Here is a 57,671-nt window from a genome sequence, read left to right as displayed (position 1 = left end):
CGGCGGTGTGGCAGAACGACTGCATCACCAGATCGGTAGAGAAGCCCAGGCAAGCCAGATCTTTCAGCTCGTCACGGGTCATCGGGCCGGTGGTATCCTGCGAGCCAACCGAGGTCATTTTAGGTTCGCAATAGGCACCCGGACGAACGCCGGTCACGCCACAGGCGCGGCCAACCATTTTCTGCGCCAGCGAGAAACCACGGGTGCTCTCCGCGACATCTTTCGCCTGACGGAATACGGTGCTGTGCGGCAGACCCAGCGACTCGCGCGCTTTGGTGGTCAGACCGCGACCGATGATCAGCGGAATACGGCCACCGGCGCGCACTTCGTCAATCACTACTTCGGTTTTGAGCTCGAAGCTGGCCAGCAGCTCATTGGTTTCGTGGTTGCGGACTTCGCCTTTGAATGGATAGATGTCGATCACATCGCCCATGTTCAGGTTGTTTACGTCCACTTCAATGGGCAGTGCGCCCGCATCTTCCATGGTGTTGAAGAAGATGGGTGCAATTTTGCTGCCCAGCACCACGCCGCCGCCTTTTTTATTTGGCACGTTCGGGATGTCGTCGCCCATAAACCACAGCACCGAGTTGGTGGCGGATTTACGTGAAGAACCGGTTCCGACAACATCACCGACATACGCCAGCGGGAAACCTTTGGTCTTCAGAGCTTCGATCTGTTTGATCGGGCCGATATTGCCCGCGTCATCAGGCTCAATGCCTTCACGGGCATTTTTCAGCATCGCCAGGGCGTGCAGAGGAATGTCTGGACGTGACCAGGCATCCTGGGCCGGAGAGAGATCGTCGGTGTTGGTTTCGCCAGTGACTTTAAACACGGTAACCGTGATCTTCTCTGCCAGTTCAGGCCGTGACAGATACCATTCCGCATCTGCCCAGGATTGCATCACCTGCTTCGCGTATTCATTACCCGCTTTCGCTTTCTCTTCGACATCATAGAAGTTGTCGAACATCAGCAGCGTGTGTGAAAGGGCTTTCGCGGCAATCGGAGCCAGTTTGCTATCGTCCAGCGCCTCAATCAGCGGATGAATATTGTAACCGCCCTGCATGGTGCCAAGCAGTTCAACCGCTTTTTCAGAAGATATCAGAGGAGAGGTTGCTTCGCCTTTGGCGACAGCCGCCAGGAAACCGGCTTTGACATACGCCGCTTCATCGACGCCAGGTGGGACGCGGTTGACCAATAAATCGATCAAAAATTCTTCTTCACCCGCAGGTGGATTTTTTAGCAGTTCAACCAGCGCGGCCATTTGGGAAGCCTCTAAAGGCTTAGGTACAATTCCCTGGGCAGCACGCTCGGCAACGTGCTTACGGTATTCTTCTAGCACGACGTTATCCTCGCTCTCATTATGTAGGGCTTTCCGACCACCTTGCTCACTTATGGAGAACAATCTTCCCTTTCTCGTCCAGGTTGAGGTGCCCGGTTTCGCGGAGGGCAGAATAGCAGTATTTCGTCTGTTTGTTAATCTGTTTACAAAAATACAACATAATCCACTACGGCCATTCTGCCCGCTTAACTCCCTGCATCAGCCAGCTGAGTCGGCTGAATGGGTCTCTCTGCAGCGTACCGCATTCCACACAAATGGCTGCAGGTTTATGTCAGTTTTGCCGTGGCTTTAGCGAAGTGATTCAGGGAAATAGATAACTGGCAGGAATAGAAGCCGGCGTGTTTATGGGGTACAGCGGAGGTGAGCTCAGAAGGATAACAACACCAGGCCGGAAATCAGCCTGATGCAACTGACACCGAATCCGTCCTGCTGATTACTACTGATAAAACCCTGGTCGGTAAATCTCCTTTTCATCCTCACAAGTTGCACGTCAGAAGCTACAAGACAGAGACTGCTATTCAGAAGAGGTCGTCATGACCTCTTCTGTGCATGCTTAATTTTTCAGATTTTCCGGAAAATTAGCGGGCAACTGGTCAGGCGGACAGTCGATCACGCTTTCGTTATTTTCGCCCACATCGCGGATTATGGTCAGCGTCGCGAACTCATCAATCACTTCGGTTGGATAAGCCGGACCCGCTTCGCGGAATTTTGCCATCTCTTCCAGATGATCATTCTGGAAGCAGACGGTTTTTTCCGGATTATTCATTACCCAGCGTGGGAAGAAGATGGTGCCGTGGAAAATTTTATCAGCCAGATTAACGGCCAGGCTGACATCGGTACCGGTTGGTTCAGTCCAGGAAACTTTATAGACATCCTGCGCCAGACGAACGACATAGACATGCTGATTTTTAACCCAGCGATTACCGACCATACCGCTGTGAATGCGATAGTCGATGGTGCTGGCATTTTTAATGTAGAGCTCGTAATTCCAGCCGTTGTCATAGGTGTAAACCAGATGTTTGCCGACGATGCCAGACAGGTCATGTTTATCGAAAGTGCTCATGGTTAATTCCTCATTTGTTTTCCTTGAGGAGATTATTGCGCGTTACAAAACCGATGAATAACGCTATTTTTAGCACTAAATCATTTAATTTTTAGATGAGTGAGCATGTACAAGACAACACTCGAACAGTGGTATCTGCTCGACGCAGTAGTGAATGAGGGGAGTTTTGCGCTGGCAGCGGAGAAGAACAATCGCAGCCAGTCCTCACTGAGTTATCAGCTGAGCCTGTTACAGCAGCGGCTGGGTTTGACCCTGCTTCAGCAGGAGGGCCGCCGCGCTGTCCTGAGTGCAGAGGGACATCAGTTGCTCGCGCAGGTACGTCCGCTACTGGAGGGATTCGGCGCGCTTGAGGCGCAGGCCAGTGCACTGCAACGCGGCGAGCGTTCACGCATCGATCTGATGGTCGATGCGACTCTGCCCAAACCCTTACTATTCGATGTGCTTCAGACCTTTCAGCAACGCTATCCGCATGTCCGCATCTGGTTTAGCGAAATCGTCCGAAGCGAAACGCCTGACAGACTGGCGGAGCATCAGGCTGATCTCTGGCTGGTGGCGCAATATGGCGACACGCCGCTAGCAGGCGAAAGCCTGATGAGTGTCGATTTCGTCGCCGTCGCCCATCGCGACCACCCGCTGCACCGCGAATCCGCCCCGCTTAATGCTGCTACGCTGGCACGCTGGCCCTGCATTACCATTCTGGATCGTCAGCAGCAGCAGCAGTCAGAGGTCAATGGCGATCAGGCGGAGAACTGGTCATTCACGACGCTGTCGGCAGCCATTGAAGCGGTCCAGCATCAGTTAGGTTATGGCTGGCTGCCGGAACAGAATATCGCAGCGCTGTTAGAGAGCGGTGAGCTCCGTCCCCTGCCGCTGCTGCAGGGCCGCCGACGCAGTAGTTCGCTGGTGATGTATATCAATGAAGAGAGACTACCCGGCAACAGCGCCATTACTGCCCTGGCACAAATGTTTATTGAACGAGTGGCTGCATGGGAGATGCGTGGTTAGATGAAGGTTAGCTTGCTGCCTAATCTTCTGAGAATTCGACTGTCAGAGTGCCACCGTCCAGCATCCCATATTGTGTTTACCGGGTGTACTGGAAACAGTGAAAGGGATAAGCCAGACCTTAGCCGAACCCTGAATTTTAGCATCCAGGAAGGTTATGCCCTGCTGATCTGCAGCCCTCTTCGCTTCCTCCCAGGAACTCCACCTATCCTGATGTTTAAGCCAGGAGCCCCGGTAATTTTGTCATAACAGTCGAATTGCTTTGTGATGAGTTTCGGGAATGGCAGAAAAGCACGCTCGTAATTATAGTCAGTTAACCTAGGAGACTGTGTCAGCGCACTGACTGATGAGCAGCGCCTGCGTTTCATTAAATTTGTTAAGCCCTGTAGTGCAGGGCTTTACGTTGCCGAGCCGTTTTCTGACATCAAAATCAGTGACGGATCTGTGAAAGTTCATCTTCTGAGAGACCGGTCATTTTCATGACGGTGTTACGGTCGATGCCGTTCTGCAGCATAGTGCGGGCAACCTCGAGTTTGCCTTCATTTCGGCCTTTCTCGATTCCACGCTGTTCACCAAGCTGAATACCTTTCTCGATACCCTTCTGCTCCAGCTGCTGTGCGATGGTCATAAGTGCGTCTCCGTGTTGCGGCACTCGCTGTGCCAGTTCGCGCACGAAGGCTTCGGAGTCAGCCGACTCGCCTGCCTGCAGTAAATAGTGTATCAGCGCTGTTACCTGGGGTGAAGAAAGATAATCGGCCATCAGTAACGTGGCCAGCCGATCGGTGAGAGTCGCGATGTCACGCTGATGTATGTGCTTCTGTAACAGCGTCAGCGCCGCCATGCTGCGGTGCCCCATGATTTCCTCATCCGGGATCACCGTGACATCCACCAGTGGAAAGGTACTGCCATAGAGGTTTTCCGCCAGCGAAGGGTCTTCAAATTCGTCGAGCCAGCGTGTTGAATACGGATAAGGGCTGCGTTTGCCGGTATAGAACAGTACCGGTATAACCAGCGGCAGCTGCTTATGGCCCGCTTCAAGGTGGCGGTGCATAGCCGCCACAGCGTATCGCATCAGCCTGAATGCCATATGCCTGTCCGGCGTAGACTGATGCTCAACCAGGACGTGTATGTACCCATCCCCGTTACTGGTCTTCAGGCTGTAGAGGATATCGCTGAAATACTGGCGAAGATCGTCTTCAACGAACGAACCGGATTCAAGTTTCAGGGTGCTGAGGTCGCATATAGCGCGCAGTTCGGCGGGCAGATGTAGTTCCATGAAGTCGCGGGCAATGTCCGGCTGTGAGAGAAACTGCCGGAAAGTGGCATCGTGAGGTGTGGGAGTGCTGTTCTTTTTTTTCATCGGGCCTGACTCTGATATTCACATTCGTAGGGGATTACAGGCCAGATGTCTGGCCACCTCCATCATCAATGCGGTTTATCCCCGCTAGCGCGGGGAACACTCTTAATGTATGTGGCTGTAAAATATTATGATTTTACCCTCATAAAAAAATCACCACTAAATTCACGTATTTAAAGATCAGTAACTCACTAATTTATAAGATTCAGGAAGAGAATCAGCCGCAGTCCATCCAGATTCACCGGAAGATGCATTCTTACGCCAGTTTTATCAATCTGGATAAAAGCATCATCAAAGACATCAACCTGACCATACGGGAGAAAGATCATAGCAACGGCTTAAGGGGTAAAAACTCATAAACGGTGCCTTTTGATTCCTCTGCCACCAATAAATTTAGCTATCGCTCAGACTTACTTTTGAGGCCTGTTAATCGGAGCAGTAATACGCTCAAGCGCTACCTGAGCCAGAAAGCCCGAGCGACTTTTGTATTCGGGGTGTGAAGCCACACAACGATCAATCCGATCAATTAACGACCTGGGTAAAGTGACATTGATTTTTTCAGAGCCGCCCAGCAAGCGAATGACATCTACATCAACCAATGCCCAGATATAACCCTGATAGTCAGGATTCGTGGCCAGAGTCTCAATGGTGGACACGGCAGGGATCTCATGACCGAGCTCTACACATAATTCGATATGCCCTGTGATAGCCTCTTTGGCGTTTTTAATGGCTTCATCAAGAGTATCCCCGGCAGAGAAACACCCTGGTAAATCGGGAACGATTACGCCGTATGCGTGTTCGTGATCACCCGCTTCAATCGCGATTGGATAAAACATATTCATACCTCTACGGACAAGCGGGATTAAATTCTCGCTTGTTTCCTGATGCTCTTTACCGTACCGATCGGTAAGTCTTTTTTAGGATGGGGTACTGTAACCAGCCCCGGTTTTGTCGGATGTGTGAAATGGTGATGGCTACCGTTTATCCCTGTCAGAACCCAGCCATCAGCCTTCATTTCGGAAATTAACGTGCTGCTATCCATCCCTGTGTCCTGTCGCGTCCCGATGAAAGCACGATAACTCTAATAACTCTCACAGGCAACGTTTTCAGGGTTATTGGGGTTACCTTTAGTCTTAACCCAAATCGATTCTTGCCATACAGCACCAAACTCCAGGCGAAAAAAAAGCCCCCATAACGGGAGCTTTCTTCTTTAGTAGCAGAAAGTTATTTCTTCTTCGCTTTCGCGTTAGGCAGATCGGTGATGCTGCCTTCGAAGATTTCTGCCGCCAGACCGACTGACTCATGCAGGGTCGGGTGAGCGTGGATGGTCAGCGCAATATCTTCCGCATCACAACCCATCTCAATCGCCAGACCGATTTCGCCTAACAGCTCGCCGCCGTTAGTACCGACAATCGCGCCACCAATAATCCGGTGCGTCTCTTTGTCGAAAATCAGTTTGGTCATACCGTCTGCACAATCAGAAGCGATAGCACGGCCTGAGGCTGCCCACGGGAAGGTGGAGGTCTCGTAGCTGATGCCCTTCTCTTTCGCTTCTTTCTCGGTCAGACCGACCCAGGCAACTTCTGGCTCAGTATAGGCAATTGAAGGGATCACTTTCGGATCGAAGTAGTGCTTCAGACCGGAGATCACTTCTGCCGCCACGTGGCCTTCGTGCACGCCTTTGTGCGCCAGCATTGGCTGACCGACAATGTCGCCGATAGCATAGATGTGTGGCACGTTGGTGCGCATCTGCTTATCGACGCGAATGAAGCCGCGATCGTCCACTTCCACGCCCGCTTTACCGGCATCCAGACCTTTACCGTTCGGCACACGGCCGATCGCCACCAGCACTGCGTCATAACGCTGCGCTTCGCCTGGTGCTTTTTTACCTTCCATTGAAACGTAAATGCCATCGTCTTTTGCTTCAACGGCGGTCACTTTGGTTTCCAGCATCAGGTTAAATTTCTTGCTGATTTTCTTGGTAAAGACTTTCACCACGTCTTTATCCGCAGCCGGGATAACCTGGTCGAACATCTCAACCACATCAATCTCTGAACCCAGCGCATGATAAACCGTCGCCATTTCCAGACCGATGATGCCGCCGCCCATGACCAGCAAGCGCTTCGGCACTTCTTTCAGTTCCAGCGCATCGGTAGAGTCCCAGACGCGTGGATCTTCATGTGGAATGAATGGCAGTTCGATTGGACGTGAACCCGCAGCGATAATGGCATTATCGAAGTTGATGGTGGTCGCGCCGCCTTCTCCTTCAACCACCAGGGTGTTAGCACCGGTGAATTTGCCAAGGCCGTTAACCACGGTGACTTTACGACCTTTTGCCATTCCTGACAGGCCGCCAGTCAACTGGTTGATAACCTTCTCTTTCCAGCTGCGAATCTTGTTGATATCAGTAGATGGCTGGCCAAACACAATGCCGTGCTCTTCAAGGGCTTTCGCCTCTTCAATCACTTTAGCAACGTGCAGCAGCGCTTTAGATGGGATACAACCGACGTTCAGACAAACACCACCCAGGGTGCTGTAACGCTCTACCAGTACGGTTTCCAGACCTAAATCCGCACAACGGAAGGCTGCAGAGTAACCTGCAGGACCTGCCCCAAGTACTACGACCTGGGTTTTAATCTCTGTACTCATCATGACCTCTTAATTGATATCCGGCGGGTCAGACTTTCTTATAATGCCCTTGTTCCACCGGGACTTTCACCGCAAGAGTTTACAGAATTGTTAACAAACTGCCAACCGCGGCGCGACGAATCGTTACAGGAAGGCCGGCTTCCGCCGGCCTTCTTTACATTTACATAACTAAACGACGAATGTCAGACAACATATTGCCGATGATGGTGATGAATCGCGCACCATCAGCACCGTCGATTACGCGGTGGTCGAAGGAGAGAGAAATCGGCATCATCAGACGCGGAGTAAACTCTTTACCGTTCCACACCGGCTCCATCGCCGATTTAGAGACACCCAGGATAGCCACTTCCGGCGCGTTCACGATCGGCGCGAAGTGCGTAGTGCCCAGGCTGCCCAGGCTGGAGATGGTGAAACATCCGCCCTGCATGTCGCCCGCTGTCAGCTTACCGTCACGCGCTTTCTTCGAAATCGCCATCAGTTCACGCGACAGCTCGGTGATGCCTTTCTTGTTCACGTCTTTAAAGACCGGAACTACCAGGCCATTTGGCGTATCAACCGCCACACCGATGTTGATATATTTTTTCAGCGTCAGTTTCTGCGCATCTTCAGACAGCGAGCTGTTGAAGCGTGGCATCTGCTCAAGCGCCGCCGCGACCGCTTTCATGATGAACACCACCGGGGTGTACTTCACATCCAGCTTACGCTTCTCTGCTTCAGCATTCTGCTGCTTACGGAAGGCTTCCAGATCGGTGATATCGGTTTTGTCGAAATGCGTAACGTGCGGGATCATTACCCAGTTACGGCTCAGGTTCGCGCCAGAAATTTTCTGGATACGACCCAGTTCGACTTCTTCGATTTCGCCAAACTTACTAAAATCAACTTTCGGCCATGGCAGCATGCCTGGCAGACCGCCACCGCTGGCTGCAGCTGGTGCTGCTTCAGCGCGTTTCACGGCCTCTTTCACGTAAGTCTGCACGTCTTCTTTCAGAATGCGACCTTTACGGCCGGTGCCTTTGACTTTCGCCAGGTTAACACCGAACTCGCGCGCCAGGCGACGGATCACCGGGGTAGCGTGAACGTAAGCGTCGTTCTCTGCGAACTCACCTTTGCTATCCGCTTTAGCTGGAGCGGGTGCCGCGGCTTTAGCGTCAGATTTGGCAGCAGGAGCCGGTGCGGCTTCCTGTTTCGCGGCCGCAGGGGCAGCCGGAGCAGCACCTTCGACTTCGAACACCATGATCAGTGAGCCGGTGCTGACTTTATCGCCGGTCGCCACTTTCAGCTCTTTGACGGTTCCTGCAAACGGCGCAGGCACTTCCATAGAGGCTTTGTCGCCTTCAACCACAATCAGTGACTGCTCAGCTTCAACTTTGTCGCCAACTTTGACCAGGATCTCGGTAACTTCAACTTCATCACCGCCGATATCCGGAACGTTAACGTCTTTTGCGCCTGCAGCCGCGGCAGGTGCCGATGCCGCTTCTTCTTTCACTTCTGGCTTTGCGTCAGAGGCCGGTGCTGCGCCTTCTGCTTCAAAGACCATGATGGCTGAACCGGTGCTGACCTTGTCGCCGGTGGAAATAGTGATCTCTTTGACCACGCCCGCGAACGGAGCCGGGACTTCCATCGACGCTTTATCGCCTTCCACCACAATCAGTGACTGCTCGGCTTCGACTTTGTCGCCAACCTTAACCAGGATCTCAGTGACTTCAACTTCGTCACCGCCGATATCCGGCACAGCCACTTCTTTGCTGGCTGTGGCCGCAGCAGCGGCTGGCGCCGCGTCCGCTTTTTTCTCTTCGGCGGCGGCAGGTGCTGCTTCCGCAGCGCCTTCAGCATCAAACACCATGATCAGTGAGCCAGTCTCAACTTTGTCACCGGTAGAGATTTTGATCTCTTTCACTACGCCAGCCTGCGGCGACGGCACTTCCATTGAGGCTTTGTCGCCTTCCACGGTGATCAGCGACTGCTCGGCTTCCACCTTGTCGCCAACTTTCACCAGAATCTCGGTGACTTCAACTTCGTCAGACCCGATATCCGGTACCTTAATTTCGATAGCCATTACTCTATTACCTCTTAAGCCAGACGCGGGTTAACTTTATCGGCATCGATATTGAATCGGGTGATCGCGTCGGCCACCACTTTCTTCTCGATCTCGCCGCGTTTAGCCAGCTCACCCAGCGCGGCAACCACCACATAAGATGCATCAACTTCAAAGTGATGACGCAGGTTCTCACGGCTGTCAGAGCGACCAAAGCCATCGGTACCCAGTACGCGATAATCGCTGGCCGGGACATAGCTACGAACCTGCTCAGCGAACAGTTTCATGTAGTCGGTTGAGGCGACAGCAGGTGCGTCGTTCATTACCTGAGCGATGTAAGGTACGCGCGCTTCTTCTGTCGGATGCAGCATGTTCCAGCGCTCACAATCCTGGCCATCACGTGCCAGTTCAGTGAACGAGGTGACGCTGTAGACATCAGAGCCGATACCGTAATCTTTCGCCAGGATCTGCGCAGCTTCTCGCACATGACGCAGGATAGAACCTGAGCCCAGCAGCTGCACTTTGCCTTTGCTGCCGTCTACCGTTTCCAGTTTGTAGATACCCTTACGGATACCCTCTTCTGCACCAGCGGGCATTGCTGGCATATGGTAGTTTTCGTTCAGCGTGGTGATGTAGTAGTAAACGTTCTCCTGCGCTTCGCCATACATACGCACCAGACCGTCATGCATGATGACAGCGACTTCATAGGCGTAAGAAGGATCGTAGGAAATACAGTTCGGGATAGTCAGCGACTGAATGTGGCTGTGACCATCTTCATGCTGCAAACCTTCGCCGTTCAGGGTAGTACGACCTGAGGTGCCGCCGACCAGGAAGCCGCGCGCCTGTTGGTCGCCCGCCAGCCACATCAGATCGCCGATACGCTGGAAGCCGAACATCGAGTAATAGATGTAGAACGGGATCATCGGCAGGTTGTTGGTGCTGTAAGAGGTCGCCGCAGCCAGCCAGGATGAACCTGCGCCCAGCTCGTTGATCCCTTCCTGCAGAATCTGGCCTTTCTCGTCTTCTTTGTAGTAAGCAACCTGCTCGCGGTCCTGCGGGGTGTACTGCTGACCGTTCGGGCTGTAGATACCAATCTGACGGAACAGACCTTCCATACCAAAGGTACGCGCTTCATCAGCGAGGATCGGAACCAGGCGATCTTTGATCGACTTGTTCTTCAGCATCACGTTCAGGGCACGTACAAAGGCGATGGTGGTTGAGATCTCTTTGTTCTGCTCATCCAGCAGCGCACTGAACTCTTCGAGTGCTGGCATTTCCAGCTTTTCAGTGAACTTCGGCTGACGTGTTGGCAGGTAGCCGCCTAACTTCTCACGCTGACCGTGCAGATACGTGTGCTCTTCAGAGCCCTTTTCAAAGGTCACGTACGGCAGTGATTCAATTTTGTCATCTGCAACTGGCACGTTGAAGCGATCACGGATATAGCGCACGCCATCCATGTTCATCTTCTTCACCTGGTGGGCAATGTTTTTGCCTTCCGCGGTGTCGCCCATACCATAACCTTTGATGGTATGCGCCAGGATCAGTACTGGCTTGCCTTTGGTGTCCTGCGCTTTTTTCAGTGCCGCGTAGATTTTCTTCGGATCGTGGCCGCCACGGTTCAATGCCCAGATTTCATCATCGGACAGATCTTTAACCAGCGCGGCGGTTTCCGGATATTTACCAAAGAAGTGCTCACGCACATAGGCACCATCACGGGATTTGAAGGTCTGGTAATCGCCGTCGACGGTTTCGTTCATCAGCTGAATCAGCCTGCCGCTGGTATCTTTGCGCAGCAGCTCATCCCAGCGACCGCCCCAGATGACCTTGATCACTTCCCAGCCAGCACCGGCAAAGATGCCTTCCAGCTCGTTGATGATCTTGCCATTACCGGTAACCGGGCCATCCAGACGCTGCAGGTTGCAGTTAATGATGAAGACCAGATTATCCAGTTTTTCACGGGTCGCGATGGTGATCGCGCCTTTAGATTCTGGCTCATCCATCTCACCGTCACCCAGGAAGGCGTAAACGGTCTGAGCAGAGGTATCTTTCAGGCCACGGTGTTCCAGATACTTCAGGAACTTCGCCTGATAGATAGCCGATAGCGGACCCAGACCCATTGATACGGTCGGGAACTGCCAGAATTCCGGCATTAATTTCGGGTGCGGATAAGAAGAGAGGCCTTTACCGTCAACTTCCTGACGGAAGTTATTCATCTGGTCTTCGGTCAGACGACCTTCAAGGAACGCACGGGCATAAATGCCGGGAGAGATGTGGCCCTGGAAATAGACCAGATCGCCGCCATCCTTCTCACTGCGCGCGCGGAAGAAGTGGTTGAAGCACACTTCATAAATCGTCGCAGAAGACTGGAAGGAGGACATGTGGCCGCCGAGTTCCAGATCTTTCTTCGATGCGCGCAGCACCGACATGATGGCGTTCCAGCGAATTGCGGAACGGATACGACGTTCAAGAGAGGTATTGCCCGGATAATCGGGTTCATCTTCAACGGCAATAGAGTTGATGTAGTTGCTGATTGCAGAAGATCCTGCAGCCACGTTTACGCCGCCTTTGCGGGCTGCACCCAGTACCTGATCAATCAGATACTGTGCACGTTCAACACCTTCTTCACGGATGACCGATTCGATCGCCTGTAGCCAGTCACGAGTTTCAATCGGATCCACGTCATTGTGTAAACGTTCTGACATGGGTGTGTTCCTTATCTGTGTCTAATACGTTGAATAATCGGGAGCCTGTTAAAGCAGATGCAGGCAGGCTCGTCTGATGTCAGTACGATCTTTGTCGCACGTTATTCCTTACGTTGCTGTAAACGACGCAGGGAGCGTTCTCGACGGCTCTGCTCCCGACTTCTGTCCAGCAAGATTTCCTCTATGAACGCCAGGTGACGGTGTGAAGCCTCGCGCGCTTTTTCTGGCTCACGAGCCACAATCGCCTCAAAGATTCTGGCGCGGTGACCGCTCACTTTTGCCAGCATTTCCCGGCGCGAGTAGAGCAATTCGAAATTCTGGCGAACGTTTTGTTCCAGCATAGGGCCCATTGAGCGTAGCAAATGTAAAAGCACAACATTATGGGCCGCTTCTGTGACAGCGATCTGATACTGCATCACTGCGTCCGCTTCGGCGTCTAAATCGCCGCTGTCCTGCGCCTGCTGGATATTCACATGGCAGTCGCGAATGCGCAGCAGGTCTTCCTCTGTGCCGCGCAGCGCCGCGTAATAGGCGGCGATGCCTTCTAAGGCATGGCGCGTTTCCAGCAGATCAAACTGTGATTCCGGATGGTCGGCGAGAAGCTCAACGAGTGGATCGCTTAAGCTTTGCCAGAGATTCTCCTGCACGAACGTTCCGCCACCCTGTCGGCGCAGCAATAATCCTTTGGCTTCTAAGCGCTGGATCGCTTCGCGGAGAGACGGACGTGAGACATCGAATTGTTTGGCGAGTTCGCGCTCAGGCAGCAGCTTCTCTCCCGGACGCAGAGTTCCTTCCATAATCAGCGATTCGAGCTGTTGCTCGATAGCGTCGGAGAGCTTAGGTTGGCGAATCTTACTGTAAGCCATCATCCCTTCTTATTAAGCCAATCGTCCGGAGTAAATTGGTAATACCAATTGCAAAGAGGTGCCGGTAAAGTAACAAAGTATTCACCTTGTGTCTATATGGTGTCTGCGACATTCACCTGCCCCCAAAGCCTGTGCTGGCGCTAACTTGCGGTTAAAAAAATGAAAAATTCGCGTTACCGCAAATGTTAAATAATTTCACTTTTACCAAACCTTACACCCGCTTAGCGCGTTAGCGCAGCGGCAGACATAAGTGAAAGCTATTCGTCATTAACGGAATTTCATGGCAGAAGTTGCTGTGGGCAGACGTGACCAGGACGGCGTTTTTTCAGTCAACTCTCAGCACGAAAGGCGAAAGCAGGTGCAAAGCGATTCGCTTATCACTATTCTTGTCGCCAGGGTAGCAGATGGCACTATTCAGTACGCCAGATACCGTAAAATAATCAATACGTTATTGTAACTACTTCATTACAGCGTCCTGCGCTGCGAACGAAGAATAAAAACATCACGAGGTTTGTATGGAACAACAGCAAGGCGAAGCGCTGAAACGTGGTCTCAAGAACCGCCATATTCAGCTCATCGCGCTGGGTGGTGCAGTGGGAACCGGCCTGTTTCTGGGCAGTGCATCGGTCATTGAATCCGCCGGACCGGCCGTAATTCTGGGCTATGCGATTGCCGGTTTTATTGCCTTTTTAATCATGCGCCAGTTAGGCGAAATGGTCGTGGAAGAGCCGGTCGCCGGCAGCTTCAGCCACTTCGCGTATAAATACTGGGGCAACTTTGCAGGCTTCGCTTCGGGCTGGAACTACTGGGTGCTCTATGTGCTGGTCGCCATGGCGGAACTCACCGCCGTTGGCAAATATGTCCAGTTCTGGTGGCCAGACTTTCCGACCTGGGCTTCGGCTGCCATCTTCTTCGTGATGATTAACGCCATTAACCTGACCAATGTGAAAGTGTTCGGTGAGATGGAGTTCTGGTTCGCCATCGTTAAAGTGGTTGCGGTGATTGGCATGATCCTGTTCGGAGGCTGGTTGCTGTTCAGCGGTCACGCGGGTCCGCAGGCTACCGTGCGCAACCTGTGGGAACAGGGCGGATTTTTCCCGCATGGCATCGGCGGTCTGGTGATGGTCATGGCGATTATCATGTTCTCGTTTGGTGGCCTGGAGCTGGTGGGTATCACCGCCGCTGAAGCGGATAACCCGGAAGTGAGCATTCCAAAAGCGACCAACCAGGTGCTGTGGCGTATTCTGATTTTCTATATTGGTTCGCTGGCGGTGCTGCTGTCACTGATGCCGTGGACGCGTGTCACGTCAGAAGTCAGCCCGTTTGTCTTTATCTTCCACGAACTGGGCGATGCCATGGTGGCGAATGCGCTCAACGTGGTGATCCTGACGGCGGCTCTGTCGGTCTATAACAGCTGCGTTTACTGCAACAGCCGTATGCTGTTTGGTCTGGCACAGCAGGGTAATGCGCCGAAAGCGCTGCTGAAGGTCGATCGTCGCGGTGTGCCGGTGTTAACGATTCTGGTCTCTGCTGTCGCCACTGCGCTGTGTGTGCTGATCAACTATCTGATGCCGGGTGAAGCGTTTGGCCTGCTGATGTCGCTGGTCGTTTCTGCGCTGGTGATCAACTGGGCGATGATCAGCCTGGCGCACCTTAAGTTCCGTCGTAAGAAAGATCAGCAGGGCGTAACCACCCGCTTTAAAGCGCTGCTCTATCCGGCGGGTAACTGGATTTGCCTGATTTTCCTGGCGGCGATTCTGGTACTGATGGCGACCACGCCGGGCATGGCGATCTCTGTCTGGCTGATTCCGGTCTGGCTGGTGATTCTGGGCGTGGGTTACTTTATCAAGAACCAGACACAGAAAGCCTGATGCTTTACCACGTGCTGCGACCTCCTGCGGGGTTGCAGCACGTCACCCGCGCCTCTCTGTCCGTCTCAACTGCCCCGATCCAGTTCACACTTCTCTCCCCGCAACTGTTTTGTCCATCTTCATAACGAATTACTCCCGTTCATCTCGCTGATTTCCTGCCAATAATTCCTGTTCACACTGGATGCGCAGGAGAAAACCATGAAAGGTACAGCCCTCCCGTTTCGGGAAAAACTGGGATATGGCATGGGCGATGCCGGATGCAACATGATTGGCGGTGCCATCATGCTGTTCCTGAACTACTTCTATACCGACGTTTTCGGCCTGGCCCCGGCGCTGGTGGGGACCCTGCTGCTCTCGGTCAGAGTGCTCGATGCGGTAACCGATCCTATTATGGGCGCGATTGCCGATCGCACCCAGAGTCGCTGGGGTCGTTTTCGTCCCTGGCTGCTGTGGGTTTCCGTACCTTATGTGGTGTTCAGCGTTTTGATGTTCACCACGCCAGACTGGACCTATCACAACAAGGTGATCTGGGCCTTCGTCACCTACTTCCTGATGTCGCTGACCTACACGGCGATTAACATTCCTTACTGCTCTCTGGGCGGCGTGATTACTAACGATCCCGGTGAGCGCGTCTCCTGCCAGTCATACCGCTTTGTCATGGTCGGCATCGCTACGCTGATACTCTCTCTGTCCCTGCTGCCGATGGCAGAGTGGTTCGGTGGCGAAGACAAAGCGCGCGGCTACCAGATGGCGATGGCGGTACTGGCAACCATCGGCCTGGCGATGTTTCTGTTCTGCTTTGCCACGGTACGTGAACGTATCCGCCCTGCCGTGCCGAGTAATGATGACCTGAAAAAAGATCTGCGTGACGTCTGGAAGAATGATCAGTGGGTACGCATTCTGCTGCTGACCTTCTGTAACGTCTGTCCCGGCTTCATCCGCATGGCGGCCACCATGTATTACGTGACCTGGGTCATGGGCCAGTCGACGCACTTCGCCACGCTGTTTATCAGCCTGGGTGTGATTGGCATGATGGTCGGCAGCACGCTGGCGAAACTGCTCACCGATCGCTGGTGCAAACTCAAAGTCTTCTTCTGGACCAATATCGCGCTGGCACTCTTCTCCAGCGGTTTTTACTGGATCGATCCCCACGCCACCGTGATGGTCGTGGTCGCCTACTTTGTACTGAATATCCTGCATCAGATCCCCTCTCCGCTGCACTGGTCACTGATGGCCGATGTGGATGACTACGGCGAATGGAAAACCGGCAAACGCATAACCGGCATTAGCTTCTCCGGCAACCTGTTCTTCCTCAAGGTGGGACTGGCGGTTGCCGGTGCGATGGTCGGCTTTCTGCTGTCGATCTATGGCTACAATGCGGGCGCTAAGCAGCAGTCACCTGAGGCGATTAACGGCATCATGCTGCTGTTCACCATTATTCCGGGTGTCGGCTATCTGATTACCGCCGGTGTGGTACGACTGATGAAGGTCGACCGCAAAATGATGATTACCATCCAGCAGGATCTCGCGCTGCGCCGCGAAAACTTCCATGAGTTACACACCGTTCGCCTGCGCGACGGTGTTGTCACGCCAACCGGAGATGTTAAATGACCGCAATCTTGCCGAATCCTTTTATCGAGCAGCGTGCCGACCCCTTTATCCTGCGCCATGAACAGTACTATTACTTTGTGGCATCGGTGCCGGAGTATGACCGGCTGGAGATCCGTCGCGCCACGACGCTGGCTGGCCTGCGCAGCGCCGAGCCGGTAGTCGTCTGGCGCAAGCCCGAGAGCGGCCCCTTTAGCGAGTTAATCTGGGCACCTGAACTGCACTACATTGACGGACAGTGGGTCATCTATTTCGCGGCAGCACCGACGCGTGAAATCAAAGAGGGACTGTTTCAGCACCGGATGTATGCGCTGGTGTGTGAGGCGGAAGATCCGCTGCAGGGCGATTGGCAGCCCTGCCGCCGGGTCTTCAGCCAGTTCGACAGCTTCTCACTGGATGCTACCCACTTCGTGCATCAGGGTAAAAACTGGTATCTCTGGGCGCAGAAAGATCCATTGATTCCCGGCAACTCTAACCTCTATCTGGCTGAGTTGCTTAATCCCTGGACGCTGAAAGGCACGCCGGTGATGCTGAGCCGGCCAGAATATGAGTGGGAGTGCGCAGGCTTTAGCGTTAATGAAGGACCGGCGGTTATCCGTCACGGGGATCGGCTGTTTGTGACCTACTCTGCCAGCGCCACCGATGAGAATTACTGTCTGGGAATACTGTCGATTGCTGCTGATGCCGACCCACTCGATGTTGCCGCCTGGCAGAAATCTGCACGGCCGGTATTTGTCTCCAGCTGGGACAACCATCAGTATGGGCCGGGTCACAACAGTTTTACCCAGGATGAGGCGGGACGCGACGTGCTGGTGTACCACGCACGTAACTACACTGAAATTGAAGGCGATCCGTTATGGGATCCGAACCGCCATACACGACTGAAATATTTCAGCTGGCGGGAAGATGGCACGCCTGATTTCGGCGTGCCGCCTGCCGATTACACCAGCGTGCCGTAAATCGTCAGCAACGCGACAGCGACCACCAGTACCAGTGAGGTACGTTTCGCTAACGCCACGGCAACCCGTGGCGTTTCGACTTTATCGGTGTGCGGATCGCGTGACAGTGAGAACTGCGCCAGAGTCGTCAGCACCTGATACTGAGAACGATGCCGATCGGTCAGCGAAGCAAACCAGGCGGGCAGCGCTTTTTCGCCATGACCCAGCAGGGCGTAAGCCACACCCGCCAGCCGCACCGGGATCCAGTCGAGAAGATGCAGAATGGCATCCACGCCAGATTGTGAACGCGCCATCGGTGTTCCATGCTTTGCCAGCCAGCCTTGCCAGGCCCGAAGAAAAGCGTAACCTACCAGCAGCACCGGCCCCCATGGACCGCCTACCACCAGCCAGAACATTGGCGCAAGGTAGAAACGGAAGTTTATCCAGATCAGGGCATTCTGCAGCTCACGCAGGAACTCGCGCTCGCTGCATTCCACCGGCACGCCATGAATCAGCGTCAGTTCAGCCGCCATCGCCTGATGCGCAGCGTCGTCATCATGACTGGCCGCTTTCAGGTAGCTGTGGTAGTGCTGTCGCACCGACCCGGCACCGATACAGAGCAGTCCGGCAACAATCCAGAAGAGCAGTTGCAGCACGCCAAACAGCAGCCCTTTCAGACTCCAGATCACCAGCGCGGTCAGCGCCATCGCCAGCACGGTCATCAGCAAGGTACGCATCATTGAGAAATGGTGGCGCTGGCGAAAGATCGGCTCCAGCCGGTGTTCGAGCTGCCAGTGCTCGCCCAGTTTAAACAGGCGCTCCCAGCCTAAAACCAACAACAAGGTAAACAACGTCATACTGACTCCGCAAAAATCAGGATTTTTGCTGCGTTAACAGCTGTTTGTAGTAGTCCCAGTCAAAAGCAGGTCCGGGATCGGTTTTGCGTACCGGTGCGATGTCACTGTGCCCCGTGATACGTGCAGGCGTTAACGGGTAGTGTTGCAGCAGTAATTGCGTCACCTGCTGCAAGGCCCGATATTGCGCCTCGCTATAAGGCTCACTGTCTGTCCCTTCCAGTTCGATGCCTATGGAGAAGTCGTTGCAGTTCTCACGTCCTTCGAACTGCGAAATGCCTGCATGCCAGGCGCGTTTATCAAAGGGGACATACTGCACGATCTCCCCGTCACGGCGAATCAGGCAGTGTGCCGCCACTTTCAGCGCGGCGATATCCGCAAAATAGGGATGGGCATCGGGCGGTAAGGTGCCGGTGAACAGTTTATCGATCCATGGCCCGCCAAATTCACCGGGTGGCAGGCTGATATTGTGGATCACCAGCAGTGAAGGTGCCTCATTATCAGGGCGTTCGTTGCAATGCGGCGACGGCACATGACGCACGCGGGTCAGCCAGCCCTGTTTGATTTTCATAGCGGTTTTCCTTATTTCACCTGGCTGAGAATAGCATGAATAATAAAGGATTCTTGCTTCTTAGTGTGCCGGTCTGATGACATTCACGCACTGCGTGTTAAGGATACTAAACAAAATACTATCAGTTGCTGGAACCGAATGGCGGTTCAGGCTATTGTGACCGCCTCTGTCATTTCCCCTTTCAGGAGTAAAACGCCTATGTCATCCCGTGGTTATGATCCCGACAGCCGTCGTCAGGCGCTGATTAAACGCATTGAAAGTGACATTCCGGATAGCGTTGCGCTGGCGTTAAAAGAGGATCTCGGGGGCGAGATCGACGCTGACCGCGATATCACCGCGCAGCTGTTACCCGCCGATACCCAGGCCGATGCGCAGGTCATCACCCGCGAAGCCGGTGTTTTCTGTGGTAAACGCTGGGTTGAAGAGGTGTTCATTCAGCTCGGCTCGCACGCGACCCTGATCTGGCATGTCGAAGATGGTGATCAGATCGAGGCTGACCAGCTGCTGTTTGAAATCGAGGGGCCTGCCCGGCTGCTGCTGACCGCCGAGCGAACGGCGCTTAATTTTGTGCAGACGCTCTCAGGCGTTGCTACCGAAGTCAGCCGCTATGTCGCGCTGCTGGCGGGAAGCCAGACGCAACTGCTGGACACGCGTAAAACCCTGCCCGGACTGCGGACTGCGCTGAAATATGCCGTGTTGTGCGGCGGTGGCAGTAATCATCGGCTGGGCCTCTCTGACGCTTATCTCATCAAAGAGAACCATATTATTGCCAGCGGCTCGATTCGGCAGGCAGTGGAAAGAGCGCAATGGCTGCAGCCCGATGTGCCGGTTGAAGTTGAGGTGGAATCGCTGGAGGAGTTACGTCAGGCGCTGGAAGCGGAAGCCGATATCGTGATGCTGGATAACTTTAGCCTGGAAGCGATGCGTGCCGCCGTCGAACTTAATCAGGGTCGGGCGTTGCTGGAGGTCTCCGGTAACGTCACCGAAACTACCCTGCCACAGATCGCCCTGACCGGCGTGGACTATGTTTCGGTTGGCGCGCTGACCAAACATGTGCGGGCGCTGGATCTCTCGATGCGCTTTAAACAAAAATAGCCTGCCTCGCCGTCACTCAACACGGCGATTTTGCGACCCTGCTTCCGGCGCAGTTTCGACTGCGCTGTAAGTCTGAAATCTGTTCACATCACGCTTTCCAGTTTGCCCATCTCTGCCTGTCTTTTACTGCCCCCGATTTTTAACCTGTCGCCTTCTTAATACGGAGACGATGTGATGAATTATCAACGTGGATTTACGCTGGTTGAACTGATGATTGTGGTGGGTATTGTGGCAATCTTAAGTGCCATCGGCCTGCCCGCTTATCAAAATTATCTGCAGCGTGCTGCCCTTACCGACATGCTGCAAACCATGGTGCCCTATAAAACTGCTGTTGAGCTTTGCGCCATGGAGCGCGGCGGCCCGACGCAGTGCCAGGCCGGAGAAGCGGGTATTCCTGCTGCCAGGGGATCGCGCTATGTCTCGGGACTGAGCGTGACCAACGGGGTCATTACGCTGACCGGCCAGGAGAGCCTGAATGGCCTGAGTGTTGAAATGCTGCCTCTCTGGGACAGCAACGAGGGCGGCATCAGCTGGCAACGCAGTTGCACCAGCAGCAACAATAGCCTGCGTGACAATTGCCTGCAGCAGTTCCGCTTTGCGGATAAAGGAGCCAGCGATGAGCAAGCCTGATGAGGCGATCGCGGCATTATGTCAGCGCTATCGCGCCCTGGTTTTGCACCATGATGCCAGCCAGCTGCGTGTTGCCGTCGCGGAGAGCGTGCCGCCAGGGCTGGCTGAAGCCCTCCATTTTGCCAGCCAGTGTCAGATTGAGATTGAATGCTGGCCGCAGGCCCGGCTCGACCAGCTTCAGCACGCTGACACACCGCTGGTGGCGCGCGAAGAGGCACCAGCAGAATCAGCGATCGAAGCGACACAGCTGATCCTGCGTCAGGCGCTGGAGCGTCGCGCCTCCGATGTCCATATCGAACCCGGCCGTGATGGCCTGCGTGTGCGTCTGCGTATCGATGGTGTATTGCACCCTCTATCTTCCCTGCCCGCCACCCAGCCTGCTGCGCTGCTGGCGCGACTGAAGATCCTCGGCGGACTGGATATCGCCGAACGCCGGTTACCGCAGGATGGTCAGTTCAGTCTGGAGATCGCCGGTAAACCCGCCTCTTTTCGCCTGGCGACCTTACCCATCTACGGTGGTGAGAAAGCGGTGGTCCGGCTGTTGCAGAGTGAAAGCGTGGCGCTGTCGCTGGATAAGCTCGGCTTACCCGCCGCGCAGTTGCGCCTGTTCTGCGCCGCGCTGGCGCAGCCGCAGGGGCTGATTCTGGTCACCGGGCCTACCGGCAGCGGCAAGACGTTTACGCTCTATAGCGGACTCAGTGCCCTGAATACGCCGGAAAAAAATCTGTGCAGCGTTGAAGATCCGATTGAGATCCCCCTGCCCGGCATTAACCAGACGCAGATCCATGCTAAAAACGGCCTCGATTTTAACCGCGTGCTGCGGGCGCTGCTGAGACAGGATCCGGACGTGATCATGGTAGGAGAGATCCGCGATGCTGAAACGGCGGAGATTGCGGTTAAAGCGGCACAGACCGGGCATCTGGTGCTGTCGACGCTGCACACCAACTCCACCGCCGAGACCCTGACTCGGCTACGACAGATGGGTATTCCCGGTTATCTTCTGGGGTCGGCGCTGAAACTGATTGTTGCTCAGCGCCTGGTTCGACGCCTCTGTCCCCACTGCCGTCAGCCCGCTCAGGCGGTGGCGCACTATCCTGCGGAACTCTGGCCCGGTACCTTGCAAACCTGGCGAGCTCCCGGCTGCGACCACTGTTTTTCCGGCTATTTTGGCCGGCTGGCGCTGTTTGAACTGCTGCCGATCAATGCCAGGCTGCAAAATGCGATCGCCGCCGAAATGCCGCTGGAGAATTTGCTCAGCCTGGCGAAACAGCAGGGATTACGCACTCTGCTGGTGTCTGGCCTGGAAGCAGTAAGCCGGGGCGATACCTCGCTGGAAGAGATGCAACGGGTGATTGGGCTGGACGATGGCTGATGCGTCTTTATTTCGCTGGCAGGCGGTCGATAGCCAGGGCCAGTTAGTCAGTGGCCAGCTACTGGCTATCGACAGTGATAACCTGCTGCTGATGCTGGCGCAGCGCGATCTTCTGCCGGTGAGCTGGAAGCGAGAAAAAGTGTGGCGTCAGAGGGAGTGGAAGTGGCAGCACAAAACCGATCTGATTCGTCAGCTGGCAACCCTGCTCAAAGCGGGACTGCCGCTGGCAGAGAGTCTGGCTTTGCTGGCTGAGGGCCATCCGCATGCAGGCTGGCGTGCTCTGATGCTCGCCCTGCATCATCGGGTACTCAGCGGTGCCCCTTTTTCGCAGGCTTTACGTGAATGGCCGCAGATTTTTCCGGCACTCTATCCGGCCCTGATGGAGGTGGGCGAACTGACCGGTCAGTTGGATACCTGTTGCAGTGAGCTGGCCCGGCAGCAGATCCGGCAACAGCAGTTATGGCATCAGGTGGCGAAGGCGCTGCGTTATCCTCTGTTCATTCTGCTGGTGGCGATTGCGGTCACCTGCGGCATGCTCCTGTTCGTTCTGCCAGAGTTCGTTGCCGTTTATGACTCCTTTGATGCCCCCCTGCCCGCCTTTACGGCAGCGGTAATGCAGTTATCTGCCGCGCTTCAGGAGTGGGGAGCTGTGTTAGCCATCGGCGTATCGCTGATGCTGGTGGCGTGGCATCAGTTACGACGACGCTCTGCGGGCTGGCAGCGCCGTGAGCAGGCGATTTTCCTGCGCATCCCGCTGCTTTCCGGGTTATGGCGTGGCACGCAGCTGACGCAGATCTACACCATTCTGAATCTGACACAGCGCGCCGGGTTAACTTTGCTACAGGGACTGGCTGCCGTTGAAGTGACGCTCTCATCATTGCTATGGCGGGAAGCAATGGCCGGACTGCAGCAGCACATTGCTCAGGGGAATCCTCTGCATCAGGCGCTGATGCATCATCCGCTGTTCACACCATTATGCGGTCAGCTGGTTCGCGTCGGCGAAGAGGCGGGCGCGCTGGATTTAATGCTGGCTCGTCTGGCGGAATGGCATGAGGCAGAAACCCGTGAGCGCGCTGACACACTGGCTGCTTCGCTGGAACCGATGATGATGGTGGTGATTGGCGGCGTTGTCGGCACGCTGGTGATTGCGATGTATCTGCCGGTGTTCGGGCTGGGTGATGCGATGCATTAAGGGGCGCAGGCTGCGCCCCGGATAACTATCGGTTGAAAACGCGGTTTTCCTGCTCATTAACCCGAATAAAGGTGGTGCGCTTGGTCAGCTCTTTCAGCCGCTCCGCCCCCACATAAGTGCAGGCGGAACGCAGTCCACCCAGGATATCGCGCGCGGTGTCAGCAACCGGGCCACGTAATGGCAGCTTCACCGTTTTACCTTCTGCTGCGCGATATTGCGCGACACCGCCAACGTGACGCTTCATCGCCGATTCGGAACTCATGCCGTAAAACAGCATAAAGCTTTCGCCATTCTCTTCGACCACCTGCCCTTCACACTCATCATGTGCCGCCAGCATGCCACCCAGCATCACGAAGTCGGCACCGCCGCCAAACGCTTTCGCAATATCGCCAGGCACTGAACAGCCGCCATCACTGACAATCTGTCCGCTTAAGCCATGCGCCGCATCGGCACATTCAATGACAGCGGAAAGCTGCGGATAGCCCACGCCGGTTTTCACCCGGGTTGTACAGACCGAACCCGGGCCAATGCCGACCTTAACGATATCCGCGCCAGAGAGAATCAGCTCTTCCACCATTTCGCCCGTTACCACGTTACCGGCACAGATGGTTTTAGCCGGGAAGGTTTCACGGGCGCGCTGCAGAAAATCAACAAAATGCTGAGAGTAACCGTTGGCCACGTCGATACAGATAAACTGCAGATCGTCTGACAGCGCCATAATCGCAACCAGTTTATTGAGATCGGCCTCCGAGGTGCCGGTTGAAACCATCACATGTTTCAATACCGTCGCGGGGACGCGCTGAATAAACGCGCGCCACTCATCTACGCTGTAATGCTTATGGACTGCTGTAAGGATATTGAAGCTGGCCAGCGCCTCAGCCATTGAAAATGTGCCGACGGTATCCATGTTGGCGGCGATAATCGGTACGCCGCTCCAGCTCAGGCCCGAATGTCTGAAGGTAAAGCTGCGTTCCAGCTCAACCTGTGAGCGACTTTGCAGCGTGGAGCGTTTGGGGCGGATTAAGACATCTTTAAAGCCCAGTTTTAAATCTTCTTCAATACGCATAAACAGTGTCCTGGTAAGTGGCAATGAATCGTCGTTCACGAAGTAAGCACAGCTCCAGTGACGTTATGATACGCGCCTCTCGCTGCGCGACAAGACTGCGAATTTCACTTTATTTACGCTACAATCCGTTAAATTTAATTGTGGTTTATCGGTGTGATCTGACGCGCATTTTTGCGTTTTTTATTCAGATCATTACCCTGAAGCCCTGTCGAAAAGAGAAGTCAGGTGAGAAACATGCCCTATATCGTCGCGCTTACAGGGGGGATCGGCAGTGGTAAAAGTACGATTGCCCAGGCATTCGCAGCGTCTGGCGTGGAAATTATTGATGCTGACCTGATAGCACGTGAAGTTGTCGAACCCGGCACACCCGCTTTACAGGCCATTCAGGCGCGCTATGGCACGTCGATAGTGACTGATGAGGGGAAGCTTGATCGTAGCCGGCTTCGCGACATTATTTTTCAGCAGCCGGAAGAAAAAAGCTGGTTAAACGCGCTGCTGCATCCACTGATTAATGCCCGGACGCGTCAATTGATCGCCGAAGCCACCACACCTTATGTGCTCTGGGTGGTGCCGCTACTGGTGGAAAATCAGTTACAGCACCAGGCTGATCGGGTACTGGTGGTGGATGTTGATGAGGCAACGCAGTTAGCGCGCACCCGGCAGCGTGATCATCTTTCCGTCGCGCAGGCGAAACGCATTCTTGCCGCACAGGCGACGCGCCAGCAGCGCCTCGCCTGTGCCGATGACATTATTGATAACAGTGGCGAGCCCGACGACGCCTTGCCGCAGGTTGCCGAACTCCATCAGCGCTATCTCAGGCTGGCGGCAACGAAACAGGATTAATACCATGAGCACACCCGTTCTGTTTGAACACCCACTGAATGAAAAAATGCGAACCTGGTTACGGGTTGAGTTTTTAATCAATCAGTTAGATGAAATTGTCCCACTGGATAAAACCGTTAATGCGCTGACCTTTTTTCGCCTGATTAGCGAGCTGCTCGACATTTTTGAGCGTGGCGATATGCGTACTGAATTGTTAAAAGAGCTGGAGCGTCAGCAGCAAAAGTTACGTGCATGGGCTGATGTGCCAGGTGTTGATATGACGCTGGTTAATGCCCTGCGCGATAAACTCAAAATTCAGTCGACGCAGTTAATGAATGCCCCACGTATGGGCCAGCAACTCCGCGAGGACCGTCTGATTGCCCTGGTGCGGCAGCGCCTGAGCATCCCTGGTGGATGCTGCAGCTTTGATTTGCCGGGCCTTCACATCTGGCTCCATCTGCCACAGGAAGCACGCGATGCGCAGGTCGAAGCCTGGATGCAGACGCTGGAGCCACTGCATCATGCGCTGGCGATGATACTGGATTTGATCCGCCAGTCCGGTGCGTTTCATGTGCAGACCAGCCTTAATGGTTTTTATCAGGATAATGCCGAAGGCGCCGATCTGTTGCGACTGCAGTTGTCGCTGGAGGATGCGCTCTATCCACAGGTGTCCGGACATAAAAGCCGCTACGCCATTCGTTTTATGCCGCTTGATAGTGAGCGTGGTGAAGTTCCGGCCCGCCTTAATTTTCAACTGGCCTGTTGTTAGAGGTAAAAATGCAGCAAGAAGTGATGACCGTTGCCTGTCCGCAGTGCGGCAAAGATGTGATCTGGGATGAACTCAGCCCGTGGCGCCCCTTTTGCAGTAAGCGCTGCCAGCTCATTGATTTAGGTGAGTGGGCCGCAGAAGAGAAACGCATTCCCAGCCGCGACGATATGAACGACAGTGACAACTGGAGTGAAGAAGATCGCTGACAGCCGAACCGGATGGGGCGCGCTGCCCCATCCGCTCAGAGTTCGCCGGCGATCAGACGCGCAATCAGCTGATGATTCGCGGGCGGAAACTCCTCCGCGACCAACGCATGCTGATCAACCCAACGCTGCGGCTGACCCTCTTTGCCCCACGGCTCTCCTTTCCACCCTTCAACCAGAAAGAAATGCAGCGTCACCCGCAGATCGTCATAGCTGTGGTCTGCATGACCAATCGGGCGTGCCTCGGTGACCTCAATCCCGGTCTCTTCATGAAGTTCCCTTATCAATCCCTGTTCGGCGCTTTCGCCCGCTTCAATCTTACCGCCAGGAAACTCCCACTTGTTCGCCATGTAAGAGGTCGCCGCGCGCTGGGCAAGGAAAATTTGTTTACTGGCATTGCGAATGATGCCAACTGCAACCTGCAGGTGCTTCATGGAGACTATCCGGTAGTAATGGGTGAATGAAGCCTGATTTTAGAGCATGCCGTAGCGGATGTTAACCGCTTTAGCTCAGCGGAATCGCTGTTGCCTGGGTGGCAGAGAACATAAAAAAAGGAGCCAGCGGCTCCTTTTTTATTAGCATTCAGTCTCAGGCGATACGGCCATGACACTGCTTGTACTTTTTACCGGAACCACATGGGCAGGGATCGTTGCGGCCGACTTTGCGTTCACCACTCTGCTCCGCCACAGGCTCTGCGGCTGCCAGCAGATCCTCTTCAACATGGCTCAGCTGCTGTTGCTGTGCCAGACGTTCAGCTTCTTCGCGACGTTGTTGCTCCATCGCTTCAACTTCTTCTGGCATGCGCACCTGGACTTTGCTCAGTGTACTGATCACTTCATATTTCAGTGATTCAAGCATCGCGGCAAACATGGCGAAGGATTCACGCTTGTACTCCTGCTTCGGATCTTTCTGCGCATAGCCGCGCAGATGGATGCCCTGACGCAGATAGTCCATCGCGGCCAGATGCTCTTTCCACAGCGAATCCAGCGTCTGAAGCATCACGCCTTTTTCGAAGTTGCGCATCATCTCTGCGCCAACGATCTCTTCTTTCTCAGCGTAGCTTTCCATAGCATGGGTCATGATGCGCTCACGCAGCACTTCTTCATGCAGGTCAGGCTCTTTATCCAGCCACTCTGCAATCGGCAGGTTCAGATCGAAGTCAGTGCGCAGACGCTCTTCCAGGCCTGGCACGTCCCACATCTCCTCCAGCGACTGCGGCGGAATGTAAGTATCGATGGTGACTTTGTAGACGTCGTGGCGAATGCTGTTGATGGTTTCGCTAACGTCAGACACATCCAGCAGCTCGTTACGCTGACTGTAGATGGCGCGACGCTGGTCATTAGCCACATCATCATATTCCAGCAGCTGCTTACGAATATCGAAGTTACGGCTTTCAACTTTGCGCTGGGCATTGGCAATCGCTTTGGTGACCCACGGATGCTCAATCGCTTCGCCTGGCTTCATGCCCAGTTTACGCATCATATTCGAGACGCGGTCTGAGGCAAAAATACGCATCAGCGCATCTTCCATCGACAGGTAGAAGCGAGAAGAACCGGCGTCACCCTGACGACCTGCACGACCACGCAGCTGGTTGTCGATACGACGCGATTCGTGACGCTCAGTACCGACGATGTGCAAGCCACCTGACGCCAGTACCGCATCATGACGAATCTGCCATGCCGCTTTAATCTCTTCGATTTGCGCTTCAGTTGGCTCTTCCAGTTCGGCCACTTCAGCGTGCCAGCTGCCGCCCAGCATAATATCTGTACCACGTCCGGCCATGTTAGTGGCGATAGTGACCGCACCCGGCTGACCAGCCTGCGCCACGATATCCGCTTCGCGGGCGTGGAATTTGGCGTTCAGAACGTTATGTTTGATACCGGCACGGGTCAGTTCGTTAGAGACCACTTCTGATTTTTCAATCGAGATGGTTCCCACCAGCACCGGCTGACCATTGGCGGTGCGCTCACGGATATCTTCGATAATGGCATCGATCTTCTCTTTCTCGGTCATGTAGACCAGGTCAGCCAGATCTTTACGCACCATCGGACGGTTGGTCGGCACGACAATGGTGTCGAGCTTATAAATGGAGCTGAATTCAAATGCTTCGGTATCTGCGGTACCTGTCATACCGGCCAGCTTCTCGTAAATACGGAAGTAGTTCTGGAAGGTGATAGAGGCCAGCGTCTGGTTCTCGTTCTGGATCTCAACGCCTTCTTTCGCTTCAATCGCCTGATGCAGACCATCAGACCAGCGACGGCCCTGCATGGTACGGCCGGTGTGTTCATCAACAATCACCACTTCGCCATCTTTCACGATGTAATCAACATCGCGGGTAAAGAGTGCGTGCGCACGCAGCGCCGCAGTGACGTGGTGCATCAGCATGATGTTGGTCGGAGAGTAGAGTGACTCGCCCGCTTCCATGATGCCCTCGCTGACCAGCAACTCTTCCACTTTGACCAGACCGCGCTCAGACATGTGAGCCTGACGCGCTTTTTCATCGACCCAGAAGTCGCCTTCACCCTGATGGGTTTCGGTATCTTCTTTATCCTGGCGAACCAGATGAGGGATGATCTTGTTCACTTTGGTGTAAAGCTCAGAACTGTCTTCCGCCGGACCAGAGATGATCAGCGGCGTACGCGCTTCATCGATCAGGATGGAGTCGACCTCATCCACCAGCGCATAGTGCAGTTTACGCTGTACACGCTCTTCCGGGCTGAAAGCCATGTTGTCGCGCAGGTAGTCGAAGCCATATTCGTTGTTGGTGCCGTAGGTGATGTCTGCTGCGTAAGCTTCACGCTTTGCCACCGCCGGCAGGCCCGACATGTTGATACCAATGGTTAAACCCAGGAACTCAAACAGCGGACGGTTGTTTTCCGCATCACGCTGTGCCAGATAGTCGTTGACGGTAACCACGTGAACGCCTTTGCCGGACAGCGCATTCAGGTAGGCTGGCAGCGTTGCGGTCAGCGTTTTACCTTCACCGGTTCGCATCTCAGCAATGCAGCGATCGTTCAGCACCATGCCGCCAATCAGCTGCACGTCGAAGTGACGCATCCCGAACACGCGTTTACTGGCTTCACGCACGGTTGCGAACGCTTCCGGGATCAGGCTTTCCAGCGATTCACCTTTTTTCAGGCGTTCGCGGAACAGATCAGTTTTAGCTTTCAGTTCATCATCAGAGAGCTTCTCAAAATCGGGCTCCATCTTATTGATGACGTCCACCACTTTACGCATACGACGCAGGGTACGATCGTTACTGCTACCAAAAACCTTGGTTAATATTTTGCTTAACATAGTAAATATATTCTCAATTCAGCCGGAGCATTCCGGACTGCGAAATCTTAACAGAGTGAATAAACCAAAAATATTAGCAGAACAATCGGGCGGGTCCGGCGCGAATACCATGCACGCTGGCATGCCATTCTACCCATGAACGGGTAACGGCCGTGAAAAGAGGCGGCGTAGAGATCTGCTGCGGTGCAGTGTGCAGCGCAGAATGTGATGTCAGTAAACTATGCAGTGAGTCTATCAGCGCCAGCTTTTGTGCCGCCAGCGGTAATGTCTGTTGCTCCGCCTGCGCCTGGGGCGCCAGCGTGAAAGAGAGATGACGAATAACGGTGCGGATGGCGTGCTGATGCCAGTAATCCACGCTGAAGCTCGGGCGTCGGGATGCTTCCTGCAGCCGGATCAGGTGATCAAAGCGTGTGGCATTGCCAAGAAAGAGACTGCTGGCCGGAGATTCAGACGACGCGTTGAGTTCGGAGCTTTGCGCACAGGCTGGCAGGCCAAAGCTGGCCGCTACCATCCCTAACAGGAGATGAGGCCAGAAGTAGCGTCTACCTAATTGTCGCCAGCGCAGAAGAATCCCGATCACAACCTTTCCATCGCGCATGCTCTGTTGCGCTCTTGTTTTCTGGTACCCGCCGCGAGCCGCAACGGATTTCGGCCTGTAAAAGCGCCACAGATAGTATCATTAATGTGGGGCATCCACACCTGGGATTAAAGTGATGGCGAGAGAAAACGCGTGTGATTGTTCAGCAAATCAGCAGAACAGACAACGCTTTGCGAGCGAAGTCGCAGTCATCAGGTGTGTGATAAGAGGCAATAAAAAACGGCTGGCGCCGCTGACCGGAGAGGGTGTCAGCATAACCAGCCGTTTCACGTTCCGGGGTATTAAGCCAGAACCAGATTCGGTGCTTTGAATGCCAGCGGCAGTTCAGCTTCGTCTTCGAAGGTTGCCCATTCCCAGGCTTCCTGCTTAGCCAGAACCGCTTGCAGCAGCTTGTTGTTCAGCGCGTGGCCCGATTTGAACGCAGTGAATGCGCCAATGATGTTGTGACCACACATAAACAAGTCGCCAATCGCGTCCAGCATTTTGTGACGGACAAACTCGTCCTCAAAACGCAGGCCTTCTTCATTCAGTACGCGGAAATCATCCAGACCTATCGCACAATCTAAGCTACCGCCCAGGCACAGGCCTTTAGACTGCAGATATTCGATTTCACGCATAAAGCCAAATGTACGCGCCCGGCTGATTTGACGAACAAAGGCGTCAGCAGAGAAGTTCATCGCATAACGCTGTGAGCTGGAATCGATAGCCGGGTGTTTGAAGTCGATGGTGAAATCGAGCGAGAAGCCGTTAAACGGTTTGATCTCAGCCCATTTGTCACCCTCTTCCACACGCACGGTCTGCTTAACACGCACAAATTTCTTCGCGCTGTTGAGCTGCTCGATGCCCGCGTCCATCAGCAGATAGATAAACGGTGCTGCGCTGCCATCCATGATCGGGATTTCTGGCGCATCGACTTCAACAATAATGTTGTCGATACCCAGACCCGCCAGGGCGGCATTGAGGTGTTCAACCGTTGAAATACGTACGCCTTCATCATTCACCAGGCAGGTACTCAGCATGGTGTCGCGCACGTATTTTGCATCAGCCGGAAAATCTACCGGTGGATTCAAGTCGGTGCGACGATAGATGACCCCGGTATTAGCCGACGCAGGGCGTAATGTCAGAGTGACTTTTTTGCCGGTATGTAAACCGACACCAGTCGCCTGAACAATACGTTTTAATGTCCTTTGTTTGATCATCGTATTATCTCGCAATATCACCTGTCCGACCGCCAGTATACTTTACCAGCGGACAGAGACTTTAGCACAAAGAGCGGAGAATCCCAATTATAGGGTTAATCCTAATCGGCCTGCTTACGTAAAAAGGCCGGAATATCAAGATAATCGGGCTCTTTGTTCGACTGCGCAGCCTGGTCGTTAACGACTTTGGCAGCAGGTTTCTGCTCCTGCGGCAGCGGTGACATACCGTGCTGCTGATAGCGATGATCCATCACTGGCTGACTGGCTGGTTTGTTGGTTACCAGGGTGATTTCAGGACGCTTGTCCATGCCGATACCGGTTGCCACCACGGTGACGCGCAGTTCGTCATTCATTTCCGGATCCAGTGAGGTACCGATCACGACGGTCGCGTTGTCAGAGGCGAAGGCGCGGATAGTGTTACCCACGGTCTCGAACTCATCCAGACGCAGGTCGAAGCCCGCCGTAATGTTGACCAGCACGCCACGCGCACCAGAAAGGTCGATATCTTCCAGCAGTGGGCTGGAGATCGCCATTTCAGCCGCTTCTTCCGCACGATCTTCACCGCATGCGACGCCTGAACCCATCATCGCATAGCCCATTTCGGACATGACGGTACGCACGTCAGCAAAGTCGACGTTCATCAGGCCAGGACGGGTGATCAGCTCAGCGATACCCTGAACGGCGCCTTTCAGCACGTCATTAGCTGCACCAAACGCATCCAGCAGAGAGATACCACGGCCCAGCACTTTCAGCAGCTTGTCGTTTGGAATGGTGATCAGTGAATCGACATGCTTAGAGAGTTCGGCGATCCCCTGCTCGGCAAACGCCATGCGCTTTTTGCCTTCGAAGTTGAACGGCTTGGTGACAACCGCCACCGTCAGGATACCCAGCTCCTTAGCCACTTCAGCCACGACAGGCGCTGCACCGGTACCGGTACCGCCGCCCATACCTGCTGCGATGAAGACCATGTCTGCCCCTTCCAGCGCAGAACGCAGTGCTTCGCGATCTTCTTCTGCAGAGTTACGGCCCACTTCCGGGTTCGCACCCGCACCCAGACCTTTGGTAATGTTATTACCGATCTGAATGGTCTGGCCGACAGCTGTTTTACGCAGCGCTTGCGCGTCGGTATTCACAGCAAAGAATTCCACACCTTCGATACGCTCGCGTACCATGTGCTCTACGGCGTTACCGCCGCCGCCACCGACGCCGATGACTTTAATCACCGCGTCGTTGGTTAATTCCATAGGTTCAAACATGATTTCTCTCCGTTATGTGCCTGTCGCCTGGAGATCACTAAAGAAAACAGCATGATCCCCTTTCACAAAAATTAAAACTCTTTTTTTAACCAACTGTTAATACGCTTGAACCAGTTACCTACTGAGACCCGTTTTTCGGTCTCTGCATCACCGTTCATGTGCGACTCTTTGCCGTAATGCAACAGTCCCACGGCAGTGGAGTAGTACGATTCCTGCGCATAGTCAGTCAGGCCGGTAATATTCAGCGGCTGTCCGATACGCACCTGCGTATGGAATACGCGTTGCGCACAGGCCGCCAGTCCTTCGATTTGCGCTGCACCACCGGTCAGGACAATGCCTGCGGCTAAGTGATGCTTCACGCCCTGCTGACGCAGTTGTTCCTGTAACTGCAGAATCTCGTCATTGACCAGATTCAAAAGTTCGGTGTAACGCGGCTCAATCACTTCAGCCAGCGTCTGACGTTGCAGGCTACGTGGTGGACGTCCGCCCACACTCGGCACCTCAACGTTCTCATCTTTGCCGACAATCGAGCCCAGCGCGCAACCATGGCGCACTTTGATCGCCTCAGCATCCGTTGGTGGTGTGCCAAACGCATAGGCGATGTCGCTGGTAACGACGTTGCCTGCATACGGAATAACCTTAGTGTGCCGTAAAGCGCCGCCGGTATATACGGCTATGTCCATTGTACCGCCACCAATATCGACAACACACACGCCCAGCTCACGTTCGTCTTCAGTCAGAACGGCAAAACTGGAGGCGAGACCGGCAAAAATCAGCTGATCCACTTTCAGCCCGCAACGTTCAACGGCTTTAACGATGTTCTTCGCCATATCGTTGTGGCAGGTGATCAGATGCACTTTCGCCTGCATACGCACGCCGGAAAGCCCGACCGGATTTTTAATCCCTTCCTGATAGTCGATGGCGTATTCCTGAGGAATGACGTGCAGGATGCGATGCTCGTCACGTACTCTCACCGATTTGGCGGTATGTACGACGTTCTCTACATCATCCTGAGTCACTTCCTCTTCGGAAATCGGAACCATCCCGATTTCGTTCTGACAACTAATATGTTTGCCCGATAAAGCAAGGTAGACGGAGGAGATCTGGCAATCTGCCATCAGCTCAGCCTGATCGATGGCGCGCTGAACGCATTTCACCACCGACTCAAGATCGTTTACGCCACCTTTATCCATACCGCGGGAAGGGCAGCTGCCCACCCCAATAATGTTGACCATACCATCGGGCAGAACTTCCCCAACCAGGGCGGCAACCTTCGCAGTGCCGATTTCGAGTCCAACTACCAGTTTTCTGTCCGTTGCCTTGATCATTGTTGTTTAGCCTGTGCCTGGTTCTGTTGCTGATTACTGTCCTGTGGCTCCATCACGATCGGTGTCCAGCCAACAGAAGCGCCAGAGTCGTATCGTAAATCCACGTAGCTGATACGTTTGCTCTCGTTCTGACCTTGCTGTTGCAGCACCGGGTAGAGCTCAATAAAGCGATTCAGTCGTTTCATGGTGTCGCTGCGGCCCAGTTCGATACGAACATCGTCGCTGGTGACCAGCTGCCATGAACGCCGCGCCGTCATCGACGCCACCTTCAGAGTAAACTTCCGGGCTTTCAGCACATCATCCATGCTGTGATAGCCCGCCAGGACCTCTTTCTCACTCCCTTCCGGCCCGTACAACATCGGCATTGTCTCTTTGCCGACATGACTGGCGGGTACGCTGAAGGAGACACCCTCAGCATCCACCATGTGCAAATCGTTCCAGCGCGCCACCGGTGTGTACTCCACAAGGTGGATCTTCAGTTCGTCCGGCCACTGCTTACGTACGCTGACCTGCTTAATCCAGGGCAGCCGCTCAATCTGCTGCTGCAGGATGTCCACGTCCTGAGACATAAACGTACCAGGCGGACCCAGCGACAAAATCGCCTGACGAATATCATCGTGTGTGGTGTAGTGCGTCTGTCCTGTCACCACCAGTTTTGACAATGGCAGCCGGGACGCATCGTTCATCCACTTCAGTACCACCAGCCCGCCAGCAACCATAATCCCGATGACGATCAGCAGAAAAATAATGCCGAACAGTCGGGCACCGTTACTGCGCCCGGTGCGAATACGCTCCTGCGGTTCACGGTTTCGAACTCTCATCGCCGCCTGTGACATATCAGTCGGCCAGCTCCAGAATATGGGCAACCAGCTGCGGGAAGCTCATGCCCGCCTGTTTCGCTGCCATTGGCACCAGACTGTGGCTGGTCATGCCCGGTGAGGTATTGGCTTCCAGTAACTGAAAGCGCCCTTCCCCGTCGGTCATCACATCAACCCGTCCCCAGCCGCGACATCCCAGCGCACGCCAGGCCGCCAGTACCAGCTGCTGTAATTCCGCTTCACGTTCAGCGCTTATATCGGCCGGACAGACGTACTGAGTATCGTCAGAAATGTATTTAGCTTCATAGTCATAGAACTCGCTGGCGCTCTTTATTTCAATCGAGGGCAGAATACGATCGCCCACAATCGCGACGGTGTACTCCGCGCCGCTGAGAAACGCTTCGACCAGCACGTCATTGTCGTGCTTAAACGCCATGTCCAGTGCCGCCGGCAGCGCGCTCAGATCGTTAACCCGACTGATGCCTACGCTGGAGCCTTCACAGGCTGGCTTCACAAATAGTGGCAGGCCAAGCGCCGCAATTGCCGCGTTGTTTTCTGCGTCCAGACCGGCATCAAACTGCTGACGCGTCAGCCAGACAAACTTTCCTGACGGTAAACCGCGTCCCTGCCACAGCAGCTTGGTGCGCAGCTTATCCATAGTCACGGCCGATGCCATCACGCCGCTGCCGGTGTACGGCAGTTGCAGGAACTCCAGCACCGCCTGCAGCGTGCCATCTTCTCCGCCCCGGCCATGCAGCGCGATAAAGGCTTTGGTAAAGCCCTGCTCTTTCAGCGTCAGCACAGAGACATCACGGGTATCGATGCCATGCGCATCAATGCCCATTTCCCGTAATCCGGCGAGGACGGCCTGACCTGAGTTCAGCGAAACCTCACGCTCTGCCGAGGTGCCACCCATTAATACTGCAACTTTATCCGCCATGACGATCCTCCGCTTTGCGTTCCGGCTGGAGCTTAGTGTCAGCCAGCTTGCGGGCAACCTTGCCGACGTTACCGGCTCCCTGCACCAGAATCAGGTCATTGCCTGACAGCAGCGGTGCCAGCATCTCTGGCAGCGCGTCATGTTCCGGCACCAGAATCGGATCCACCTTGCCGCGATTACGAATCGCACGGCACAGCGACCGGCTGTCAGCACCCGGAATAGCGGTTTCACCGGCAGAGTAAACATCCAGCATCAGCAACACATCCACATGCGACAGTACGTTGGCGAAATCATCAAACAGATCGCGGGTTCGGCTGTAACGGTGCGGCTGAAACACCATCACCAGTTTTTTATCCGGCCAGCCTGCACGCGCGGCTTTAATTGTCGCGTCCACTTCGGTGGGATGATGACCGTAATCATCAACCAGCATCGCGGTGCCCGGCTGTCCGTTGACCGGCTCTGTCGGGAATTCACCCAGCAGATCAAAGCGACGGCCCGTGCCCTGGAAACTCTCCAGCGCAGCCAGGATAGCATTGTCTTCAATGCCCTCTTCACTGGCGACGGCGACGGCGGCTGCCGCATTCAGGGCGTTGTGGCGTCCCGGCGCGTTCAGCGTAATCTGCAGCGGTGCTTTATCCTGACGGATCAAGGTGAAATGCCCCTGCGCGCCACTCTGTTCATAATTTTCAATGCGCAGGTCAGCATCATCACTGAAACCGTACGTGGTGATATGGCGTCCCACGCGAGGGATCAGATCACGAATAACCGCATCATCCACACACATCACCGCACGACCGTAAAACGGCAGGTTGTGCAGGAAGTTAATAAACGTCTGCTTCAGGTTCTCAAAATCGCCCTGATAAGTGTCCATATGATCAGCTTCGATGTTGGTCACAATCGCCACCATCGGCTGCAGATGCAGGAACGACGCATCACTCTCATCCGCTTCAGCAATCAGATACCGGCTGTGACCCAGACGGGCATGGGTGCCTGCTGCTTTGACCAGTCCACCGTTAACAAAAGTCGGATCGAGACCCGCTTCCGCATAAATACTCGACACCATCGCCGTGGTGGTCGTTTTGCCATGGGTACCCGCAACGGCGATGCCGTGACGAAAACGCATCAGCTCAGCCAGCATCTCCGCGCGACGGATCACCGGGATACGCTGTTCACGTGCCGCCACCAGTTCGGGGTTATCCTGCGAAACGGCGCTGGAAACCACCACGACGCTGGCATCGGTCACGTTTTCGGGGCGATGGTTAAAATAAATGGTGGCACCCAGCGCAATCAGGTTCTGCGTCACCGGGTTAGGGGCCAGATCTGAACCGCTGATATGGTAGCCTTCATTTGCTAACACTTCGGCAATACCGCCCATGCCAGCACCGCCGATGCCGACAAAGTGGATGTGCCGGACGCGACGCATCTCGGGCACGATAGAACGCAGTTTTGCCAATTGTTGTGTATTCATCGCTCTCAGTTACCTGCTATTTCAGTTTGTACCCAGTCCGGGTACAGGTCAGACACGCTGACCGGAATGATTACTTTGCGGCGCGAGCCACTTCCTGAGCGACCCGTTCAGTCGCATCGGGGATCGCCACCTGACGGGCCTGCTCAGCCATCGTCAGCAGTGTTGCGCGATCCCAGTGGCGTAGCTGATCCGCTACAGCCTCCGCAGTAAATTGCGGCTGCTCAAAAATTCTGGCGGCGCCCGCTTTCTCCAGCGGCAGCGCGTTCCAGTACTGCTGGCGATCTTTGTGCTGAAATGGCACGAAAATCGCCGGTAAGCCAGCGGCAGCGACTTCGCTCACGGTTAACGCGCCGGAGCGGCACACCACCACATCAGCCCAGGCGTAGGCGGCAGCCATGTCATCAATAAACTCGCTCACCTTGTGCTGCGTCTGCCCGACCTGCTGATAAGCTTTCTCTGTTTCGGGCAACGACCCTTTACCGGTCTGATGCCACAGGGTGATCTCATCACCCACCAGCGCGGCAACCTGCGGCAGCGTCTGGTTCAGTATCCGCGCACCCTGACTGCCACCGATCACCAGCACCCGTATCGGGCCATGACGATTCGCGAGACGTTGCGCGGGTAAAGGCAGTGCCAGTACATCAGTGCGAACCGGATTTCCCACCACATCGGCGGCGGGAAACGCGCCCGGGAACGCCTGCAATACTTTCGTAGCGATTTTCGCCAGCCATTTGTTGGTCAGCCCGGCAATACCGTTCTGCTCATGCAGCACCACCGGAATACCGCAGCTCCAGGCCGCTAAGCCGCCAGGACCGGAAACGTAGCCACCCATGCCCAGCACCACATCCGGCTGCCAGGCCTTCATGATGCGACGGGCCTGACGCCATGCATTAAAGATGCGCAGCGGTGCCAGCAGCAACGCCTTCATGCCTTTACCACGTAATCCGCTGATGCGGATGAAGTCGATGTCGATGCCATGCTTTGGCACCAGATCGGCTTCCATACGGTCGGCAGTGCCTAACCAGCGGACCTGCCAGCCCTGTTCCATCAGATGATGGGCGACAGCCAGACCGGGAAAGACATGTCCGCCGGTTCCGCCTGCCATCACCATCAATCGCTTACCGCTCATCGACCACCTCGGGTAAACGCCTGCGCTTTCGCAAGGCGCGTTTCATAATCTATGCGTAATAAAAAGACGATGGCAGTCGACATAATGATCAGACTTGACCCACCGTAACTGATCAGCGGTAAGGTCAGACCTTTGGTCGGTAACATACCGGCTGCTGCACCGACGTTAACCAGCGCCTGGAAGCTAAACCAGACTCCGATTGAACAGGCTAAAAAGCCGGAAAAACGCTGATCCAGTTCCAGAGCACGACGGCCAATCGACATCGCACGAAAAGCGACGAAGAATACCATTAAAAGTGCCATTACCACACCGACGTAGCCGAGTTCTTCCCCGATGATGGCGAAAATAAAGTCGGTATGCGCTTCGGGCAGATATTCCAGCTTTTGCACGGAGTTACCGAGCCCCTGGCCCCAGAATTCCCCGCGACCAAATGCCATCAGTGACTGGGTCAGCTGGTAGCCACTACCAAAGGGATCTTCCCACGGGTTCCAGAACGAGGTCACACGGCGCATACGGTAGGGTTCTGCAATGATCAGCAGGATCACCGCAAAGATGCCGGAACCGATGATTGCCAGGAACTGCCACAGTTTGGCGCCCGCCAGGAACAGCATCGCCAGGGTCGTCACAAACAGCACAACCACCGTACCGAGATCCGGCTGCGCCAGCAGTAACACGGCCAGCACCACCATCACGCCCATCGGCTTACAGAAGCCCCAGAAGTTGTTACGCACCTCTTCCACTTTGCGCACCAGATAACTGGCGAGATAGCAGAACAGAGAGAGCTTCGACAGCTCTGCAGGCTGAATACGCAGCGGACCCAGCGCGATCCAGCGCGATGCACCGTTAACCGAGCTACCGACTACCAGAACAATCAGCAGCATCGCGACCGTGACCATCAGCATCACGTTGCTGTAGCGCTGCCAGAAATCCATCGGCACCCGCAGCGTGACCAGCGCCATACATACAGCCAGCACGATGTAGAAGGCATCGCGCTTGGCAAAATAAAAGAGATCGTCATTCAGACGCTGACCCACCGGCATTGAAGCCGACGTCACCATCACGAAACCAATCACCGCCAGGCCCAGCGTCAGCCATAGCAGTGTGCGGTCATAGAGCACCAGCGAAGAGTCATCACTTTCGCGTGCGCCCATGACCCAGTCTTTCAGGCGTCCTGAGAAATATCCCGCCAGTCCGGCGCCAGGAATACGCATCAGCTCAGCTCCTTCGCCAGTTGCGCGAACTGCTCACCGCGCTGCTCAAAGTTTCGGAACTGGTCAAGGCTGGCACAGGCTGGCGACAGTAGAACCATATCGCCTGCTTTAACCTGCGGCGCAATCTGCTCCATCGCCTGGCGCATGGTCTCAGTGCGCACGGCGATCTCCGGACGCAGCGCCGCCAGCGCATCGCCATCGCGACCAAAGCAGTAAAGGCGCACATTGTCGCCCTGCAGCCAGGGGATCAGCGGCGTAAAATCGGCCGACTTGCCATCACCGCCCATCAGCAGCCACAGCGTTCCCTTCACCTGCAGGCCATTCAGCGCTGCTTCGGTGCTGCCGACGTTGGTCGCTTTGGAGTCATTGATCCAGCACACGCCCTGATGCTCATGAACCAGCTGGAAGCGATGCGCCAGACCGTTAAAGTGCGTTAAGGCGGCCAGACTGGAGGCGCGTGGCAGACCCACCGCATCGGCCAGCGCCAGCGCAGCCAGCGCATTGGTGTAGTTGTGCTGTCCCACCATCTTCATTTCGGCCGTGTTCAGGACCTTCTCGCCTTTCACCCGCAGCCAGATACTGCCCTGCTGCTTGTTAAGGTGGTAGTCCCCGAAATCGACACCAAAGCTGACGCAGCGGGTGTCCGCGCCGCGTACCGGCATCGTCAGGGCATCATCGGCGTTAACGATGCAGACCTGTGCATTTTCATAGACCCGCAGCTTAGCGGCGCGATACTGCTGCATACCCAGCGGATAGCGATCCATATGATCTTCACTGACGTTAAGTATGGTTGCCGCCGCGGCTTTCAGACTGTGCGTGGTCTCCAGCTGAAAACTGGAGAGTTCCAGTACATAGAGTTGCGCCGGTGACTGCAGCAGACTCAGCGCGGGCAGACCAATATTGCCGCCGACGCCCACCTGCCAGCCTGCGGCTTTCGCCATTTCACCCACCAGCGTAGTCACCGTGCTTTTACCGTTGGAGCCGGTGATCGCCACGATCGGCGCCTGCGCCTCGCGGCAAAAGAGCTCAATGTCACCGACAATTTCGATGCCGGCTTCGACAGCTTCGCTGAGAATCGGATGCGCCAGCGCGACGCCAGGGCTGGCAACAATCAGATCGGCCGCCAGCAGCCAGTCACCGTTGATGCCGCCCAGATGGCGTTCAACCTGCCCGGGCAATTTATCCAGCCCCGGCGGCGAGACACGGGTGTCCATCACGCGAGGCGTTACGCCCTGCGCTAAAAAGAAATCAACACAGGAGAGCCCGGTGAGGCCCAGCCCGATGATGACGACTTTTCTACCCCGATAGTCAGCCATGATTAACGCACCTTCAGCGTGGCCAGGCCAATCAGCACCAGCATTAGCGAAATAATCCAGAAGCGCACAATGACGCGCGGTTCCGGCCAGCCCTTCAGTTCATAGTGGTGATGGATCGGCGCCATGCGGAAAATACGCTGGCCGCGCAACTTAAACGATCCCACCTGCAGGATCACCGACAGCGTTTCAACCACAAACACGCCGCCCATGATCACCAGTAAAAATTCCTGACGCAGCAACACCGCAATGGTGCCCAGCGCGCCGCCCAGCGCCAGCGAACCCACGTCGCCCATAAAGACCTGAGCCGGATAGGTGTTGAACCACAGGAAGCCCAGCCCTGCCCCGACAATGGCGGTACAGACAATCACCAGCTCACCGGCGTGACGCAGATAGGGAATGTGCAGATATTCAGCAAACTTCACGTTACCGGTGGCCCAGGCAACCAGCGCAAAGCCCGCGGCGACAAAGACGGTTGGCATAATCGCCAGCCCATCCAGGCCATCGGTCAGATTGACCGCATTACCCGTTCCGACAATCACAAAGTAAGCCAGCAGCACATAAAACAGACCTAGCTGCGGCATGATGTCTTTGAAAAAGGGCACGACCAGTTGGGTCGCGGGGGTATCTTTACCCGCCGCATAGAGCCCGAACGCGACGCCCAGCGAAATCACCGACATCCAGAAATATTTCCAGCGGGCGATCAGGCCTTTGGTGTCTTTGCGTACCACTTTGCGGTAGTCATCGACAAAGCCGATGATGCCAAAGCCGATTAACACGAACAGCACGCACCAGACATAAGGATTCGACGGATATGCCCACATCAGCACCGAAATGGTGATGGAGGTCAGAATCATGATGCCGCCCATGGTCGGCGTGCCGCGCTTACTGAAATGCGATTCCGGACCATCGTTACGGACGACCTGGCCAATCTGTAATTTCTGCAGCCAGGCGATCAGGCGCGGCCCCATCCAGAGAGAGATGAATAACGCGGTCAGCAGGCTGACAATGGCGCGAAACGTCAGATAGGAAAAGACGTTAAATCCCGAATAAAAAGCGACCAGATGCTCGGCCAGCCAAACTAACATGTTCCTTTCTCCTTTAAGCTCTGTACTACCTGCTCCATGGCGGCACTACGTGAACCTTTTATCAGGACGGTAATTTCTGAGTGTTCGGACAACAATTGACGCAAACGTTCAGTCAGCGCAGTCTTATCGCTGAAATGTTCGCCAACTTCACTGCTTTCACTGATGAAATGGCTGAATTTTCCGGTGCTCAGCACGCGATCAATGCCTGCATCACGTGCCGCTTGCCCCACTTCGCGGTGACAACTTTCGGTCTCTTCACCCAGTTCCGCCATATCACCCGTGACCAGCACCCGGTAACCCGGCATCTCTGACAGGACCTGAACAGCTGCTGTCATCGAACCGACGTTAGCGTTGTAGCTGTCATCCAGCAGCAGCTGATGCACAGAGAGGCGAACCGGGAACAAGCGACCTGGCACCGACTGCAGGTTTTTCAGCCCCTGCTGAACGGCGCTAAGCGGTGCATCCACTGACAGAGCCAGTGCCGCCGCCGCCAGGGCGTTGGCGATGTTATGCCGACCCGGCAATGGCAGCACGATCTCAGCTTCGCCACGCGGCGTTATCATCACAAAATGAGTACCATCCTGAGCAATGCGGATATCACGGGCGGAGAATTCACACTCTGCCGTCTGCGGTGAGAAACGCCACACGGTTTTATCCTGCAGCGTGCTCTGCCAGTTGGGCCAGTCATTGCTCTCTGCGTTCAGAATCGCAATGCCGTGAGCCGGTAAGCCCTGGAAGATCTCGCCCTTGGCTTTAGCGACACCGGCCAGCGAACCAAAACCTTCCAGATGCGCCGCGGCCAGGTTATTCACCAGCGCGCTTTCCGGTTGAACCAAATCGGTGGTGTAAGCGATTTCGCCCTGATGATTCGCACCGAGTTCGATGACCGCATACTGATGTTCTGCGGTCAGCCGCAGCAGCGTCATCGGTACGCCATAATCGTTGTTAAGATTGCCTGCGGTGTAGAGCGTTTCGCCACACTCACGCAGAATCGCCGCCGTCATCTCTTTAACCGAGGTTTTGCCGGAGGAGCCGGTCAGCGCCACTACACGGGCGTTCGACTGCTGACGAACCCATGCGCCCAGCCTGCCAAAGGCGAGACGGGTATCTTCAACCACCACCTGTGGCACAGCGACAGGTAAATGCTTACTTACCAGCAGCGCCTGTGCGCCATTCGCAATGGCATCGCCGGCAAAGTCGTGCGCATCAAAGCGTTCGCCCACCAGCGCAACAAACAGGCTGCCCGCCGTGACTTTGCGGGTATCGGTGGTCACGTCACTCAGCGTTAAATCGCTGCCATGCAGCGTGCCGCCGGTGATCTCCGCCAGGGTTTTTAATGAAACCGGAATCATGCAACGCCTCCCAGCAGTGCCGCAACGGTGGCACGATCGGAGTAGTCGAGACGGCGATTGCCGATGATCTGATAATCTTCATGGCCTTTGCCAGCCACCAGCACGATATCGTCGGGCTGCGCCTGCATAATAGTGTTAGTGACCGCCTGCGCACGACCAGAGACCACGCGGGCGCGGCCTGGGTCCAGCAAACCGGTCAGAATATCTTTTACAATCGCCTGCGGATCTTCGCTGCGCGGATTGTCATCCGTAATCACCACCACATCCGCATATTGCTCAGCAATCGCGCCCATTAACGGGCGTTTGCCTTTGTCACGGTCACCGCCGCAGCCAAACAGGCACCAGAGTTTTCCTTTGCAGTGCAGACGTGCCGCTTCCAGCGCTTTTTCCAGCGCATCCGGGGTGTGGGCATAATCCACGACAACCGTCGGTTTTCCTGCGGCGCTGAACACTTCCATACGCCCGTTGACCGGCTGCAACTGCGGTGCAACGCTGATTAGCGTCGCCAGCGGATAATCCAGTGACAGCAGCGTCGCCAGCGCCAGCATCAGATTGCTGACGTTGAAGGCACCCATCAGCGGACTGTCGATTTCGCCGTTGCCCCAGCGGGAGCTGAAACGAATATGTGCGCCGTTATCGTGGTAATCCACCGCATCGGCTTTAAGCCAGCGCCCGTGGCAGCCCGGCTGGAGGTTATCCTCCATGGTGACCGCAACGGCATCAGGTAAGCGCGCCAGCCAGCGACGGCCGACTTCGTCATCCGCGTTAAGAATCGCCTGCCCGACCTGATGCTCAGAAAAGAGCAGCCATTTAGCTGACTCATAGCTCTGCATATCACCGTGGTAATCGAGGTGATCGCGACTGAGATTGGTGAAGACCGCCGCGGCAAACGGCAGCGCAGCGACGCGATGCTGAACCAGTCCGTGTGACGAGATTTCCATTGCGGTCAGGGTCGCCCCTTTTTCAGCCAGATCGTGCAGCAGATGCTGAACATCAACCGCTGAACCCGTGGTATTTTCTGCCGCCGCTAAATGACCTACCAGCCCATTACCGACGGTGCCCATCACCGCGCTGGTCTCACCCAGTAGCGTCGCCCACTGCGCCAGCAGCTGGGTGGTGGTGGTTTTACCGTTGGTGCCGGTGACGCCAATCAGCTTCTGTTTTTCGCCCGGCTGCTGATAAAAACGGCCTGCCAGGGCCGAAAGGCGCTGATGCAGCTGCGCCAGATAGATAACCGGTACGCCGTGCATTTCACGGATTTCGCCGTCGACCGCTTCACCCTCAGCTTCCGCCACCACAGCGGCAACGCCCTGCGCAATTGCCTGCGGAATGAAACGGCGTCCATCAACCTGATGGCCTGCAACAGCGACAAACAGATCGCCAGAAGCCGCAATGCGGCTATCCAGGGTCATGTCACGCAGTGGGCGCGCCGGCGCGCCTGGCACCCAGGGGCCGAGTAAATCGCGCAGGTTACGATCTGTCACTTGATTCCTCACTTCTGTTAGTCACCAGCTCATTCTTGTCATTGGTCGGTAACGCGTCCGGCTCGATGTTCATGGTACGCAGTACGCCACCCATGATGGCTCCAAATACCGGAGCGGAGACCGCACCGCCGTAATACTTGCCGGCCTGGGGATCGTTGATCACCACCACCAGCGCGAATCGGGGATGACTGGCAGGCGCGACGCCTGCGGTGTAGGCAATGTATTTATTGACGTAGCGTCCGTCCGGCCCGACCTTTTTCGCCGTACCGGTTTTTATCGCAATGCGATAACCCTTGATTGCCGCTTTGACGCCCCCGCCACCGGGCAGCGCCACGCTTTCCATCATGTGCATCACGGTTTTCACCAGTGACTCATCGAAAACGCGTTGTCCCGCGACGGGCGGATCCACTTTGGTGATCGACAGCGGGCGATTAATGCCATAGCTGCCAATCGTTGCGTAGACTCGCGCTAACTGTAACGGCGTTACCATTAGCCCGTAGCCGAAAGAGAAGGTGGCCCTCTCTATGTCAGACCACCGTTGTTTTTTAGGGTATAAGCCACTGCTTTCCCCGACCAGCCCCAAATTGGTCGGTTTGCCCAGTCCAAAGCGCGCGTAAGTTTCTACCAGCGCTGAGGAAGGCATCGCTAACGCCAGACGTGAAACACCGACGTTACTCGACTTCTGTAAAACCCCTGTCAGGGTCAATTCGTTGTAGCGCGCCACATCTTTGATCTCATGACCATTGACGCGGTACGGCACGGTATTCAGGACGCTGTTCTCTCTCACCACACCACGCTGCAGCGCCGTCATCACCACCATCGGCTTCACGGTAGAGCCAGGTTCGAAAATGTCGGTGATGGCGCGGTTACGCATCAGATCTTTTGGCGTGTTGCCGAGATTGTTCGGGTTGTAAGCCGGGCTGTTGGCCATCGCCAGCACTTCACCGGTATTGACATCCACCAGCACCGCCGTACCCGATTCCGCTTTGTTAAAGGCAACGGCGTTATTCAGTTCACGGTAAACCAGCGCCTGTAACCGCTCATCAATGCTCAGCGTCAGGTTATGAGCGGCCCGGCTGTCCACCGAAGAGATATCCTCGATGACCCGACCGTACCGATCTTTGCGCACCGTCCGCTCGCCGGGTGCACCGGTCAGCCACTTATCAAAGCTCTTCTCGATGCCTTCAATGCCCTGCCCGTCGATGTTGGTAAAGCCAATGAGATGGGAGGTGACCTGCCCGGCAGGATAGTAACGGCGCGACTCTTCGCGCAGATGAATACCGGGAAGTTTGAGTTTTTTAACGTAGTCGCCGATAGCCGGATTGACCTGGCGCGCCAGATAGACAAAGCGGCCTTTGGGATTGGCATTCACGCGGGCGGCCAGCTGATCAAGGGGAATAGAGAGCGCATCGGAAAGCGCCTTCCAGCGGCTGTCCAGCGTCACGCCGCCACCGGCGTGCAGCTCTTTGGGATCGGCCCAGATAGCGTTGACCGGCACGCTGACTGCCAGCGGACGTCCGGCGCGATCGCTGATCATGCCGCGTGAGGTGGGCACCGCCTGAACACGCAGCGAGCGCAGATCGCCCTCTTTTACCAGCTTGCCAGGATTGATCACCTGCAGCCAGGCCACACGTGACAGCAATCCACCCAGCGCCAGTAAAATACAGCCGCACAGCAACGCAAAACGCCAGCTTACAAAGCTGGCTTTATCTTCCGGTTTCTTCAATTTCAGCGTTCTGCCTGTGCCGCTCATTCGCTATCTGAGGTCCTTATTTCTGCACCACGATATTTTCTTGTGAAGGATCAACGTGCTGCAGTTGCAGCTTCTCGGTGGCGATGCGTTCAACACGGCTGTGATCGCCCAGTGCATTCTCTTCCAGGATCAGGTTGCGCCACTCGATATCGAGTGCGTCACGCTCCAGCACCAGCTGTTCGCGCTGCGCGGTTAATAGTCGTGTTTTATGGGTGGTCGTCACCACCAGCACGGCAGAAACCACCACAGCGATCAGCAACAGCACCGGAATCTTGCCTTTTCGCAGCAGATCCCCGCCGATGACGGCAGGCAGACTGTGACGCTCATTACCGATCATGCGTCGGTTTTCTCCGCGATACGTAATACCGAGCTGCGCGCACGTGGGTTTTCAGAGACTTCAGCGTCACCCGGCGACATTTTGCCGAGCAACTTCAGTTCACGCCCACCCAGGGCACGCAGCTGATGTTCAGTCATGGGAATCCCAGGCGGCACCTGCGGCCCGCGACTCTGATCGCGCATAAAGCGCTTCACCAGCCGATCTTCCAGTGAATGGAAGCTGATAACAGAGAGACGGCCCTGCGGAGCCAGCACTTCAACAGCGCCTTTCAGGGCAATATCGATCTCTTCCAGTTCGCTGTTAATCCAGATACGAATCGCCTGGAAGCTGCGCGTGGCCGGATGCTTAAACTTATCTTTTACCGGCATGGCGATTGAGATCACCTCAGCCAGTTCCCGGGTCCGGGTCATCGGCTGTTCACGATTACGCTCGACAATGGCCCGGGCGATGCGTTTGGCGAATCGCTCTTCACCGTAGGTCTTCAGGACAAACGCGATATCCGCCTCTTCTGCGTGCAGCAACCATTCTGCGGCGGAGTGCCCGCGCGACGGGTCCATTCGCATATCCAGCGGTCCGTCACGCATAAAGGAGAAGCCACGTTCGGCGTCATCCAGTTGCGGTGATGAAACCCCCAGGTCCAGCAAAATGCCGTCAATCTTTCCGACCAGATCCCGTTCAGAGACATACTCTGCCAGCGCGGAAAAAGGGCCATGAATAATTGAAAAACGCGGGTCGGTGATCTCTGCGGCAGCGGCGATAGCTTGCGGATCACGATCGATGGCGATCAGCATTCCCTTCTCTCCCAGCTGCGAAAGAATCAGGCGTGAATGGCCACCACGACCAAAAGTGCCGTCGATGTAAATACCGTCTTCCCTGATATTGAGGCCGTTAACCGCCTCATCCAACAGCACGGTGGTATGTTTGAAATTTTCCTGCATAGCTATAGCGACAAGTCCTGCAACCGCTCAGATAAAGGCTCCTGAGCCGACTGTTCTGCGTCAATATCGTCCCTGACTTGTTGATACCAGGTCTGTTCATCCCACAGCTCAAATTTATTGAACTGTCCAACCAGCATCACTTCTTTGGTTAATTTTGCGTGCTGCCTAAGCGTATTCGCCAGCAGCAGGCGGCCTGCACTGTCCATCTGACATTCACTGGCATGCCCCAGCAGCAAACGCTGCACGCGGCGCTCAAGTGGATTCATACTGGAAAGGCGTGCCAGCTTTTTTTCAATGATTTCCCATTCGGGCAGGGTATAAAGCAACAGGCATGGCTGGTGGAGGTCGATGGTACAGACCATCTGCCCCTGAGACTCCCCAATCAGCAAATCGCGATATCGCGTAGGTACGGCGAGCCGCCCTTTGCTGTCGAGATTGACTAACGTTGCTCCGCGGAACATGCCAGTCTCTTCTCCTCATCACCCATTTACGCCACTTTATCCCACTTTTTACCACGAAACGAGTTTAAGGATCCCATGAAATCCTTGTCAAGCCGGAGCGGCAGGTGAATATCACTATTTACAGAGTGAAGAATTAATCTCTGGCGACGATATAAACGAATAAAAGGGGAAAGTAAAAATTAAGCCGATGAATACCTGAATAAAAAAAACGACCCGGGAAAAAACGACTAAAAATGAAACAATGTAAAGGGCTAAATATTAATCGTGGTTTCTGAGACAGCGGCGGCATTTTAGGGGATTTCCGAAAGGAAGCCCAGCGGCTTAAGGCCAGACGGGAAAGTAAGTTTGTTGAAGTTGTAAGCAGATAATAAAAATAACTCTTTCTGCTTTGTTAGATTTGATGAGCAGAATTTACGCTTTTTTACGTCGACCTGTTTATTTAATCAGTTAAATCGTTAAATAAAATGGGCGGGCAGCGTAATACTGCCCGTGACTCATTTAACTTTTCGGCTTAATTGTCCGCGGCGGTATAAATTACGGCGAATGCGGGTTAACCCGGGTTTTGGTTTTCTGGGTTCATCCAGCGAGGCTAAAACTAATTCCAGCACGCGCTCTGCCACGTCGCGATGACGCTGACCCACCGCCAGCACCGGACACTCAAGAAAGTCCAGTAATTCGTGGTCGCCAAAGGTGGCGATGGCCAGCTCGGTCGGAAGCCGTCCGTCTCGTTTCAGCGTCACATCCATCACACCCTGCAGCAAGCCAAATGAGGTGGTAAAAAGCGCCTCCGGCATCGGGTGATCTTCAAGGTATTGTTCAAACAGTGCCGCGGCGGCTGTGCGTTCGAAGCTATTGCAGTAGATATAGTCAATCGGCCGGGGATCGTCTTTCCATGCATCGCGGAAACCCAGTTCGCGCAGGAAACTTACCGACAGCTCGGGTAGCGCACCGAGGAACAGCACATTTTTGACCTCAAGCTGACGCAGTTCAGCCGCCAGCATATGGGCATCGTCCTGATCGGCACCCACTACGCTGGTGAAATGTTCACGATCCAGCGCGCGATCTAACGCAATAATCGGCAGGGGATCGTTGATCCAGCGCTGATAAAAGGGATGCTCTGGCGGTAACGAGGTAGAGACGATGATCGCATCGACCTGGCGCTGTAACAGATGCTCAATGCAGCGCATCTCGTTATCGGGCTGATCTTCAGAACAGGCGATCAGCAGCTGATAGCCGCGCTGACGGGCCTGCCGCTCAAGATAGTTCGCAATACGGGTATAACTGGTATTTTCCAGATCGGGGATCACTAACCCAATTGAGCGCGTACGCCCGGCGCGCAGCCCGGCAGCCACCGCATTGGGGTGATAATTATGCTCACGTACCACCGCCATGACTTTCTCAACGGTTTTGTCGCTGACACGATACTGCCGCGCTTTGCCATTGATCACATAACTGGCCGTGGTGCGCGACACGCCTGCCAAACGCGCAATTTCATCCAGTTTCACGATAACCCCACCATCAAATCCGCTTTTACGGCAGAAATAGCCGCAGTTAAGCTATGGATAACTCATGACTATCATCTAACAGCAGAAAAGTGCGCGGAGCAACCGCTTTTCTGAATGTAACTCGCCTGGCGCATAAAAAATAAAAAAACCCGGCATTTCGCCGGGTTAGGTGTGGATTGATGATGACGCTGCGTGATTAACGCATGATACGATCGCCGCGTGAAACGCCGACGATACCGGAGCGTGCCACTTCAACAATTTCGGCGACATCGCGGACGGTATTCAGGAAGGCGTCCAGTTTGTCACTGGTTCCTGCCAGCTGAACCGTGTACAGCGTCGGCGTTACGTCGATGATCTGACCACGGAAGATCTCTGCGTTACGTTTCACCTCTTCGCGGCCATAACCGCTCGCCTGAATCTTCACCAGCATGATTTCGCGCTCAACATAGGCGCCCTGCCCCAGCTCGGTAACGCGCAGCACATCTACCAGCTTGTGCAGCTGCTTTTCAATCTGCTCCAGCACCTTCTGATCGCCCACCGTCTGAATGGTCATCCGCGAAAGCGTAGGATCATCCGTTGGTGCCACGGTCAGGCTCTCAATGTTATAGCCGCGCTGCGAGAACAGGCCGACGACACGGGATAATGCGCCGGATTCGTTCTCCAGCAGAACTGATAAAATACGACGCATAATTATGTCCTCTCCGTTTTGCTCAACCACATCTCATCCATGCTGCCACCGCGAATCTGCATCGGGTAAACATGCTCGCTACCGTCAACGGTGACATCCACAAATACCAGACGTCCCTTCGCCAGGGTTTCCAGCGCCAGCGCCAGTTTCTCTTCCAGTTCAGCCGGATGTTCAATCGCGATCCCGACGTGGCCGTAGGCTTCCGCCAGACGCACGAAGTCAGGTAGCGACTCCATATAAGACTGGGAGTGACGACCGGAGTAGATCATATCCTGCCACTGCTTCACCATGCCCAGCACCCGGTTGTTCAGGTTCAGCACCAGCACCGGCAGATCGTACTGCAGCGCGGTGGAAAGCTCCTGAATGTTCATCTGGATACTGCCATCGCCGGTAACGCAGATGACCGTTTCGTCCGGCAGCGCCATCTTCACGCCCAGCGCAGCAGGCAGGCCAAAGCCCATGGTGCCCAGACCACCGGAGTTGATCCAGCGGCGCGGTTTGTCGAAAGGATAATAGAGCGCAGCAAACATCTGGTGCTGGCCCACATCCGACGTCACATACGCATCGCCTTTGGTCAGACGGCTGATGGTTTCAATCACCGCCTGCGGCTTGATTTTGTCGCTGGTGCGATCAAATTCCAGGCAGTGACGACTGCGCCAGCCCTCAATCTCCTGCCACCAGTCGTGCAGGCTCTCAGCGCGCTGGCTTTCGCTTTGCGCCAGTAACTCCAGCATCTGCTGCAGCACCTGCTTCGCATCACCGACAATCGGGATATCCGCCGCCACCGTCTTAGAGATAGAGGTCGGGTCGATATCGATATGCATCACCGTGGCGTTGGGACAATATTTCGCCAGGTTGTTGGTGGTGCGGTCATCAAAGCGCACACCGATACCAAAAATCAGGTCGGTGTTGTGCATCGTCATGTTGGCTTCGTACGTGCCGTGCATACCGAGCATGCCAACGCACTGACGATGAGTGCCAGGGAACGCGCCCAGGCCCATCAGCGAGGTCGTCACCGGAATATTCAGGCTTTCGGCCAGCTTTAACAGTTCCGCTTCGCAGCCGGCGGTAATGGCACCACCACCGGCGTAGATCACCGGCTTCTTCGCGGCCAGCAACGTGGTCAGCGCACGCTTAATCTGACCTTTATGGCCCTGAATAGTCGGATTGTAGGAGCGCATGCTCACCGTATCCGGCCAGTGATAAGGCAACTTGTTGGCCGGATTCAGAATATCTTTCGGCAGATCGATCACCACCGGCCCCGGACGTCCGGTGGAAGCCAGCCAGAACGCCTTTTTCAACACGGTTGGGATCTCTTCGGTACTTTTCACCAGGAAGCTGTGCTTCACTACCGGACGAGAGATGCCGACCATGTCGCACTCCTGAAAGGCGTCATAGCCAATCAGCGACGAGGGAACCTGACCCGAGAGGATCACCAGCGGAATCGAGTCCATATAGGCGGTGGCGATACCGGTAATCGCATTGGTTGCGCCGGGTCCGGAGGTGACGAGCACCACGCCGACTTCACCAGTGGCGCGCGCCAGGCCGTCAGCCATGTGCACCGCACCCTGCTCATGACGCACCAGAATGTGATCGATACCCCCGACGGTTTGCAGCGCATCATAGATATCCAACACTGCGCCACCCGGATAACCGAATACCTGCTTAACGCCCTGATCGATTAACGAACGGACGACCATTTCGGCTCCTGACAACATCTCCATCTTCTGCCTCCAGGCTTGCGGACCCGGCTCTGTTAATACGCCCGTTAACGCGTACCACAAAGCCCCGGTGCCTGCTTTGCCAATCAAAATCTTATGTTTATGCATGACAGCGGAAACAACTGCCGCTGTCCGGTTACAGAGAAATCTGTTGAGTTTATTTTTCTGAGAGTAGGTCGATTACCATAACCGCAGTTAACCGGGCAGGCAAACCGCAAACCCACGTAAATTAAAAGGCAGGGGCGTAAAGGCTCTGCCCGATAAGAATTGGCTGCGCGGATTAAACTAATTACGCGGCAGAACCGCAGAGGAAAATGCTGATTAAGAAATTATTTTCAGCGTGATCTAAGAAATAACGAAAACTTATTACCCGGCTGCCCTGGCCCACAATCGCCTGACACTTTTCTTTTCTGGCGTAATTAACCATTAAATCGTTGAAGCGCATTCGATTATGCTAAAGAGCAGGTGATATATCCTGTATCCTCGTGAGACACCCTCCCGATAAAGTCTTTAATTTTCAATACAATAAAATCAAAGACCCGCAGAATCAGTGCTCATTCCCGGGTCGATTGCCTCCGCAGCCACTACGGCGCTGTTCATTACGCTGCCTGACCGTTAAATAACAGAATATCTTCCTCTGGCACCACTAAGAATACCCCTGCATTGAAGGTTGACATCCCTGAGTGATTCCAGTACCAATATGTACAGCACAACATTTTATAAGGTTTGAATCCATGTTTCGTTCTGTTCGCCTTCTCGGTCTACTACTAAACGCACTCAGCTTGCGCGGTAGACTTGTGGGCGGAATCAAACACTGATTCAAACCTGCTGAAAGTTAAAAACCCGCGCCTGTCGCGGGTTTTTTTATGCTCGTTGCCAGGCCAGAAAAAGCATAAGGATGATTACGATGAGCCAGCAAGTCATTATTTTCGATACCACTCTGCGCGACGGTGAGCAGGCATTACAGGCCAGCCTGAGTGTGAAAGAAAAATTGCAGATTGCTTTAGCGCTGGAGCGCATGGGCGTGGATGTGATGGAAGTCGGTTTCCCGGTCTCCTCACCGGGCGACTTTGAGTCTGTGCAGACCATTGCGCGCACCATTAAAAACAGTCGGGTTTGCGGTCTGGCACGCTGTGTGGAAAAAGATATTGATGCGGCGTACGAATCACTGCGCGTTGCCGAAGCCTTCCGTATTCATACCTTTATCGCTACCTCACCGATGCACATCGCCACCAAACTGCGCAGCACGCTGCCGGAAGTGATTGAGCGTGCGGTGCATATGGTGAAGCGTGCGCGCAATTACACCAGCGACGTTGAGTTCTCCTGCGAAGATGGCGGCCGTACCCCGATTGATGACCTGTGCCGGATGGTAGAAGCCACGATTAACGCCGGTGCCACCACCATCAACATCCCGGATACCGTTGGCTACACCCTGCCAGGCGAGTATGCCCACATCATCGGCGAGCTGATGAATCGCGTTCCTAACATCGACAAAGCAATTATCTCTGTTCACACCCACGATGACCTGGGTATGGCAACGGGCAACGCCCTGGCTGCCGTACAGGCGGGCGCGCGTCAGGTTGAAGGAACGATGAATGGCCTGGGTGAACGTGCCGGTAACTGTGCGCTGGAAGAGGTGATCATGGCGATTAAAACCCGCCAGCAGATCATGAACGTGCATACCAATATCAATCATCAGGAAATCTACCGTACCAGCCAGATGGTCAGCCAGATCTGCAACATGCCGATCCCGGCGAACAAGGCAGTGGTCGGCTCTAACGCCTTCGCTCACTCCTCAGGTATTCATCAGGATGGCGTGCTGAAGAACCGCGAGAACTATGAAATCCTGACGCCGGAATCGATCGGCTTACACAAAATCCAGCTGAACCTGACCTCACGTTCTGGCCGCGCGGCGGTAAAACATCGTATGGAAGAGATGGGCTATGCCGAGCAGGATTACAATCTGGATACGCTGTATGACGCCTTCCTGAAACTGGCCGATAAAAAAGGTCAGGTTTTCGATTACGACCTGGAAGCGCTGGCCTTCATCAACAAGCAGAATGAAGAGCCGGAACATTTCCAGCTGCACGAATTTAACGTCCAGACCGGTTCCAGCATCACCGCCACCGCCTCTGTCAATCTGGGCTGCGGCGATGTCGCTAAATCGGATGCAGCCACCGGTAATGGCCCGGTTGACGCGGTCTACCAGGCGATTAACCGTATCACCCAGTTCGACGCTGAGCTGGTTAACTACAAGCTGACCGCGAAAGGCCACGGCGAGAATGCGCTGGGTCAGGTCGATATCGTCGTGAGCTACAACGGCCGCAAGTTCCACGGCATTGGTCTGGCGACCGATATTGTGGAGTCCTCCGCCAAAGCGATGGTCAACGCTCTGAACAATATCTGGCGTGCCCGTCAGGTTGAACAAGAATTGCAGCGCAAATTTAAAGATCAGAAGGAAACCGTATAACCATGTCCAGCTCATCTCATATCGCAGTTTTACCCGGTGATGGTATCGGCCCGGAAGTGATGGCGCAGGCTATGAAAGTGCTGGATGCCATTCGTCAGCGCTTTGATATCCAGATCACCACCCAGGAGTATGCGGTCGGCGGCATTGCTATCGATCAGCATGGTGAACCCCTGCCACCCGCAACGGTTGCAGGCTGCGAGCAGGCCGACGCGATCCTGTTTGGTTCCGTTGGCGGCCCGAAGTGGGAGCACTTACCGCCGGCATCGCAGCCGGAGCGCGGTGCGCTGCTGCCGCTGCGCAAACATTTTAAGCTGTTCAGTAACCTGCGTCCGGCTGCACTCTACAGCGGACTGGAGGCGTTTTGCCCGCTGCGCGCCGACATTGCTGCCAAAGGCTTCGACATTCTGTGCGTGCGTGAACTGACCGGCGGCATCTACTTTGGTCAGCCGAAAGGACGTGAAGGCAGCGGCCCGGAAGAGCGTGCATTTGATACCGAGGTTTATCACCGTTTCGAAATTGAGCGCATCGCCCGCATCGCGTTTGAATCGGCGCGCAAACGCCGTAACAAAGTCACCTCGGTTGATAAAGCCAACGTGCTGCAGACCTCCGTGATGTGGCGTGAAATCGTCAACGAAGTGGCCAAAGAGTATCCGGACGTACAGCTGAGCCACATCTATATCGACAACGCCACCATGCAGTTGATCAAAGACCCGTCGCAGTTTGACGTGCTGCTCTGCTCCAACCTGTTCGGTGACATTCTCTCTGATGAGTGCGCCATGATTACCGGCTCGATGGGGATGCTGCCTTCCGCCAGCCTGAATGAAGCGGGCTTTGGCCTGTTCGAACCCGCGGGTGGCTCGGCGCCAGATATCGCCGGTCAGAATATTGCCAACCCGGTCGCCCAGATCCTGTCGCTGTCGCTGCTGCTGCGTTACAGCCTGAATGCCGATGAGGCTGCCGCCAGTATCGAACGCGCCATCAGCCGTGCGCTGGAACAGGGCTACCGCACCAAAGATTTAGCCGGTGATGGTCCAGCGGTCAGCACAGATGAGATGGGCAGCATCATTGCTCGCTTTATCGCCGAGGAAAAATAAAAAAATGAAAACCTTATACCAGAAGTTATTTGATGCACATGTCGTCCACGAAACGCCAGAAGAAACGCCGTTACTCTACATTGATCGCCATCTGATCCATGAGGTGACCTCGCCCCAGGCCTTTGATGGTCTGCGCGCGCACGGACGTAAAGTCCGTCAGCCGGGCAAAACCTTTGCCACCATGGATCACAACGTTTCTACGCAGACCAAAGATATCAATGCATCGGGCGAGATGGCGCGTATTCAGATGCAGGAGCTGATGAAAAACTGCGCTGAGTTTGGCGTACAGCTGTATGACCTGAATCATCCGTTCCAGGGCATCGTCCACGTTATCGGTCCTGAGCAGGGCATGACGCTGCCAGGTATGACGATTGTGTGCGGCGACTCGCACACCGCCACGCACGGTGCGTTTGGCTCGCTGGCCTTTGGTATCGGCACCTCTGAAGTTGAACATGTGTTTGCTACCCAGACGCTGAAACAGGGTCGGGCAAAAACCATGAAGATTGAAGTGCTGGGCCAGGCGTCAACCGGCATTACGGCTAAAGATATCGTGCTGGCGATCATCGGCAAAACCGGCAGCGCAGGCGGAACCGGCTATGTGGTCGAATTCTGCGGTCCGGCGATTCAGGCGCTGAGCATGGAAGGTCGTATGACCCTGTGCAACATGGCGATTGAGATGGGTGCGAAAGCGGGCCTGGTGGCACCGGATGAGACCACCTTCAACTATCTGAAAGGTCGTCAGTTCTCGCCGCAGGGTGAGAAATGGGAGCAGGCCGTTGATTACTGGCGCACCCTGAAGTCTGACGAAGGCGCGAAATATGATGCGGTAGTAACGCTGCATGCTGAAGAGATTGCACCGCAGGTCACCTGGGGCACCAATCCGGGTCAGGTTATTGCCGTTGATCAGGTGATCCCAAATCCGGCCTCGTTCGCCGATCCGGTTGAGCGCGCCTCAGCCGAAAAAGCCCTGGCCTACATGAACCTGCAGCCAGGCATCAAACTGACCGATGTGGCGATTGATAAAGTGTTTATCGGCTCCTGTACCAACTCACGTATTGAAGATCTGCGTGCCGCCGCCGCCATCGCCAAAGGCCGCAAAGTGGCGCCTGGCGTGGTCGCCATGGTGGTACCGGGTTCCGGCCCGGTGAAAGCGCAGGCCGAAGCGGAAGGTCTGGACAAAATCTTCCTGGAAGCGGGCTTTGAATGGCGTCTGCCAGGCTGCTCTATGTGTCTGGCGATGAACAATGACCGCCTGAATCCGGGCGAGCGTTGCGCGTCAACCAGCAACCGTAACTTTGAAGGCCGTCAGGGCCGTGGTGGACGTACCCATCTGGTCAGCCCGGCAATGGCCGCGGCGGCTGCCGTAACCGGCCACTTTGCCGACATCCGTGAACTGACGACAGGAGCTTAAGTCATGGCGAATAAATTTACTCAGCACACCGGCATTGTTGCGCCGCTGGATGCCGCGAACGTCGATACCGACGCGATCATTCCCAAGCAGTTTTTGCAGAAGGTCACCCGCACCGGTTTTGGACAGCATCTGTTCCACGACTGGCGCTTTGAAGATGACGCGGGCACCGTGCCAACGCCCGGCTTTGTGCTGAACAAGCCTGAGTTCAAAGGCACCAGCATCCTGCTGGCGCGTGAAAACTTTGGCTGCGGCTCTTCACGTGAGCATGCGCCCTGGGCACTGACCGATTTTGGTTTTCACGTGGTGATTGCGCCGAGCTTCGCGGATATCTTTTATGGCAACAGCTTCAACAACCAGCTGCTGCCGGTGAAGTTAAGCGAAGAGGAAGTGGATGAGCTGTTCAGACTGGTTGCGGACCAGCCCGGCATCAGCTTTACGGTAGACCTGGAAGCGCAGACGGTCACCGCTGGCGATAAAGTCTATTCGTTCGAGCTCGACAGCTTCCGCCGCCACTGCATGATTAACGGCCTGGACAGCATCGGTCTGACGCTGCAGCACGAAGCCTCCATTTCGCAGTATGAGCAGAATCAGCCCGCCTTCCTGCGCTGATTGAGTAAAATCAGGGCGACATTGGGTCGTAATGCTGATCAGTTAAGATTAGATTTGTAAAGGCTGTCACGGTCAAACGTGGCAGCCTTTTTTCTGGCCGAGCAAGCCGCAGTGCGGGCCAGCGCACCTCTGCTGCTGCCGGGCCGTCCTCGCGCCGCTCACGCGGTACCTTCGGCTTTGACGTCGTGCCGACGAACCG

51 protein-coding genes and 1 pseudogene (1 of these 52 running past the window's edge) are annotated in these 57,671 nt (G+C 55.1%); 16 read left to right on the top strand and 36 right to left on the bottom strand.

Going from position 1 to position 57,671, the window contains the following annotated elements; translation table 11 throughout:
* Both acnB and ACVKSX_RS21910 read right to left on the bottom strand, forming a co-directional pair.
* On the bottom strand, window positions 1–1,339 hold the 5' portion of the coding sequence (acnB, locus tag ACVKSX_RS21915; protein WP_159226634.1) for a bifunctional aconitate hydratase 2/2-methylisocitrate dehydratase. Its footprint begins 1,259 nt before the window's first position; 1,339 of the gene's 2,598 nt are visible here — the first part of the coding sequence; its start codon is at window positions 1,337–1,339; its stop codon lies off the left edge, out of view.
* Between the two features lie 553 nt (window positions 1,340–1,892).
* Window positions 1,893–2,402 (bottom strand): phenolic acid decarboxylase, encoded by a 510-nt coding sequence (locus ACVKSX_RS21910; protein WP_033780591.1) that lies wholly within the window; start codon window positions 2,400–2,402, stop codon window positions 1,893–1,895.
* Between the two features lie 105 nt (window positions 2,403–2,507).
* Here ACVKSX_RS21910 and ACVKSX_RS21905 point away from each other — a divergent pair, with 105 nt between their 5' ends.
* Window positions 2,508–3,407: a LysR family transcriptional regulator gene (locus tag ACVKSX_RS21905; protein WP_060679463.1), complete on the top strand. Its 900-nt coding sequence runs from the start codon at window positions 2,508–2,510 to the stop codon at window positions 3,405–3,407.
* A 427-nt stretch (window positions 3,408–3,834) separates the two neighbouring features.
* Here ACVKSX_RS21905 and ACVKSX_RS21900 read toward each other — a convergent pair whose 3' ends face one another.
* The 8 genes and pseudogenes from ACVKSX_RS21900 to pdhR all read right to left on the bottom strand — a co-directional run bounded on the left by ACVKSX_RS21900 (window position 3,835) and on the right by pdhR (window position 13,013).
* On the bottom strand, window positions 3,835–4,764 hold the full coding sequence (locus ACVKSX_RS21900; RefSeq protein ID WP_061703638.1) for an Rpn family recombination-promoting nuclease/putative transposase: 930 nt from the start codon (window positions 4,762–4,764) through the stop codon (window positions 3,835–3,837).
* Window positions 4,765–5,000: 236 nt separating this feature from the next.
* Window positions 5,001–5,090, bottom strand: a pseudogene (locus ACVKSX_RS21895) (CRISPR-associated protein Cas1); the annotation flags it as partial.
* A gap of 81 nt (window positions 5,091–5,171) precedes the next feature.
* The gene (locus tag ACVKSX_RS21890; protein WP_010253955.1) at window positions 5,172–5,597 is read right to left on the bottom strand and encodes a type II toxin-antitoxin system HicB family antitoxin; all 426 of its coding nucleotides are present in this window, start codon (window positions 5,595–5,597) and stop codon (window positions 5,172–5,174) included.
* A 26-nt stretch (window positions 5,598–5,623) separates the two neighbouring features.
* Window positions 5,624–5,803 carry a type II toxin-antitoxin system HicA family toxin gene (locus ACVKSX_RS21885; RefSeq protein ID WP_010253953.1) on the bottom strand — a complete coding sequence of 60 codons (180 nt, stop codon included), beginning with the start codon at window positions 5,801–5,803 and terminating at the stop codon, window positions 5,624–5,626.
* Window positions 5,804–5,985: 182 nt separating this feature from the next.
* On the bottom strand, window positions 5,986–7,410 hold the full coding sequence (gene lpdA, locus ACVKSX_RS21880; RefSeq protein ID WP_010253950.1) for a dihydrolipoyl dehydrogenase: 1,425 nt from the start codon (window positions 7,408–7,410) through the stop codon (window positions 5,986–5,988).
* 160 nt (window positions 7,411–7,570) lie between these two features.
* A complete protein-coding gene (gene aceF, locus ACVKSX_RS21875; RefSeq protein ID WP_354439038.1) occupies window positions 7,571–9,466 on the bottom strand; it encodes a pyruvate dehydrogenase complex dihydrolipoyllysine-residue acetyltransferase in 1,896 nt (631 codons plus the stop codon).
* Between the two features lie 14 nt (window positions 9,467–9,480).
* Window positions 9,481–12,147, bottom strand: a complete 2,667-nt coding sequence (aceE, locus tag ACVKSX_RS21870) for a pyruvate dehydrogenase (acetyl-transferring), homodimeric type (RefSeq protein WP_346554800.1) — start codon at window positions 12,145–12,147, stop codon at window positions 9,481–9,483.
* Window positions 12,148–12,248: 101 nt separating this feature from the next.
* The gene (gene pdhR, locus ACVKSX_RS21865; RefSeq protein ID WP_010253942.1) at window positions 12,249–13,013 is read right to left on the bottom strand and encodes a pyruvate dehydrogenase complex transcriptional repressor PdhR; all 765 of its coding nucleotides are present in this window, start codon (window positions 13,011–13,013) and stop codon (window positions 12,249–12,251) included.
* 515 nt (window positions 13,014–13,528) lie between these two features.
* Between pdhR and aroP the strand changes: the two genes are divergently transcribed.
* The 3 genes from aroP (at window position 13,529) to ACVKSX_RS21850 (ending at window position 17,451) form a co-directional block, all read left to right on the top strand.
* Complete coding sequence (gene aroP / locus ACVKSX_RS21860) at window positions 13,529–14,884, top strand: aromatic amino acid transporter AroP (RefSeq protein ID WP_010253939.1); 1,356 nt, start codon at window positions 13,529–13,531, stop codon at window positions 14,882–14,884.
* 198 nt (window positions 14,885–15,082) lie between these two features.
* Window positions 15,083–16,495, top strand: coding sequence for a glycoside-pentoside-hexuronide (GPH):cation symporter (locus tag ACVKSX_RS21855; RefSeq protein ID WP_010671837.1), 1,413 nt, complete (start codon window positions 15,083–15,085; stop codon window positions 16,493–16,495).
* Window positions 16,492–17,451, top strand: coding sequence for a glycoside hydrolase family 43 protein (locus ACVKSX_RS21850; RefSeq protein ID WP_010253932.1), 960 nt, complete (start codon window positions 16,492–16,494; stop codon window positions 17,449–17,451). Before ACVKSX_RS21855 ends, ACVKSX_RS21850 begins: the two co-directional genes overlap by 4 nt.
* On the opposite strand, the gene ampE is transcribed toward ACVKSX_RS21850, so the two are convergent.
* Both ampE and ampD read right to left on the bottom strand, forming a co-directional pair.
* Window positions 17,433–18,287 (bottom strand): beta-lactamase regulator AmpE, encoded by an 855-nt coding sequence (gene ampE, locus ACVKSX_RS21845; protein WP_031593556.1) that lies wholly within the window; start codon window positions 18,285–18,287, stop codon window positions 17,433–17,435. The two genes, ACVKSX_RS21850 and ampE, sit on opposite strands and share 19 nt — an antisense overlap.
* 16 nt (window positions 18,288–18,303) lie before the next feature.
* A complete protein-coding gene (ampD, locus tag ACVKSX_RS21840) occupies window positions 18,304–18,855 on the bottom strand; it encodes a 1,6-anhydro-N-acetylmuramyl-L-alanine amidase AmpD (RefSeq protein ID WP_010671836.1) in 552 nt (183 codons plus the stop codon).
* Window positions 18,856–19,053: 198 nt separating this feature from the next.
* Here ampD and nadC point away from each other — a divergent pair, with 198 nt between their 5' ends.
* The 4 genes from nadC to hofC all read left to right on the top strand — a co-directional run bounded on the left by nadC (window position 19,054) and on the right by hofC (window position 23,144).
* Entirely contained in the window at window positions 19,054–19,950 is an 897-nt protein-coding gene (gene nadC, locus ACVKSX_RS21835) for a carboxylating nicotinate-nucleotide diphosphorylase (protein ID WP_010671835.1), read from the top strand.
* Window positions 19,951–20,124: 174 nt separating this feature from the next.
* On the top strand, window positions 20,125–20,580 hold the full coding sequence (gene ppdD / locus ACVKSX_RS21830) for a prepilin peptidase-dependent pilin (protein WP_033787372.1): 456 nt from the start codon (window positions 20,125–20,127) through the stop codon (window positions 20,578–20,580).
* A complete protein-coding gene (gene gspE / locus ACVKSX_RS21825) occupies window positions 20,567–21,952 on the top strand; it encodes a type II secretion system protein GspE (protein WP_346554801.1) in 1,386 nt (461 codons plus the stop codon). The genes ppdD and gspE overlap by 14 nt, the downstream gene beginning before the upstream one ends.
* Complete coding sequence (hofC, locus tag ACVKSX_RS21820) at window positions 21,945–23,144, top strand: protein transport protein HofC (protein ID WP_346554802.1); 1,200 nt, start codon at window positions 21,945–21,947, stop codon at window positions 23,142–23,144. Before gspE ends, hofC begins: the two co-directional genes overlap by 8 nt.
* A 25-nt stretch (window positions 23,145–23,169) precedes the next feature.
* On the opposite strand, the gene ACVKSX_RS21815 is transcribed toward hofC, so the two are convergent.
* Complete coding sequence (locus ACVKSX_RS21815) at window positions 23,170–24,210, bottom strand: GMP reductase (protein WP_010671832.1); 1,041 nt, start codon at window positions 24,208–24,210, stop codon at window positions 23,170–23,172.
* Window positions 24,211–24,444: 234 nt separating this feature from the next.
* On the opposite strand from ACVKSX_RS21815, the gene coaE reads away from it, so the two are divergent.
* From coaE to yacG, 3 genes are read left to right on the top strand one after another with little or no spacing between them, the layout of a single operon-like run.
* Complete coding sequence (gene coaE, locus ACVKSX_RS21810) at window positions 24,445–25,053, top strand: dephospho-CoA kinase (RefSeq protein WP_010253911.1); 609 nt, start codon at window positions 24,445–24,447, stop codon at window positions 25,051–25,053.
* 4 nt (window positions 25,054–25,057) lie between these two features.
* Window positions 25,058–25,801: a cell division protein ZapD gene (gene zapD, locus ACVKSX_RS21805; protein WP_010671830.1), complete on the top strand. Its 744-nt coding sequence runs from the start codon at window positions 25,058–25,060 to the stop codon at window positions 25,799–25,801.
* Between the two features lie 8 nt (window positions 25,802–25,809).
* A complete protein-coding gene (gene yacG, locus ACVKSX_RS21800; protein ID WP_010253903.1) occupies window positions 25,810–26,007 on the top strand; it encodes a DNA gyrase inhibitor YacG in 198 nt (65 codons plus the stop codon).
* Window positions 26,008–26,042: 35 nt separating this feature from the next.
* On the opposite strand, the gene mutT is transcribed toward yacG, so the two are convergent.
* From mutT to ilvI, 22 genes are all read right to left on the bottom strand, one after another.
* Window positions 26,043–26,438 carry an 8-oxo-dGTP diphosphatase MutT gene (gene mutT, locus ACVKSX_RS21795; RefSeq protein ID WP_010671828.1) on the bottom strand — a complete coding sequence of 132 codons (396 nt, stop codon included), beginning with the start codon at window positions 26,436–26,438 and terminating at the stop codon, window positions 26,043–26,045.
* 154 nt (window positions 26,439–26,592) lie between these two features.
* Window positions 26,593–29,301: a preprotein translocase subunit SecA gene (secA, locus tag ACVKSX_RS21790; protein ID WP_010671827.1), complete on the bottom strand. Its 2,709-nt coding sequence runs from the start codon at window positions 29,299–29,301 to the stop codon at window positions 26,593–26,595.
* A gap of 73 nt (window positions 29,302–29,374) precedes the next feature.
* Window positions 29,375–29,881, bottom strand: a complete 507-nt coding sequence (gene secM, locus ACVKSX_RS21785; RefSeq protein WP_323054595.1) for a secA translation cis-regulator SecM — start codon at window positions 29,879–29,881, stop codon at window positions 29,375–29,377.
* Window positions 29,882–30,180: 299 nt separating this feature from the next.
* Window positions 30,181–31,098 carry a UDP-3-O-acyl-N-acetylglucosamine deacetylase gene (lpxC, locus tag ACVKSX_RS21780; protein WP_010253894.1) on the bottom strand — a complete coding sequence of 306 codons (918 nt, stop codon included), beginning with the start codon at window positions 31,096–31,098 and terminating at the stop codon, window positions 30,181–30,183.
* A 101-nt stretch (window positions 31,099–31,199) separates the two neighbouring features.
* Window positions 31,200–32,354, bottom strand: a complete 1,155-nt coding sequence (gene ftsZ, locus ACVKSX_RS21775) for a cell division protein FtsZ (RefSeq protein WP_010253892.1) — start codon at window positions 32,352–32,354, stop codon at window positions 31,200–31,202.
* 71 nt (window positions 32,355–32,425) lie between these two features.
* Window positions 32,426–33,682 (bottom strand): cell division protein FtsA, encoded by a 1,257-nt coding sequence (gene ftsA, locus ACVKSX_RS21770; RefSeq protein WP_010253890.1) that lies wholly within the window; start codon window positions 33,680–33,682, stop codon window positions 32,426–32,428.
* Window positions 33,679–34,518 (bottom strand): cell division protein FtsQ, encoded by an 840-nt coding sequence (ftsQ, locus tag ACVKSX_RS21765; RefSeq protein ID WP_010253887.1) that lies wholly within the window; start codon window positions 34,516–34,518, stop codon window positions 33,679–33,681. Before ftsQ ends, ftsA begins: the two co-directional genes overlap by 4 nt.
* Window position 34,519: 1 nt before the next feature.
* On the bottom strand, window positions 34,520–35,440 hold the full coding sequence (locus tag ACVKSX_RS21760) for a D-alanine--D-alanine ligase (protein ID WP_010671826.1): 921 nt from the start codon (window positions 35,438–35,440) through the stop codon (window positions 34,520–34,522).
* Window positions 35,430–36,908, bottom strand: coding sequence for a UDP-N-acetylmuramate--L-alanine ligase (gene murC / locus ACVKSX_RS21755; protein WP_010253883.1), 1,479 nt, complete (start codon window positions 36,906–36,908; stop codon window positions 35,430–35,432). The genes ACVKSX_RS21760 and murC overlap by 11 nt, the downstream gene beginning before the upstream one ends.
* 70 nt (window positions 36,909–36,978) lie before the next feature.
* Window positions 36,979–38,037, bottom strand: coding sequence for an undecaprenyldiphospho-muramoylpentapeptide beta-N-acetylglucosaminyltransferase (gene murG, locus ACVKSX_RS21750; RefSeq protein WP_022625408.1), 1,059 nt, complete (start codon window positions 38,035–38,037; stop codon window positions 36,979–36,981).
* Window positions 38,034–39,248: a cell division protein FtsW gene (ftsW, locus tag ACVKSX_RS21745; RefSeq protein WP_010253879.1), complete on the bottom strand. Its 1,215-nt coding sequence runs from the start codon at window positions 39,246–39,248 to the stop codon at window positions 38,034–38,036. The genes murG and ftsW overlap by 4 nt, the downstream gene beginning before the upstream one ends.
* Window positions 39,248–40,564 (bottom strand): UDP-N-acetylmuramoyl-L-alanine--D-glutamate ligase, encoded by a 1,317-nt coding sequence (gene murD, locus ACVKSX_RS21740; RefSeq protein WP_354439028.1) that lies wholly within the window; start codon window positions 40,562–40,564, stop codon window positions 39,248–39,250. The genes ftsW and murD overlap by 1 nt, the downstream gene beginning before the upstream one ends.
* A gap of 2 nt (window positions 40,565–40,566) precedes the next feature.
* Entirely contained in the window at window positions 40,567–41,649 is a 1,083-nt protein-coding gene (mraY, locus tag ACVKSX_RS21735) for a phospho-N-acetylmuramoyl-pentapeptide-transferase (protein WP_003854755.1), read from the bottom strand.
* Window positions 41,643–43,001, bottom strand: coding sequence for a UDP-N-acetylmuramoyl-tripeptide--D-alanyl-D-alanine ligase (murF, locus tag ACVKSX_RS21730; protein ID WP_346554808.1), 1,359 nt, complete (start codon window positions 42,999–43,001; stop codon window positions 41,643–41,645). The genes mraY and murF overlap by 7 nt, the downstream gene beginning before the upstream one ends.
* Entirely contained in the window at window positions 42,998–44,485 is a 1,488-nt protein-coding gene (gene murE / locus ACVKSX_RS21725) for a UDP-N-acetylmuramoyl-L-alanyl-D-glutamate--2,6-diaminopimelate ligase (protein WP_346554809.1), read from the bottom strand. Before murE ends, murF begins: the two co-directional genes overlap by 4 nt.
* On the bottom strand, window positions 44,472–46,238 hold the full coding sequence (locus ACVKSX_RS21720; protein WP_010671821.1) for a peptidoglycan glycosyltransferase FtsI: 1,767 nt from the start codon (window positions 46,236–46,238) through the stop codon (window positions 44,472–44,474). Before ACVKSX_RS21720 ends, murE begins: the two co-directional genes overlap by 14 nt.
* 16 nt (window positions 46,239–46,254) lie before the next feature.
* Complete coding sequence (ftsL, locus tag ACVKSX_RS21715) at window positions 46,255–46,575, bottom strand: cell division protein FtsL (protein WP_003854764.1); 321 nt, start codon at window positions 46,573–46,575, stop codon at window positions 46,255–46,257.
* A complete protein-coding gene (gene rsmH, locus ACVKSX_RS21710) occupies window positions 46,572–47,513 on the bottom strand; it encodes a 16S rRNA (cytosine(1402)-N(4))-methyltransferase RsmH (RefSeq protein WP_201500138.1) in 942 nt (313 codons plus the stop codon). The genes ftsL and rsmH overlap by 4 nt, the downstream gene beginning before the upstream one ends.
* A 2-nt stretch (window positions 47,514–47,515) precedes the next feature.
* Window positions 47,516–47,974, bottom strand: a complete 459-nt coding sequence (gene mraZ / locus ACVKSX_RS21705; protein WP_111139399.1) for a division/cell wall cluster transcriptional repressor MraZ — start codon at window positions 47,972–47,974, stop codon at window positions 47,516–47,518.
* 494 nt (window positions 47,975–48,468) lie between these two features.
* Window positions 48,469–49,479 (bottom strand): catabolite repressor/activator, encoded by a 1,011-nt coding sequence (cra, locus tag ACVKSX_RS21700; protein ID WP_010253851.1) that lies wholly within the window; start codon window positions 49,477–49,479, stop codon window positions 48,469–48,471.
* A 196-nt stretch (window positions 49,480–49,675) separates the two neighbouring features.
* Complete coding sequence (gene ilvN / locus ACVKSX_RS21695; protein ID WP_010253849.1) at window positions 49,676–50,167, bottom strand: acetolactate synthase small subunit; 492 nt, start codon at window positions 50,165–50,167, stop codon at window positions 49,676–49,678.
* Between the two features lie 2 nt (window positions 50,168–50,169).
* Window positions 50,170–51,891 carry an acetolactate synthase 3 large subunit gene (gene ilvI, locus ACVKSX_RS21690; protein ID WP_010671820.1) on the bottom strand — a complete coding sequence of 574 codons (1,722 nt, stop codon included), beginning with the start codon at window positions 51,889–51,891 and terminating at the stop codon, window positions 50,170–50,172.
* Between the two features lie 731 nt (window positions 51,892–52,622).
* On the opposite strand from ilvI, the gene leuL reads away from it, so the two are divergent.
* From leuL to leuD, 5 genes are all read left to right on the top strand, one after another.
* Window positions 52,623–52,706 (top strand): leu operon leader peptide, encoded by an 84-nt coding sequence (leuL, locus tag ACVKSX_RS21685; RefSeq protein ID WP_099257765.1) that lies wholly within the window; start codon window positions 52,623–52,625, stop codon window positions 52,704–52,706.
* Window positions 52,707–52,795: 89 nt separating this feature from the next.
* Entirely contained in the window at window positions 52,796–54,358 is a 1,563-nt protein-coding gene (leuA, locus tag ACVKSX_RS21680) for a 2-isopropylmalate synthase (RefSeq protein ID WP_010253843.1), read from the top strand.
* Window positions 54,359–54,360: 2 nt separating this feature from the next.
* Window positions 54,361–55,452 carry a 3-isopropylmalate dehydrogenase gene (leuB, locus tag ACVKSX_RS21675; protein WP_124889689.1) on the top strand — a complete coding sequence of 364 codons (1,092 nt, stop codon included), beginning with the start codon at window positions 54,361–54,363 and terminating at the stop codon, window positions 55,450–55,452.
* Window positions 55,453–55,456: 4 nt separating this feature from the next.
* Window positions 55,457–56,863 (top strand): 3-isopropylmalate dehydratase large subunit, encoded by a 1,407-nt coding sequence (gene leuC / locus ACVKSX_RS21670; RefSeq protein WP_010671818.1) that lies wholly within the window; start codon window positions 55,457–55,459, stop codon window positions 56,861–56,863.
* Window positions 56,864–56,866: 3 nt separating this feature from the next.
* The gene (leuD, locus tag ACVKSX_RS21665) at window positions 56,867–57,472 is read left to right on the top strand and encodes a 3-isopropylmalate dehydratase small subunit (RefSeq protein ID WP_010253835.1); all 606 of its coding nucleotides are present in this window, start codon (window positions 56,867–56,869) and stop codon (window positions 57,470–57,472) included.
* Between the two features lie 10 nt (window positions 57,473–57,482).
* Here leuD and ACVKSX_RS21660 read toward each other — a convergent pair.
* Window positions 57,483–57,671 (bottom strand): hypothetical protein (locus tag ACVKSX_RS21660; protein ID WP_400370113.1); only part of this gene is annotated, 189 nt, incomplete at its 5' end.

The organism is Pantoea sp. PvP021 (assembly GCF_054056055.1).
Note: the sequence above shows the minus strand (reverse complement) of the source record. Positions and strands in the feature narration are given on the sequence as shown.

Excerpts from the sequence above, each read along its gene's own strand:
- ACVKSX_RS21910 (WP_033780591.1), bottom strand. The coding sequence starts at position 2,402 with ATGAGCACTTTCGATAAACATGACCTGTCTGGCATCGTCGGCAAACAT.
- ACVKSX_RS21905 (WP_060679463.1), top strand. The coding sequence starts at position 2,508 with ATGTACAAGACAACACTCGAACAGTGGTATCTGCTCGACGCAGTAGTG.
- ACVKSX_RS21900 (WP_061703638.1), bottom strand. The coding sequence starts at position 4,764 with ATGAAAAAAAAGAACAGCACTCCCACACCTCACGATGCCACTTTCCGG.
- ACVKSX_RS21890 (WP_010253955.1), bottom strand. The coding sequence starts at position 5,597 with ATGTTTTATCCAATCGCGATTGAAGCGGGTGATCACGAACACGCATAC.
- ACVKSX_RS21885 (WP_010253953.1), bottom strand. The coding sequence starts at position 5,803 with ATGGATAGCAGCACGTTAATTTCCGAAATGAAGGCTGATGGCTGGGTT.
- lpdA (WP_010253950.1), bottom strand. The coding sequence starts at position 7,410 with ATGAGTACAGAGATTAAAACCCAGGTCGTAGTACTTGGGGCAGGTCCT.
- aceF (WP_354439038.1), bottom strand. The coding sequence starts at position 9,466 with ATGGCTATCGAAATTAAGGTACCGGATATCGGGTCTGACGAAGTTGAA.
- aceE (WP_346554800.1), bottom strand. The coding sequence starts at position 12,147 with ATGTCAGAACGTTTACACAATGACGTGGATCCGATTGAAACTCGTGAC.
- pdhR (WP_010253942.1), bottom strand. The coding sequence starts at position 13,013 with ATGGCTTACAGTAAGATTCGCCAACCTAAGCTCTCCGACGCTATCGAG.
- aroP (WP_010253939.1), top strand. The coding sequence starts at position 13,529 with ATGGAACAACAGCAAGGCGAAGCGCTGAAACGTGGTCTCAAGAACCGC.
- ACVKSX_RS21855 (WP_010671837.1), top strand. The coding sequence starts at position 15,083 with ATGAAAGGTACAGCCCTCCCGTTTCGGGAAAAACTGGGATATGGCATG.
- ACVKSX_RS21850 (WP_010253932.1), top strand. The coding sequence starts at position 16,492 with ATGACCGCAATCTTGCCGAATCCTTTTATCGAGCAGCGTGCCGACCCC.
- ampE (WP_031593556.1), bottom strand. The coding sequence starts at position 18,287 with ATGACGTTGTTTACCTTGTTGTTGGTTTTAGGCTGGGAGCGCCTGTTT.
- ampD (WP_010671836.1), bottom strand. The coding sequence starts at position 18,855 with ATGAAAATCAAACAGGGCTGGCTGACCCGCGTGCGTCATGTGCCGTCG.
- nadC (WP_010671835.1), top strand. The coding sequence starts at position 19,054 with ATGTCATCCCGTGGTTATGATCCCGACAGCCGTCGTCAGGCGCTGATT.
- ppdD (WP_033787372.1), top strand. The coding sequence starts at position 20,125 with ATGAATTATCAACGTGGATTTACGCTGGTTGAACTGATGATTGTGGTG.
- gspE (WP_346554801.1), top strand. The coding sequence starts at position 20,567 with ATGAGCAAGCCTGATGAGGCGATCGCGGCATTATGTCAGCGCTATCGC.
- hofC (WP_346554802.1), top strand. The coding sequence starts at position 21,945 with ATGGCTGATGCGTCTTTATTTCGCTGGCAGGCGGTCGATAGCCAGGGC.
- ACVKSX_RS21815 (WP_010671832.1), bottom strand. The coding sequence starts at position 24,210 with ATGCGTATTGAAGAAGATTTAAAACTGGGCTTTAAAGATGTCTTAATC.
- coaE (WP_010253911.1), top strand. The coding sequence starts at position 24,445 with ATGCCCTATATCGTCGCGCTTACAGGGGGGATCGGCAGTGGTAAAAGT.
- zapD (WP_010671830.1), top strand. The coding sequence starts at position 25,058 with ATGAGCACACCCGTTCTGTTTGAACACCCACTGAATGAAAAAATGCGA.
- yacG (WP_010253903.1), top strand. The coding sequence starts at position 25,810 with ATGCAGCAAGAAGTGATGACCGTTGCCTGTCCGCAGTGCGGCAAAGAT.
- mutT (WP_010671828.1), bottom strand. The coding sequence starts at position 26,438 with ATGAAGCACCTGCAGGTTGCAGTTGGCATCATTCGCAATGCCAGTAAA.
- secA (WP_010671827.1), bottom strand. The coding sequence starts at position 29,301 with ATGTTAAGCAAAATATTAACCAAGGTTTTTGGTAGCAGTAACGATCGT.
- lpxC (WP_010253894.1), bottom strand. The coding sequence starts at position 31,098 with ATGATCAAACAAAGGACATTAAAACGTATTGTTCAGGCGACTGGTGTC.
- ftsZ (WP_010253892.1), bottom strand. The coding sequence starts at position 32,354 with ATGTTTGAACCTATGGAATTAACCAACGACGCGGTGATTAAAGTCATC.
- ftsA (WP_010253890.1), bottom strand. The coding sequence starts at position 33,682 with ATGATCAAGGCAACGGACAGAAAACTGGTAGTTGGACTCGAAATCGGC.
- ftsQ (WP_010253887.1), bottom strand. The coding sequence starts at position 34,518 with ATGTCACAGGCGGCGATGAGAGTTCGAAACCGTGAACCGCAGGAGCGT.
- ACVKSX_RS21760 (WP_010671826.1), bottom strand. The coding sequence starts at position 35,440 with ATGGCGGATAAAGTTGCAGTATTAATGGGTGGCACCTCGGCAGAGCGT.
- murC (WP_010253883.1), bottom strand. The coding sequence starts at position 36,908 with ATGAATACACAACAATTGGCAAAACTGCGTTCTATCGTGCCCGAGATG.
- murG (WP_022625408.1), bottom strand. The coding sequence starts at position 38,037 with ATGAGCGGTAAGCGATTGATGGTGATGGCAGGCGGAACCGGCGGACAT.
- ftsW (WP_010253879.1), bottom strand. The coding sequence starts at position 39,248 with ATGCGTATTCCTGGCGCCGGACTGGCGGGATATTTCTCAGGACGCCTG.
- murD (WP_354439028.1), bottom strand. The coding sequence starts at position 40,564 with ATGGCTGACTATCGGGGTAGAAAAGTCGTCATCATCGGGCTGGGCCTC.
- mraY (WP_003854755.1), bottom strand. The coding sequence starts at position 41,649 with ATGTTAGTTTGGCTGGCCGAGCATCTGGTCGCTTTTTATTCGGGATTT.
- murF (WP_346554808.1), bottom strand. The coding sequence starts at position 43,001 with ATGATTCCGGTTTCATTAAAAACCCTGGCGGAGATCACCGGCGGCACG.
- ACVKSX_RS21720 (WP_010671821.1), bottom strand. The coding sequence starts at position 46,238 with ATGAGCGGCACAGGCAGAACGCTGAAATTGAAGAAACCGGAAGATAAA.
- ftsL (WP_003854764.1), bottom strand. The coding sequence starts at position 46,575 with ATGATCGGTAATGAGCGTCACAGTCTGCCTGCCGTCATCGGCGGGGAT.
- rsmH (WP_201500138.1), bottom strand. The coding sequence starts at position 47,513 with ATGCAGGAAAATTTCAAACATACCACCGTGCTGTTGGATGAGGCGGTT.
- mraZ (WP_111139399.1), bottom strand. The coding sequence starts at position 47,974 with ATGTTCCGCGGAGCAACGTTAGTCAATCTCGACAGCAAAGGGCGGCTC.
- ilvN (WP_010253849.1), bottom strand. The coding sequence starts at position 50,167 with ATGCGTCGTATTTTATCAGTTCTGCTGGAGAACGAATCCGGCGCATTA.
- ilvI (WP_010671820.1), bottom strand. The coding sequence starts at position 51,891 with ATGGAGATGTTGTCAGGAGCCGAAATGGTCGTCCGTTCGTTAATCGAT.
- leuL (WP_099257765.1), top strand. The coding sequence starts at position 52,623 with ATGTTTCGTTCTGTTCGCCTTCTCGGTCTACTACTAAACGCACTCAGC.
- leuA (WP_010253843.1), top strand. The coding sequence starts at position 52,796 with ATGAGCCAGCAAGTCATTATTTTCGATACCACTCTGCGCGACGGTGAG.
- leuB (WP_124889689.1), top strand. The coding sequence starts at position 54,361 with ATGTCCAGCTCATCTCATATCGCAGTTTTACCCGGTGATGGTATCGGC.
- leuC (WP_010671818.1), top strand. The coding sequence starts at position 55,457 with ATGAAAACCTTATACCAGAAGTTATTTGATGCACATGTCGTCCACGAA.
- leuD (WP_010253835.1), top strand. The coding sequence starts at position 56,867 with ATGGCGAATAAATTTACTCAGCACACCGGCATTGTTGCGCCGCTGGAT.